At 61.0% G+C, this 44,685-nt stretch carries 40 protein-coding genes and 1 tRNA gene; 28 read left to right on the top strand and 13 right to left on the bottom strand.

What is annotated here, in order from left to right; genetic code table 11:
- Positions 1-141 precede the first annotated feature (141 nt).
- Together AC1RTP_RS27900 and AC1RTP_RS27895 are read right to left on the bottom strand one after the other, a co-directional pair.
- Positions 142-1,401, bottom strand: coding sequence for a DNA recombination protein RmuC (locus tag AC1RTP_RS27900; RefSeq protein ID WP_498611903.1), 1,260 nt, complete (start codon positions 1,399-1,401; stop codon positions 142-144).
- Positions 1,401-1,793, bottom strand: coding sequence for a group II truncated hemoglobin (locus tag AC1RTP_RS27895; protein ID WP_498611902.1), 393 nt, complete (start codon positions 1,791-1,793; stop codon positions 1,401-1,403). The genes AC1RTP_RS27900 and AC1RTP_RS27895 overlap by 1 nt, the downstream gene beginning before the upstream one ends.
- A gap of 91 nt (positions 1,794-1,884) precedes the next feature.
- On the opposite strand from AC1RTP_RS27895, the gene AC1RTP_RS27890 reads away from it, so the two are divergent.
- Complete coding sequence (locus AC1RTP_RS27890; RefSeq protein ID WP_498611901.1) at positions 1,885-3,114, top strand: sensor histidine kinase; 1,230 nt, start codon at positions 1,885-1,887, stop codon at positions 3,112-3,114.
- A 2-nt stretch (positions 3,115-3,116) separates the two neighbouring features.
- Entirely contained in the window at positions 3,117-4,112 is a 996-nt protein-coding gene (locus AC1RTP_RS27885) for a response regulator (RefSeq protein WP_498611900.1), read from the top strand.
- Between the two features lie 89 nt (positions 4,113-4,201).
- Here AC1RTP_RS27885 and AC1RTP_RS27880 read toward each other — a convergent pair whose 3' ends face one another.
- The gene (locus AC1RTP_RS27880) at positions 4,202-6,733 is read right to left on the bottom strand and encodes an ABC transporter permease (RefSeq protein WP_498611899.1); all 2,532 of its coding nucleotides are present in this window, start codon (positions 6,731-6,733) and stop codon (positions 4,202-4,204) included.
- 3 nt (positions 6,734-6,736) lie between these two features.
- Positions 6,737-7,750 carry an adenosine deaminase gene (locus tag AC1RTP_RS27875; protein ID WP_498611898.1) on the bottom strand — a complete coding sequence of 338 codons (1,014 nt, stop codon included), beginning with the start codon at positions 7,748-7,750 and terminating at the stop codon, positions 6,737-6,739.
- A 340-nt stretch (positions 7,751-8,090) separates the two neighbouring features.
- Here AC1RTP_RS27875 and AC1RTP_RS27870 point away from each other — a divergent pair, with 340 nt between their 5' ends.
- Complete coding sequence (locus AC1RTP_RS27870; protein ID WP_498611897.1) at positions 8,091-10,013, top strand: PrkA family serine protein kinase; 1,923 nt, start codon at positions 8,091-8,093, stop codon at positions 10,011-10,013.
- A gap of 49 nt (positions 10,014-10,062) precedes the next feature.
- Positions 10,063-11,331 (top strand): YeaH/YhbH family protein, encoded by a 1,269-nt coding sequence (locus AC1RTP_RS27865; RefSeq protein ID WP_498611896.1) that lies wholly within the window; start codon positions 10,063-10,065, stop codon positions 11,329-11,331.
- Between the two features lie 22 nt (positions 11,332-11,353).
- Here the strand turns inward: AC1RTP_RS27865 and AC1RTP_RS27860 are convergent, their stop codons facing one another.
- Complete coding sequence (locus tag AC1RTP_RS27860; RefSeq protein ID WP_498611895.1) at positions 11,354-12,400, bottom strand: RNA-guided endonuclease InsQ/TnpB family protein; 1,047 nt, start codon at positions 12,398-12,400, stop codon at positions 11,354-11,356.
- A gap of 104 nt (positions 12,401-12,504) precedes the next feature.
- On the opposite strand from AC1RTP_RS27860, the gene AC1RTP_RS27855 reads away from it, so the two are divergent.
- The 17 genes from AC1RTP_RS27855 to AC1RTP_RS27775 all read left to right on the top strand — a co-directional run bounded on the left by AC1RTP_RS27855 (position 12,505) and on the right by AC1RTP_RS27775 (position 30,062).
- On the top strand, positions 12,505-14,043 hold the full coding sequence (locus AC1RTP_RS27855) for a SpoVR family protein (RefSeq protein ID WP_498611894.1): 1,539 nt from the start codon (positions 12,505-12,507) through the stop codon (positions 14,041-14,043).
- Positions 14,044-14,409: 366 nt separating this feature from the next.
- Positions 14,410-15,072, top strand: coding sequence for an energy transducer TonB (locus AC1RTP_RS27850; protein WP_498611893.1), 663 nt, complete (start codon positions 14,410-14,412; stop codon positions 15,070-15,072).
- 87 nt (positions 15,073-15,159) lie between these two features.
- Positions 15,160-16,068 (top strand): MotA/TolQ/ExbB proton channel family protein, encoded by a 909-nt coding sequence (locus tag AC1RTP_RS27845; RefSeq protein ID WP_498611892.1) that lies wholly within the window; start codon positions 15,160-15,162, stop codon positions 16,066-16,068.
- A 4-nt stretch (positions 16,069-16,072) separates the two neighbouring features.
- A complete protein-coding gene (locus AC1RTP_RS27840) occupies positions 16,073-16,501 on the top strand; it encodes an ExbD/TolR family protein (RefSeq protein ID WP_498611891.1) in 429 nt (142 codons plus the stop codon).
- A gap of 55 nt (positions 16,502-16,556) precedes the next feature.
- Complete coding sequence (locus AC1RTP_RS27835; RefSeq protein ID WP_498611890.1) at positions 16,557-16,979, top strand: ExbD/TolR family protein; 423 nt, start codon at positions 16,557-16,559, stop codon at positions 16,977-16,979.
- Between the two features lie 84 nt (positions 16,980-17,063).
- Positions 17,064-18,278, top strand: a complete 1,215-nt coding sequence (locus tag AC1RTP_RS27830; protein ID WP_498611889.1) for a tetratricopeptide repeat protein — start codon at positions 17,064-17,066, stop codon at positions 18,276-18,278.
- Positions 18,279-18,381: 103 nt separating this feature from the next.
- The gene (locus tag AC1RTP_RS27825) at positions 18,382-19,332 is read left to right on the top strand and encodes a bifunctional riboflavin kinase/FAD synthetase (RefSeq protein WP_498611888.1); all 951 of its coding nucleotides are present in this window, start codon (positions 18,382-18,384) and stop codon (positions 19,330-19,332) included.
- 11 nt (positions 19,333-19,343) lie between these two features.
- Positions 19,344-22,208 carry an isoleucine--tRNA ligase gene (gene ileS, locus AC1RTP_RS27820; RefSeq protein ID WP_498611887.1) on the top strand — a complete coding sequence of 955 codons (2,865 nt, stop codon included), beginning with the start codon at positions 19,344-19,346 and terminating at the stop codon, positions 22,206-22,208.
- Positions 22,209-22,294: 86 nt separating this feature from the next.
- Positions 22,295-22,801: a signal peptidase II gene (gene lspA / locus AC1RTP_RS27815; protein WP_498611886.1), complete on the top strand. Its 507-nt coding sequence runs from the start codon at positions 22,295-22,297 to the stop codon at positions 22,799-22,801.
- 10 nt (positions 22,802-22,811) lie between these two features.
- Positions 22,812-24,032, top strand: coding sequence for a bifunctional phosphopantothenoylcysteine decarboxylase/phosphopantothenate--cysteine ligase CoaBC (gene coaBC, locus AC1RTP_RS27810; protein WP_498611885.1), 1,221 nt, complete (start codon positions 22,812-22,814; stop codon positions 24,030-24,032).
- A complete protein-coding gene (gene dut, locus AC1RTP_RS27805) occupies positions 24,029-24,478 on the top strand; it encodes a dUTP diphosphatase (protein WP_498611884.1) in 450 nt (149 codons plus the stop codon). Before coaBC ends, dut begins: the two co-directional genes overlap by 4 nt.
- 10 nt (positions 24,479-24,488) lie before the next feature.
- On the top strand, positions 24,489-25,598 hold the full coding sequence (locus tag AC1RTP_RS27800) for a M48 family metallopeptidase (RefSeq protein WP_498611883.1): 1,110 nt from the start codon (positions 24,489-24,491) through the stop codon (positions 25,596-25,598).
- Positions 25,595-25,984: a surface-adhesin E family protein gene (locus tag AC1RTP_RS27795; protein ID WP_498611882.1), complete on the top strand. Its 390-nt coding sequence runs from the start codon at positions 25,595-25,597 to the stop codon at positions 25,982-25,984. Before AC1RTP_RS27800 ends, AC1RTP_RS27795 begins: the two co-directional genes overlap by 4 nt.
- Positions 25,985-26,003: 19 nt before the next feature.
- Entirely contained in the window at positions 26,004-27,011 is a 1,008-nt protein-coding gene (locus tag AC1RTP_RS27790; RefSeq protein ID WP_498611881.1) for an XdhC family protein, read from the top strand.
- A 157-nt stretch (positions 27,012-27,168) separates the two neighbouring features.
- Positions 27,169-28,068, top strand: a complete 900-nt coding sequence (locus AC1RTP_RS27785) for a DMT family transporter (RefSeq protein WP_498611880.1) — start codon at positions 27,169-27,171, stop codon at positions 28,066-28,068.
- Positions 28,065-28,988, top strand: a complete 924-nt coding sequence (locus tag AC1RTP_RS27780; RefSeq protein WP_498611879.1) for a DNA-3-methyladenine glycosylase 2 — start codon at positions 28,065-28,067, stop codon at positions 28,986-28,988. The genes AC1RTP_RS27785 and AC1RTP_RS27780 overlap by 4 nt, the downstream gene beginning before the upstream one ends.
- A 60-nt stretch (positions 28,989-29,048) precedes the next feature.
- Positions 29,049-30,062, top strand: a complete 1,014-nt coding sequence (locus AC1RTP_RS27775; RefSeq protein WP_498611905.1) for a MerR family transcriptional regulator — start codon at positions 29,049-29,051, stop codon at positions 30,060-30,062.
- Between the two features lie 55 nt (positions 30,063-30,117).
- On the opposite strand, the gene AC1RTP_RS27770 is transcribed toward AC1RTP_RS27775, so the two are convergent.
- Positions 30,118-30,194, bottom strand: a tRNA-Met gene (locus tag AC1RTP_RS27770).
- A 123-nt stretch (positions 30,195-30,317) separates the two neighbouring features.
- On the opposite strand from AC1RTP_RS27770, the gene AC1RTP_RS27765 reads away from it, so the two are divergent.
- The 6 genes from AC1RTP_RS27765 (at position 30,318) to AC1RTP_RS27740 (ending at position 36,376) form a co-directional block, all read left to right on the top strand.
- On the top strand, positions 30,318-30,896 hold the full coding sequence (locus tag AC1RTP_RS27765) for an NUDIX hydrolase (RefSeq protein WP_498611878.1): 579 nt from the start codon (positions 30,318-30,320) through the stop codon (positions 30,894-30,896).
- Positions 30,893-31,597 (top strand): leucyl/phenylalanyl-tRNA--protein transferase, encoded by a 705-nt coding sequence (aat, locus tag AC1RTP_RS27760; protein ID WP_498611877.1) that lies wholly within the window; start codon positions 30,893-30,895, stop codon positions 31,595-31,597. The genes AC1RTP_RS27765 and aat overlap by 4 nt, the downstream gene beginning before the upstream one ends.
- A 26-nt stretch (positions 31,598-31,623) precedes the next feature.
- Complete coding sequence (locus AC1RTP_RS27755; RefSeq protein ID WP_498611876.1) at positions 31,624-32,355, top strand: arginyltransferase; 732 nt, start codon at positions 31,624-31,626, stop codon at positions 32,353-32,355.
- Between the two features lie 50 nt (positions 32,356-32,405).
- Entirely contained in the window at positions 32,406-33,446 is a 1,041-nt protein-coding gene (locus tag AC1RTP_RS27750; protein ID WP_498611875.1) for a quinone-dependent dihydroorotate dehydrogenase, read from the top strand.
- A gap of 2 nt (positions 33,447-33,448) precedes the next feature.
- The gene (locus AC1RTP_RS27745) at positions 33,449-34,495 is read left to right on the top strand and encodes an aldo/keto reductase (protein ID WP_498611874.1); all 1,047 of its coding nucleotides are present in this window, start codon (positions 33,449-33,451) and stop codon (positions 34,493-34,495) included.
- A 174-nt stretch (positions 34,496-34,669) separates the two neighbouring features.
- Positions 34,670-36,376, top strand: coding sequence for a methyl-accepting chemotaxis protein (locus AC1RTP_RS27740; RefSeq protein WP_498611873.1), 1,707 nt, complete (start codon positions 34,670-34,672; stop codon positions 36,374-36,376).
- 15 nt (positions 36,377-36,391) lie between these two features.
- Here the strand turns inward: AC1RTP_RS27740 and AC1RTP_RS27735 are convergent, their stop codons facing one another.
- The 6 genes from AC1RTP_RS27735 to AC1RTP_RS27710 form a co-directional block, all read right to left on the bottom strand.
- Positions 36,392-38,098: a methyl-accepting chemotaxis protein gene (locus tag AC1RTP_RS27735; protein ID WP_498611872.1), complete on the bottom strand. Its 1,707-nt coding sequence runs from the start codon at positions 38,096-38,098 to the stop codon at positions 36,392-36,394.
- Positions 38,099-38,114: 16 nt separating this feature from the next.
- A complete protein-coding gene (locus AC1RTP_RS27730) occupies positions 38,115-39,047 on the bottom strand; it encodes a CysB family HTH-type transcriptional regulator (protein ID WP_498611871.1) in 933 nt (310 codons plus the stop codon).
- Entirely contained in the window at positions 39,044-40,105 is a 1,062-nt protein-coding gene (locus AC1RTP_RS27725; RefSeq protein WP_498611870.1) for a sulfate/molybdate ABC transporter ATP-binding protein, read from the bottom strand. Before AC1RTP_RS27725 ends, AC1RTP_RS27730 begins: the two co-directional genes overlap by 4 nt.
- Position 40,106: 1 nt before the next feature.
- Positions 40,107-40,991, bottom strand: coding sequence for a sulfate ABC transporter permease subunit CysW (cysW, locus tag AC1RTP_RS27720; RefSeq protein ID WP_498611869.1), 885 nt, complete (start codon positions 40,989-40,991; stop codon positions 40,107-40,109).
- Positions 40,988-41,794 (bottom strand): sulfate ABC transporter permease subunit CysT, encoded by an 807-nt coding sequence (gene cysT, locus AC1RTP_RS27715; RefSeq protein ID WP_498611904.1) that lies wholly within the window; start codon positions 41,792-41,794, stop codon positions 40,988-40,990. Before cysT ends, cysW begins: the two co-directional genes overlap by 4 nt.
- A gap of 177 nt (positions 41,795-41,971) precedes the next feature.
- Positions 41,972-42,745, bottom strand: coding sequence for a sulfite exporter TauE/SafE family protein (locus AC1RTP_RS27710; RefSeq protein ID WP_498611868.1), 774 nt, complete (start codon positions 42,743-42,745; stop codon positions 41,972-41,974).
- Positions 42,746-42,902: 157 nt separating this feature from the next.
- Between AC1RTP_RS27710 and AC1RTP_RS27705 the strand changes: the two genes are divergently transcribed.
- Positions 42,903-44,123, top strand: a complete 1,221-nt coding sequence (locus tag AC1RTP_RS27705) for a cyclic di-GMP phosphodiesterase (RefSeq protein WP_498611867.1) — start codon at positions 42,903-42,905, stop codon at positions 44,121-44,123.
- Between the two features lie 67 nt (positions 44,124-44,190).
- Here the strand turns inward: AC1RTP_RS27705 and AC1RTP_RS27700 are convergent.
- Positions 44,191-44,685: IS3 family transposase (locus AC1RTP_RS27700; protein ID WP_498611866.1), on the bottom strand; the 495-nt coding region annotated here is incomplete at its 5' end.

Below are 44,685 nucleotides of genomic sequence, written 5' to 3'. Positions count from 1 at the left end.
ACCAAGGAAAACGTTAGGCTTCGAAACGCCGGCTCAACGGTTTTATCAATGTGTTGCGTCGACAGGTTGAATCTGCAGGCGGTTGCAGCCATTGATGGCTGCTCAACGCTACGCCGTGATCAATGCTCAAAGCGCGATTGGTCAGGTCGCGCTGTCAGCCGCATCCAAATCGCTCTCGGCACTTTCGTCAGCCCCCAACATCAGCAAAGCTGCTTCGGCAGGTAGCGCTTCGACGGATTTGAGCTTGCGCGCCATCTGGCGGCTGCGCACTTCGGCGTTTTCAATGTTGCGGGCGGCGCGTTCGAGGGTTGTCTTGGTGGCGGCAAGGACGTCGCCGAATTTGGCGAATTCGGTTTTCACGGCGCCCAGCACTTGCCACACTTCGGACGAGCGTTTTTCCAGCGCCAGCGTGCGGAATCCCATTTGCAGGCTATTCAGCAGTGCCGTCAGCGTGGAAGGGCCAGCGATGCTGACGCGGTTCACGCGTTGAAGTTCGTCGGCCAGGCCAGGGCGGCGCATCACTTCCGCGTACAGGCCTTCGGTCGGCAGGAACAGGATGGCGAAGTCGGTGGTCAGCGGCGGCGAGACGTATTTCTCGGAGATGGTTTTCGCTTCGTTGCGTACGGCACGTTCCAGTTCGCGGCCGGCTGCCGCCACACCTTCGGTATCGGCGCGGTCGGCGGCTTCCAGCAGGCGTTCGTATTGCTCTTTCGGGAACTTTGCGTCGATCGGCATCCACACCGGCGCCCCGCCCTCTTTCTGGCCTGGCAGTTTGAGCGCAAATTCGACGCGGGCGTTGGAGCCCGGTATGGTCTCAACGTTCTTCGCGTATTGGTCCGGCGTGAGGATTTGTTCGAGCAGCATTTCCAGCTGCACTTCGCCCCAGGTGCCGCGCGTTTTCACATTGGTCAGCACGCGTTTCAGATCGCCCACGCCCAGCGCCAGCTGCTGCATTTCGCCCAGGCCCTGGTGCACGCGCTCCAGGCGTTCGGACACCTGGCGGAAGGATTCGGTCAGGCGAGTTTCCAGCGTCTCGTGCAGTTTTTCGTCGACCGTCTTACGCATTTCTTCCAGCCGTTGGCCGTTATCGGCTTGCAGCTCGCGCATCTTGGTCTCCAGCGCCACGCGCACCTCCAGCAGGCGTCGGGTATTCGATTCGGTCAGGACCTCGATCTGGCGGCGCATGGTTTCGAGCTGCTGCACGGTGGCGGCGTGGGACTGCGACAGCAAATGGCCCATCTCCTGCCGCTGTGCTTGGGCCGTGGCCTGCAGTTGAAGGCGCACTTCGCGTTCGACGCGGTCCAATTGATCCGCGACGTCGGCGCCGCGGCTGCGCAGCAGGGAAACGATTTGCAGGACGATGATGACGGCGGCCAGCGCCAGCAGGATGGTCAGCTCCATCAATCTGCCTTGTTCCGCATCCAGTCGGCGGTCTGGTAGAAGGATTCCATCAGCCGCAGGCGCAGGTCTTCGGCGATGCCGACATCCTGCATCGCCCAGGCCATGCAGCGCAGCCACTGGTCGCGCTCACTGGAGCCGACAGCGAAAGGCAGGTGGCGCGCGCGCAGGCGCGGGTGGCCGAATTGTTCAATGAACAGGTCCGGGCCGCCCATCCAGCCGCTGAGGAACCAGAACAGCTTGTCGCGCGAGCCGTCGGTGCTGGGAGGATGCATGGCGCGGATGCCGGCGAATTCCGGCTCCAGTTCCATCAGGTCGTAAAAACGGTCAACCATCTCGCGCAGCTTGGTTTCTCCGCCGATAACTTCGTATAGGGTGCGTGCTTCATCATTCATGACTCCATGATAGCGCATGGTCGTATTGATGTGGATCAAGCTTCGTGCTGATTCTGCGCAAAATGCTTCCACAAACCGCCATGATGGCCGGATGATTCAACGCCTGATCCGTACCCGGCTGCGCGCCCGCAGCGCCGAGGAAATCGCCGACCTGCGCCTGGCCGTCCTGAGCTGGCTGGGCATCACCTGCTTTCCTCTTTATTACGCGATCTTTGGCTGGCTGGTTCCGCAGCCCTACGAAAACCTGAGCGCTCGCCTGGTCGGCATGCTGCTCGCTTTGGGCGGGCTGTTGGCGCGGCGCCTTCCCCCTCGCCAGCGCGAGCGCTACACCCTGGTGCTGATGACCTATGAGCTGCCCTTCTTCTGCACCTTCATGTTCCTGATGAATGGCGCCAACGCCACCTGGTCGCAAGTGATGCTGGTCATGCTGGTGGCACTGTTCCACTTCGACTTTCGCATTGCCTTGCGCGTGGCGGCGGTTGGCATCTCGGTCGCGGTGCTGCTGGCGATCGGGATGGGGGCCGGCGAGGTGCTGCTGTCGTCATCCGTCCTGCAGTTGCTGCCGGTGCAGCTCTTCCTGGTCGGCTGGATGTGGGTATTCTCGCAAAGCCGCAAGGCGCTGGAGGAGGAAAAGCTGGATGGCCTGGGCGAAGGCCTGGGCGCCGTGGCGCACGAAATGCGCACGCCCCTGGCCAGCCTGGATGCCAATGTGCGCGGCCTGTCGCGTATGCAGCAGCGCGCCGACCAGGAGAATCCGGTGATGCGCCAGGCGCTGAATCGCATGCAGTACGAAGTACGCCATATGAACCATATGATCGACCTGTTCCTGCTTAGCGCGCAGGCGGTGCGGCAGCATCTGGACCCGCACGAAAACGTGTCCATGCTCGACACGGTGGAATCGGCGCTGCGCCGTTATCCCTTCACCGGCGAGGCCCAGCGCCAGCTGGTGGCGCTGCAGGTGCGCGGCGATTTCCGCTTTGGCGGGCAGAATGAACTGGCCATCATGCTGCTGCTGAACCTCCTGCGCAACGCACTGCAGGCGGTGCAGCGCGCCGGTAAAGGGCGGGTGCGGATCGTCATCGATGGTAGCCGCGCGGTGCCGCGCGTATTGGTGATCGATACCGGCTGTGGTATTGCATCGCACCATTTGCCGCAGATTTTCCAACGCTTCTTCACTTATCCGGAGCATAATGGCGCCGGCATCGGCCTGGCATTGTGCCGCCAGGTGATGCAAGCGTGGGAAGCCAGGCTACATTGTGTGTCCCGCGAGCACGCATATGCTATCTTTGTGCTTGAATTTCCCTTACAAGCCAGCCGTTGAACATGAAACTGCCCGTTTACGCCCACCCAACCATGACCGTCCTGGTGGACGACAGCGATACTTTCCTCCACAGCCTCGTTTTCCAGCTCGATCCGATGCAGGCCAGCGTGTGCTTCCACGACCCGCTGCAGGCGCTGGAATGGTTCAAGGCCAATGCCGGCAGCAGCGAGCTGCCGCTGCAGGTGGATTTCGATAATCCCAACCAGTCGGCGGAACAGCGCAACGTGGCGGTGGACCTGGAGCAGATCTACCGCATTTCCGGCCAGCGCCAGCGCTTCTCCATCCCGTCCGTGCTGGTGGTCGACTACTCGATGCCGCAAATGAACGGCGTGGCGTTCTGCCAGGCGATCCAGCACCTGCCGTGCAAAAAGATCCTGTTCACCGGCCAGGCCGATGAAAAGATTGCGGTCGACGCCTTCAACCGCGGCCTGATCGACCGCTACATCAAGAAAAGCGCCGACGATGCGCTGGACCGGCTGGAAGAGGAAGTCGCCGCGCTGCAAAAAGCCTTCTTCCAGGAGCAGTCGGAAACGCTGCTGGACATGCTGGTACTGCACGAATTCAGCTTCCTGCGTTGCGGCGCGCTGGCAAAGGTGGTGCAGCAGCTGTACCAGGAACACGGCTTCGTCGAGCACTACCCCTTCCCTAGCCCGAGCGGCATCCTGTTCTTCAAGGCCGACGGATCGGCGCAGCTGATGGTGGTGGAAACGGAGCGCGGCTACGAATCGCAGGTCGAAATGGCGCGCGACAGCCGCGCCCCGGTCTCGCTGGTGCAGGCGCTGGAGGAAAAGCGCATGCTGCCATTCTTCCCGCCGGACGGCATGTATTCCGACGAAGTGGGCCAGCACTGGCACCGCTACTGCAAGGAGCCGCAAGTCTGCCACGGGTTGGAGACCTACTACTGGGCCCTGTTCGAAATCGAACCCGCCCTGCTCGACATCGCCCCCACCCCCTACGCAGAATTCCTGCGCCAACACACCCCGCCCCTCGCGGCTTGAAAGTCGGGGTCAGGTCGAGCAAATGGACAAAAGGCGCACATTTGTGCGCCTTTTGTCCATTTGCTCGACCTGACCCCGACTTTCTACATTCAAGCTTCGCGGAGGGTTTGCAACGGGGGGTGGTTGAGGACGTTGCGCAGGCCTAGCCAGCCGCCGAGGACGGCGCAGATTGCTCCTGCGAGCAGGCCTGCCAGCCAGACCATGGGGCTGAAGGTCCAGGCGAACTTGAATTGGTAGGTGGCGAGGCCCCATCCCATCAGGCCTGCGCCGGTGGCGGCTAGGAGGCCGCCCAGGCCTCCTACCAGCATGAACTCGATCAGTTGCGCTTGCGAGAGCTGGCGGCGGGTGGCGCCTAAGGCGCGCAGCAGGCCGGCTTCGCGGCGGCGTTCGTCCTGGGATCCCATCAGGGCTGCATACAGCACCAGCACTCCGGACAGCAGTGTGAACGCGAACAGGAATTCAACCGCTTGGATCACCTGGTCCAGCACCGTTTGCACCTGGCGCAGCACGCCGCCGACGTCGATGATGGTCAGGTTGGGGAATTCGCGCGACAGGGCATTGCCGGCGGCGCTTGCGTCCTTCGGCAGGTGGAAGGCTGTGATCCAGGTTTGTGGCGTGTCGGCCATCACCGCGGGGTTGATGATGACGAAGAAGTTCACTCGCATCGATCCCCATTCGAGCTTGCGCAGGCTGGTGATTTTTACCTCCACCGGCGAGCCGGCGATGTCGAAGCGCATGGTGTCGCCCATCTTCAGGCCCAGCGTCTTGGCCAGCCCTTCTTCCACCGAGGCTTCGCCGGCGCTGCCGTTCATCGCCCATTTGCCGGCGGTGACCACGTTTTGCGACGGGATTTCCGTCATCGTGGAGAGGTTGAATTCGCGTTCGGCCATGCCGCGTGCGCGTTCGTCGCTATATGTCTGGCTGGTGATGACTTTTTCGTTCACCGCCACCAGGCGGCCGCGGATCATCGGGTACATCGTCACGTTTTTCACGCCGGCTTGCTTCAGGCGCTCTGTGATCGCGTCTTTTTGGTCCGGCTGGATGTTGATGATGAAGCGGTTCGGCGCATCCGGCGGCATGGTATTGCGCCAGGTGGTCATCAGGTCGCCGCGCACGACCGTCAGCAGCAAGAGCGCCATCAGGCCTAGCGAGAGCGAGACCACTTGCACCACAGTCGCGCCGGGCCGGCGGCGCAAGGAAGTCACTGCGAAGCGCCAGGATTGGTGCGGGAAGGCATTGCGCAGGGGGCGCAGGGCTTGCAAGCCAAGCCAGCCGACCAGCGCAAACACGCCATAGCCAAGCAGGAAGCCGCCGCCGGTCACGCCGGCCAGTTTGAGGTCATTCGATTGCCACAACAGCAGTGCGCCGAAGGCGGCGATGCCCAGGCCGTAGGTTGCCAGTGCGGCGGGCTTGGGTGCGGCTGCTTCGCGGCGGATCACTCGGTTGTGCGGTACGTTCCGTAATTGCAGGATGGGCGGCAGCGCGAAGCCTGCCAGCAGCAGCATGCCGGTGGCCATGCCTTGCAGCGCTGGCAGAATGGTTGGTGCGGGAATGTCGGTGGCGACCAGGTTGCCGAGCAGTTGCAGCAGCACGTAGTGCGCGCCAAAGCCGACCAGCACGCCGAGCGCACTGCCGGCCAGGCCGACCAGCAGGAATTCGACCAGGTAGATCACGGTCACCTGGTTCTGAGTGAGCCCCAGGCAGCGCAGCATGGCGCAGGAGTCGAGGTGGCGCTGCATGAAGCGGCGTGCGGCCATCGCCACCGCTACCGCAGCCAGCATGGCAGACAACAGGCCTACCAGCGAGAGGAAGCGGTCGGCTCGGTCCAGCGTGGCTGACATTTCCGGACGCCCTTCTTCCAGGGATTCGATGCGCACGCCGCGCACATTGTCTTTCTTGATCAGGGCGCGCAGCCAGTCGCCGTATTCCTGCGCTGGTTTGGCGCTGGCGCTGGCGCCGGTGCCGGCCACCATCAGGCGATAGCCGACGCGCGAGCCTTCCTGCACCAGGTTGGTCGCCGGCAGGTCGGACAGGGGGAGGAACACGCGCGGTGCGAAGTTGATGAAGCCTCCGCCGCGATCCGGTTCGGCCGCAATCAGCTGCGTCACGCGGAACTGCTTGTCGCCCAGTTGCAGCGTGCCGCCAATCTTTACATCCAGCGATGTTGCCAGCGCTGGGTCGATCCACACCGTTCCCGCTTCCGGTGCGGCCGGCGCCGGGGTGCCGATGCTTTCATTGGCTTGCGCAATATCGGTGTTGACCTTGACGCGGCCGCGCAGCGGATAGCCTGGGCTGACGGCTTTCAGCGTTGCCAGCACGGAGCGGGCGGCGTCGCCCTGCCCTGCCTGCGCCATGCTTGGGAAAGCCTGGGTGTCGGCCATCAGCAGGCCGCGACGCTGCGCCTCTTCGCGCCAGGCGGCTGGGACCGAGTTGTCGGCCACCACCACGAGGTCGGCGCCGAGCAACTGGTGCGCATCGCGGTTCAGGCCCGCGCGCAAGCGGTCGATGAAGAATCCGGCGGCTGACAGCGCCGCCACCGCTACCACTAGCGCCACCAGCAGGAAGCGCAACTGACCGGCGCGCCAGTCGCGCGCCGTCATCCTCAGGGCTTGTCGAAACATGCGTCAGACCACGTTGAAGGCAGAGAAATAGGTGTCCACTTCGTCCAGGAACTTCTGCTTTTCCGGCGCTGGCAGGAAGGAGGCTTCGAAGCTGTTGCGCGCCAACTGGTGGGCGTGCGCCAGGCCAAGCGGCAGCGAGTCGAACACGGCGACGAAATTGTCGTTCATGTAGCCGCCGAAGTATGCCGGGTCGTCGGAGTTGACCATGGCGACCAGGCCGGCGTCGAGCAAGTCGAGCAGGTTGTGGTCCTTCATCTGGTCGAATACGCGCAGCTTGGTGTTCGACAGCGGGCAGACCGTCAGCGGCATGCGCAGCGCGGCCAGGCGGCGCGTCAGGGCTGGGTCTTCCAGGCAGCGCACGCCATGGTCGATGCGCTCTACCTTCAGGAGGTCGACGGCGGTTTCGATATAGGCCGGCGGGCCTTCTTCGCCGGCGTGGGCGACCAGGTGCAGGCCCAGGTCGCGCGCGCGCGCGAAGACGCTGGCGAATTTTTCCGGCGGGTGGCCGACTTCGGAGGAGTCGAGTCCGACGCCGATGATTTTATCGCGGTATGGCAGCGCCGCTTCCAGCGTGGCGACCGCGTCTTCCTCGCTCAGGTGGCGCAGGAAGCACAGGATCAGTTTTGCGCTGATTGGGCCTTCGGTACAGGCGCGATGGATACCGTTAATTACATCGGCCATCGGCACGCCGCGCGCGGTGTGCGTCTGCGGGTCGAAGAAGATTTCGGCATGGCGCACATGGTCGGCCTTGGCGCGCTGCAGGTAGGCCATGGTCATGTCGTAGAAATCCTGTTCCTTCAGCAGCACGCTGGCGCCGGCGTAGTAGATGTCGAGGAAGGATTGCAGGTTGGTGAAAGCGTAGGCAGCGCGCAGTTCTTCCACCGAGTTATAGGCGAGCTTCACGCCATTGCGCTGGGCCAGCGCGAAGATCAGTTCCGGCTCCAGTGAGCCTTCGATATGGATGTGCAGTTCGGCCTTCGGCATGTTCTGCACGATGGAGCGCATTTGGGTCGTCATTTTTGTTCTCTCTCGCTTTGGACATAGATAAGCATCATACTTCACATGTGCTGCAGAGTCGGGCCAGCCGTGCTACTGTGGTGCCAACGCGCGAGGGGATTAGCACAGGCTTACTACTGGCTTTACTTCTAGATCCATTAGAGCAATAATAAATTTCATCAACGTAAGATGCGTTTCGAGCCCGGCAACCATCCCCCCGCCGGCTAATAATGATCCAGCTCTGAGCCTCGGGCAATCCCTGGCACCTCAAGCAAGCTGGCAAAGCATTGAGCAGGCCTGCAGCCCATAGCTTCGACTGCCGACCATGTGACTAGTAGATTTTTCATTAAAGGACATTCACATGACCATTTTTGACAACTACGCAGCACGCTACGAGCGCACCAAAGAAGAGGAGATGTCGCTCTCCGAATACCTCGCGCTTTGCAAAAAGGACCGCCTGACCTACGCTTCGGCGGCGGAGCGGATGCTGGCTGCGATTGGCGAACCCACCCTGGTCGATACGCGCAACGATACGCGCCTGTCCCGCATCTTCGCCAACAAGGTCATCAAGATTTATCCCGCCTTCCGTGAGTTCTACGGCATGGAAGACGTCATTGAGCAGGTTGTGGCCTACTTCCGCCATGCGGCGCAAGGCCTGGAGGAGCGCAAGCAGATCCTCTACCTGCTGGGCCCAGTCGGCGGCGGCAAGTCCTCGATTGCGGAAAAGCTCAAGCAATTGATGGAGGAAGTGCCCTTCTACTGCCTGAAAGGTTCGCCGGTGAATGAGTCGCCGCTCGGCCTGTTCAACGAGGCGGAAGACGGCACCATCCTGGAAGAGGATTACGGCATCCCGCGCCGCTACCTGCGCAATATCCCTTCCCCATGGGCCGTCAAGCGCCTGCATGAATTCAATGGCGATATCAACCAGTTCCGTGTAGTCAAGCGCTACCCTTCGGTGCTGAAACAGACCGCCATCTCCAAGACCGAGCCGGGCGACGAGAACAACCAGGACATTTCCTCCCTGGTCGGCAAAGTCGATATCCGCAAGCTGGAGGACTATGCCCAGGATGACCCGGACGCCTACAGCTATTCCGGCGGCCTGTGCCTGGCCAACCAGGGCCTGATGGAATTCGTCGAAATGTTCAAGGCGCCGATCAAGGTGCTGCACCCTCTGCTGACGGCCACCCAGGAAGGCAACTACAAGGGTACGGAAGGCTTTGGCGCCATTCCCTTCGAGGGCATCATCCTGGCGCACTCGAATGAGTCGGAGTGGAAGAGCTTCAAGAACAACCGCAATAACGAGGCATTCCTCGACCGTATCTATATAGTGAAGGTGCCGTACTGCCTGCGCGTCGCCGACGAGATCAAGATTTACGAGAAGCTGCTGCACAATTCTTCGCTCGACAAGGCGCCTTGCGCCCCCGGCACGCTGCGCATGATGTCGCAGTTCGCCATCCTGTCGCGCCTGAAGGAGCCGGAAAACTCCAGTATTTTCAGCAAGATGCTGGTGTATGACGGTGAGAACCTCAAGGATACCGATCCGAAAGCCAAGTCCATCCATGAGTATGTGGACTATGCCGGTGTCGACGAAGGCATGAGCGGCCTGTCGACGCGTTTCGCCTTCAAGATCCTGTCCAAGGTCTTCAACTTCGACTCCACCGAAGTGGCGGCCAATCCGGTGCACCTGCTCTACGTGCTCGAACAGCAAGTCGAGCGCGAGCAATTCCCGCCGGAGACCGAGCAAAAGTACTTCTCCTATATAAAAGAGCACCTGGCCCAGCGCTACGTCGAATTCATCGGCAAGGAAATCCAGACTGCCTATCTGGAGAGCTACTCGGAATACGGCCAGAACATCTTCGACCGCTACGTGACCTTTGCCGACTTCTGGATCCAGGACCAGGAATACCGCGACCCGGATACCGGCGAAAGCTTCGACCGCGAATCGCTGAACAACGAACTCGAGAAAATCGAGAAGCCGGCCGGGATTTCGAATCCAAAAGACTTCCGTAATGAGATCGTCAACTTCGGCCTGCGGGCGCGCGCCAATAACGGCGGCAAGAACCCGGCCTGGACCAGCTACGAGAAGTTCCGCACGGTGATCGAGAAGAAAATGTTCTCCAATACCGAGGAACTGCTGCCGGTAATCTCCTTCAATGCCAAGGCCAGCGCCGAGGATGCCAACAAGCACGCTGACTTCGTGGCGCGCATGGTGGAAAAAGGATACACGGCCAAGCAGGTCCGGCTGCTGTGCGAATGGTATCTGCGCGTGAGGAAGTCGTCCTGATAGAGAAGTGGGATAATCAGGACGCTCCAATCAAGCAGGCAGGAGGCACATGACTTACCTCATCGACCGACGTTTGCAGGGCAAGAACAAGTCCGCGGTCAACCGCGAACGATTTTTGCGGCGTTACAAAGGCCAGATCAAAGATGCGGTCGGGCGCGCCATCAAGGGGCGCTCGATCACCGACATCGAGAATGGCGAAAAAGTATCAATTCCCGTCAAGGACGTGAACGAGCCCTCGTTCGGCCACGCCCACGGCGGGGTCTGGGAAGTGGTGAACCCAGGCAACCAGGAATACCAGAAAGGCGACTTGATCAACCGCCCCAAAGGCGGTGGGGGCAGCGGCCGCGGCCGCGCAGGCAATAGCGACCAGACCAGCGAAGATGATTTCATTTTCGAACTGTCGCGCGAAGAATTCATGAACTACTTCTTCGAGGACCTGGAACTGCCGCACATGATCAAGACCCAGCTGACGGCCACCACGGAGTTCAAGCCGCAGCGCGCCGGTTACACGGTGTCGGGCACGCCTTCCAATATCCACGTGCTGCGTTCCCTGCGCGGCGCCCTCGGGCGGCGCATTGCGGTAGGCGGCAGTTCGCGCAAGCGCCTGATCGAGGCCGAACGCGAGCTGGAAGAGTTGCTGGTGGCGGGCGCACCGCTCGACGATCCGCGCGTGATCGAGCTGAAAAAGCTGGTGCACCATCTGCACACGCGGCTGCTGGCCATTCCCTTCATCGATCCCTTCGACCTGCGCTACTCCAACCGCATCAAGGTGCCGAAGCCGATGACCCAGGCCGTGATGTTCTGCATCATGGACGTGTCGGGCTCGATGGATGAGCAGCGCAAGGATACGGCCAAGCGCTTCTTCATCCTGCTTTACCTTTTCCTCAAGCGCGTCTACGACAAGATCGAGGTGGTCTTCATCCGCCACCATACGGCCGCGTCGGAAGTGGACGAGAATGAATTCTTCCACTCGCGCGAGTCGGGCGGCACCGTGGTCTCTTCCGCCCTGCACCTGCTGAACAAGGTGATGGACGAGCGCTTCGGCGGCGGCAGCTGGAATGCCTATGTCGCGCAAGCCTCCGACGGCGACAACTGGGACAACGACTCCGTGCTGTGCCGCCAGCTGCTGGTCAACACCATCATGCCCAAGGTGCAGTACTACACCTATGTCGAAATCACCGATGGCCCGCCGCAAAACCTGTGGGAGCAATACGCCCAGGTGCCGGAGTACCACCAGCACTTCGCCATGCAAAAGATCGTCACGCCGGCCGATATCTATCCGGTGTTCCGTGAACTGTTCAAGAAGCAACCAAAATGAACCAATTGACGTCCCCACCGCCCTAAGAGACGGAGATTCCTGCAACCAGCGTCGCACGTCCGCGACGGAGAATGTTTTTCGCAGCATTTAGATCACGATCATGTACTGCTCCGCAACCACTGCAAGTCCATTCTCTTATTCCAAGGCCTGCGATACCTCTCGGCCGCGTCTCGGGCAATGCGCCGCAAGCCGAGCAGGTCTGGGTGGTGAAACGTTCGTCGACTTCCACATACCATGCGCCATGCCTAATAGCCTTGTACGCCAGCATTTTTCGAAAGGACGACCAGCCCGCATCGAGTACAGACTTCGCCAGGCTGGTCTTGGCGAGTCCATTGGCATTAACGTTGCCAACAGCGATGTGATCGAAGGCCATTGCAATCTCCTGCGATCGCTTATGCAAAAAGTCCAGCCTGCGGCGTGCCGTGCGGGCATGGATAGTTTTGACGCGTCGTCGCTTATGCGCCCGCTGCGCCACCGCCAGCGCCGCCTCAGCTTTTCGGTAAAAGCCGGGGGCTGTGACCCGTTTTCCATCCGACAGTACCGCAAGTTCTTTCAGACCGAGATCGAGGCCAACGCCAAGATCAATCGGGCGCCGCGGCGGGTCGGGAACCTCCATCGCGATATTGAGGAACCAATTGCCACTGCTGTCCTGCGAGAAGCAAGTCCCATCCTTAATTTTGCCTGCTGGCAGAGGGCGAGAGTAAAACACGCGGAAAGTGCGGCCCGCAAAGCGGAACGCCTCGCCTTCCCGGTGCAAGTTGCGCCCCTTCAACGGCACCCATCCGAGTGTTTTGCCACCGCGAAAGCGCAAGTACGGCCGGCGGTGCTGGGCACGGGATTTGGCGTACTGCTCGCAAACCGCGTTGATAGTACCGGAATGCAGTTCCAATTCCCTGCTGCTGCCTGTCGTCAGCGTATTCAAATCAAAACCGGTCAACCACGGGCGGTCAAAACGCAACGCATCATTCTGCCTGTCATTGCAGTAATTCCAGACGAAGTTCACTTTACGGGCCAGCTTGTTAAGCAAGCCGTTTCGCGACTTCACACGATAACGGAACACGATAATCATACTGTAAATATATACAGTAATTACACTTTGGAGCGCACGACAGCCATACAGTTAGTCCCTTTCACACACCACCCTGATGGACGGGGTTTCTCGGAGCGCGCCTAATGAACCAGATGAGCAAACGTCCACCGCATCCACGCGCGCTGCCGGAGCAGTCGGAATGGACTTTCGAACTGATCGAGCAGGCGCACGAGGAAATCCGCCGCGTAGCGCAAAACTTCGGGCTGGACACCTATCCCAACCAGCTTGAGATCATTACCGCTGAGCAAATGATGGATGCCTACACTTCAGTAGGCATGCCGGTGTCTTACGCGCACTGGTCTTTCGGCAAGCACTTCCTTGCGACTGAGAAAGGCTACAAGCGCGGGCAGATGGGCTTGGCGTATGAGATTGTCATCAACTCCAATCCCTGCATCGCCTATTTAATGGAAGAGAACAGCCTGACCATGCAGGCGCTGGTGATAGCGCACGCAGCGTATGGCCACAATTCCTTCTTCAAAGGCAACTACCTGTTCAAGACCTGGACCGATGCCGACGCCATCATCGATTACATGGTCTTTGCCAAGAATTACATTACCGAATGCGAGCAACGGCATGGTATCGATGCCATTGAATTGCTGCTCGACTCCTGCCACGCGATCCAGAACTACGGCGTTGATCGATATAAGCGGCCGGCCAAGCTTTCGCTTGCACAAGAGGCCATGAAACAGAAAGACCGCGAAGCATACCTGCAGTCGCAGATCAATGAGCTGTGGCGCACCGTGCCGCGGCGCGAGGAGGAAGCGGTCGATAAGCCGGCGCCGCGCTTCCCGCAGGAGCCGGAAGAAAACCTGCTCTACTTTATAGAGAAGTATGCGCCGCTGCTGGAACCCTGGCAGCGCGAGGTGGTGCGTATCGTGCGCAAGATCAGCCAGTACTTCTATCCGCAACGGCAAACCCAGGTCATGAATGAGGGCTGGGCTACCTTCTGGCACTACACCATCCTTAACCAGTTGTATGACGAGGGGGTGGTCGGCGATGGCTTCATGATGGAATTCCTGAAGAGCCATACCAATGTGGTGTACCAGCCGCCTGTGCACAGCCCCTATTACAACGGGATAAATCCTTATGCGCTGGGCTTCGCGATGATGTCCGACATCCGCCGCATCTGCGAGAACCCCACGCAGGAAGACCGCGAATGGTTCCCCGATATCGCGGGCAGCGATTGGAAGAAGACGCTCGACTTCGCCATGCGCAATTTCAAAGATGAATCATTCATTGCGCAATATTTGTCGCCGCGCCTGATCCGCGAATTCCACTTCTTCGCTGTGCTGGACGACGACAAGAATGACAAGCTGGCCGTTTCGGCCATCCATGATGAACTAGGCTACCGCTATGTGCGGCAAATGCTGGCCGACCAGTACAACCTGGGCAACCGGGAGCCTAATATACAGGTGTGGTCCGTCAATACCCGCGACGACCGCGCCCTGACACTGCGCCATACGCAGTACAACCGCCGCCCCCTCAACCAACAGGCCAATGAAGTATTGAAACATGTGGCCCGCCTCTGGGGTTTCGACGTCCACCTGGATACGGTTTCGCCGGATGGCCAGGTGGTCAGCACCATCGAGTGCAAGCGCGAGAAGCGCAACCGGGTGATTTGACAGCCGCTTTTGACAGAGTTTCGTCAAAGCAACACACTTCGCCAAATTTCATCTGCTCAACCAGCATCGCTGGCGTTGATTCTTTCGTCCTTTGGAAAAAGTGATGAAGATCAATCGAAGAGCCGAAAAAATGGTCAATTTTCTCTTGCTTTTTCCACCAGACCACTTGGCGGTAGTCTGGTAACAGCCTGCTAATATGGGGCTAAGGGCATGAAATTTAAACGGTTTTCAGGACAAAATTCTATGCAAAAATCCAAAATTCGTATGTATAATTCGCCGACGTCCCGGATGCGGCTGTAGCTTTGTGTCGCTATTTTGGGGGTTTAAAAAAGTAGCAAACAAGAGTTGGTATTGGAGAAAGCAGGCATGAATTTCAGTGATAACGAGAAAATTGCCGGGAAAAAGAACTATACGGGCATCGCGTTCGTCGTAGTCCTGCACCTGTTAGCTGGCTACGGCATCGTATCTGGCCTGGGCAAGAAAATGATCAGCAAGATGATCGAACCGGTGGAGACCAAGATCATCGAGGAGGTAGCCCCGCCTCCGCCAAAAGAACTGCCACCACCGCCACCGCCACCAGAGATGAAGGCACCACCACCGCCATTCATTCCTCCGGTTGAAGTGAACGTGCAGCAACCGCCGCCAGCGCAGAACGTGATCGCTAACGCGACCAGCGTGAAGCCTGCAAACACCGACATTCGCCCAGCCCCTCCGGCACAACCGGCACCTGCAGCCCCTCCGGCAACTGGTGTCCGTACCCCGGCTGTGGTCGACTTCAGCACCTGCGCCAAACCAGAATGGCCGAAGTCGTCGCTGCGTAACGAAGAGACTGGCATTGTGACCATGTCCTTCCTGATCGGTGCTGATGGCCACGTAGCCGAGGCGAAAGTAGTGAAATCTAGTGGTTTCCGTGACCTGGACAAGGCAGCACAAGTAGGTATTTCTAAGTGCAAATTCAAGCCTGCGACGGTCGACGGCAAGCCGCAAGAAGGCTGGCAACAGATGCAGTATGTCTGGACGCTGGAATAAACCAGAGACAAAGCACCGTCTCGCAACTAAGTAAGTCCGTTGTCGTTTAAGCCAGCGAACTGATAATTTTTCAAATTTGGAGGAAGCATGTTTAAGAATACCCGTTTGTCCGCTGTACTGGCCGCTGTGCTGTTCTCGGTGACCGCAGCTACTGCCCTGGTAAGCGCGCCAGCAATGGCCGACGCTCCTGCCTCGGCCGCCGCTTCGGCTCCAGCCGCTGACGCACCTGCAGCTCCAGCAGCTGACGCGGCAGCCGCTCCAGCAGCAGCTCCAGCAGCTCCTGCTCCAGCCGCTAAAGAAGAAGTCGAAAACCCATTCGGTATCTCCGCTGTTTGGGAAGCTGGCTTCGTTGCCCGTGCTACCCTGATCATCCTGTCGATCATGTCGATCGGTTCCTGGTACATCATCGTGACCAAGATCATCGACCAACAGAAGATCTTCAAGCAGCAGAAAGAAACCGCTGCTAAGTTCTGGAAAGCATCCTCGATCGCTGCCGGTACCGCAACCCTGACCGAAGGTTCCCCATTCCGCTTCATCGCTGAATCCGGCACCAAGGCAACTGCTCACCACGACGGCGCCCTGCTGGAACAGATCGACCTGTCGACCTGGGTGACCATGTCCATCCAACGCGCTGTTGACAAAGTTCAGTCCCGTCTGTCCGATGGCCTGTCCTTCCTGGCAACCGTTGGTTCCACCGCTCCGTTCATCGGTCTGTTCGGTACCGTTTGGGGTATTTACGGCGCGCTGACCAACATCGGTATGACCGGTAACGCATCGATCGACAAAGTTGCAGGTCCAGTGGGTGAAGCGCTGATCATGACCGCTTTCGGTCTGCTGGTCGCAGTTCCTGCAGTTCTGGGTTACAACTGGCTGCTGCGTCGTAACAAGTCCGCAATGGAAGACGTGCGTTCCTTCTCCGCTGACGTGCACTCCGTGCTGATCTCCGGCGCAATGTCCACCTCGAACGCTGCTGCTTCGTCGAAAAAAGTAGGTTAATACCATGTCGATGTCCGTAGGCTCCGATACCGGCGGAGAAGAACAGCTTAACAGTGAGATCAACACGACTCCGCTCGTGGACATCATGCTGGTTCTGCTGATCATCTTCCTGATCACGAGCCCGGTCGTTCTCAAACTGCAGAAGATTTCTCTGCCGGAAGAGATCAACCAGGCAATCCAGACCAAGCCAGAGAACGTCAACATCGTTGTTAACAAAGATGGCGACATCTACTGGAACCAGAAGAAAATGCGCGACGCGAATGAGCTGTTCGATTTTCTGAAAGAGGAAGCTGTTAAGGTGCCTCAGCCTGAAGTTCATGTCCGCGGCGATAAAGACGCGAAATATGAATCGATCGGCCGAGTGATCTACACCACTCAGCGCGCTGGCATCCAGAAGGTCGGTTTCATCACCGAACCACCTGATAAGATGTAAGAACAAGCCGCCCCCGGCTGTATTGGGGGCGGCCTTCTGAAAAGGAACACAATTCATGAGTATGAGCGTAGGCGGTTCCGGCGGTGAGTCGGAACCAATGATGGAAATGAACATGACGCCGATGATCGACGTCATGCTGGTTCTGATCATTCTGCTGATCATCACCATTCCAAAAGCGAACCACTCGGTTAACCTGAACATGCCGGTCGGCACCCCGCCACCGCCAACCAAGGAACCAGTGGTCGTGACCATCGACGTTGACTTCGACGGCACCATCCTGTGGGACAACGTGGTCGTTCCTGACCGCCCTGCCCTGGAGAACAAGCTGATCGCCGTAGCTGCACAGGCTGACCAGCCTGAAGTGCACCTGCGACCGAACAAGCTGGTTAGCTACAAGGTGGTTGCAGGCGTAATGGCTTCGGCACAGCGTCTGGGCGTCACCAAGATTGGTCTGGTCGGTAACGAGCAGTTCCAGTAAATAATTGGGCCAAAACACCCTTTATTTTCCCAAATAGGCAGGTTATCCTGCCTATTTCGCATTTTGAAGAAAGAAAATCACCCCATGATTAAGTTTCGTCTGGCACATCTCGGCCTGGTAATGGCCGCTATCGGTTTCAACGCTGCCGTTCCAATGGTGGGCCTGTCGTCCATCGCTTATGCAGAGAACGTGCGCCCGGAAGTGGGCAAGCCACTGCAGGAAGCGCAAAAACTGGCATCTTCCGGCAAATACAAGGAAGCCCTGGCGAAACTGAAGGAAGCAGACGCTGTTGGTGGCAAGTCCGAACTGGAAAAATTCCAGATTGAATACACCCGTGGTTCCGCTGCAGCCGCCGCCGGCGAGAATGACACCGCTGCCCGCGCATTCGAACAGGTTCTGGCCTCCAGCAAGCTGTCCCCTGCCCAGGCGCCAAAGATCACTGAAGCACTGGCCAGCATCTACCTGCGCGCCCGTGACTATCCAAAAGCCATCACCTACATCCAGAAAGTCCTGAAGGACAATCCAGGCAATGCTGCGATGAAGGAACAGCTGATCCAGACCTACTACCAGAGCGGCAAGCTGAACGAAGCTGCCAAGGAACTGCAAGGCGCCAAGTCCGAAGGCAACCTGCAAATGCTGGCCAACATCCAGCTGAAGCAGAACGACAAAGCTGGCTACGTGCAGACCCTGGAACGCCTGGCTGCATCCTATCCAAAAGCATCCTACTGGGCTGACCTGCTGAACCGCGTGGTTGGCAAGCCAGGCTTCTCTTCGTCCCTGAACCTGGACGTGATGCGCCTCAAGCTGGCCTTGAAGCAGATCACCAAGCCATCGGAATTCATGGAAATGGGCCAGCTGGCCCTGCAAGCCGGCAACCCGGCTGAAGCCCTGAAGATCGTTGACGAAGGCTACAAGAAGGGTGCCCTCGGCACCGGCGCCGACGCCGGCCGCCACCAGCGCCTGAAAGACCTGGCCCTGAAGACCCAGGCTGACCTGCAGAAGAACGCAGCGAACCAGGAAGCCAACTTCCGCAAGGAAAAGGATGCTGACGGCCTGGCCAACCTGGGCTACGCCCTGGTTGCTGAAGGCAAAGGCGCCGATGGCCTGAAGCTGATGGAAGAAGCGATCAAGCTGGGTTCCGCCCGCAAGCCTGAAGAAGTCAAGCTGCACTACGGTGTTGCCCAGTACATCGCCGGCAAGAAGTCTGCTGCCATCAGCAGCCTGAAAGCTGTGAAAGGTAGCGCTGGCGAGCCAGAATTGGCCCGCTACTGGACCATGTACATTAACAACCCGGTCTAAGCAAAGCCGGGCTGAGCCAAGAAAAGCGCTGCCTGCACCCGCAGGCAGCGCTTTTTTGCTTTGAGAACGTATAATCAAGCATTTGAGCCTGATAGCAATATAAATGAAGGTATTTCGCGGACTTCCCAATGCAGCGGCGCGCGCGCCCTGCGCCTTGACGATCGGCAACTTCGACGGTGTCCACCGCGGCCACCAGGCGTTGCTGGCGCACGTGCGCACGGCCGCCGATCGCCTGGGCCTGGAATCGGCCGTGATGACCTTCGAGCCCCACCCGCGCGAGTTCTTCGCCCACAAGATGGGCGATATGTCGAAAGCACCGCCCCGCATCGCCAACCTGCGCGACAAGCTGCAGGCGCTGGAAAACAATGGCGTAGACCGCGTCATCGTCGAACACTTCTGCGATCACTTCGCCGGCCAATCGCCGCAGACCTTCGTCGAGAAGGTGCTGGTGGAAGGCCTGCACGTAAAGTGGTTGATGGTGGGCGACGATTTCTGCTACGGCGCCAAGCGCGCAGGCAATGTTGCCCTGCTGACCGAAGCGGGCAAGCAGTACGGCTTTGAAGTGGAAGTGCTGCCAACCGTGCGCAACGGCGAGACCCGCGTCTCCTCCTCCGCAGTACGCGCCGCGCTGGCGGAAGGCGATTTCCCGCACGCGCAAGCTCTGCTGGGCCATCCTTATTCGATTTCCAGCCACGTGATCCATGGCGCCAAGCTGGGACGCGATATCGGCTTTCCGACGCTGAACCTGCGCGTGCCGCACCGCCCTGCCCTCTCCGGCATCTTCATCGTGCAGGTGCACGGCTTGGGTCCGCAGCCATTGCCGGCCGTCGCCAGCCTGGGCGTGCGCCCGACGGTGGAAGACACCGGCCGCGTGCTGCTGGAAGTCCACGTCTTCGATTTCGCCCAGAATTGCTACGGCAAGGTGGTGCGCGTCGAATTCCTGCAAAAGATACGCGACGAAGAAAAGTTCATTGACCTGCCTACCCTGGTCAAAGCCATCGAGCGCGACGCCGACCAAGCGCGCGCCTTCTTCGCCGCAAAAAACACGAACTAAATCTAATCATCATGTCCGACAACAAACCAAAGAAGCAAGAGAGCAAATACCCGGTCAATATGACCGAAACCCCGTTCCCTATGCGCGGCGACCTGGCCAAGCGCGAACCGGGCTGGGTCAAGCAATGGCAGGACAAGAAGATCTACGAACGCGTGCGCAAGGCATCGGCCGGCCGCCCGAAATTCGTGCTGCATGACGGTCCGCCATACGCCAACGGCGACATCCACATCGGCCACGCCGTCAACAAGATCCTAAAGGACATCGTCGTCAAGTCGCGCACCCTGTCCGGCTTCGACGCGCCTTATGTGCCGGGCTGGGATTGCCACGGCATGCCGATCGAGATCCAGATCGAAAAACTGTTCGGCAAAAACCTGCCGACCGCCGACGTGCTGACCAAGGCCCGCGCCTACGCGCACGAGCAGGTTGAGCGCCAGAAGAAGGACTTCATCCGCCTGGGCGTGCTGGGCGAATGGGACAACCCTTACCTGACCATGGCCTACAGCAACGAAGCCGACGAGCTGCGCGCGCTGGGCAAGCTGCTGGAAAAGGGCTACGTCTACCGCGGCCTGAAGCCTGTGAACTGGTGCTTCGATTGCGGCTCCGCGCTGGCGGAAGCGGAAGTGGAATACCAGGACAAGCGCGACCCGGCGATCGACGTCGGATTCGCCTTCCATGAACACGACAAGCTGGCAGCCGCCTTCGGCCTGCCTGCCCTGCCGGCCGGCGACGGCTTCGTCGTAATCTGGACCACCACCCCTTGGACCATCCCGTCCAACCAGGCGCTGAACATGCACCACGAGGTGACCTATGCGCTGGTGCAGACCGAGCGCGATGGCAAGCCGCTGATGCTGATCCTGGCCAAAGACCTGGTGGAATCCTGCCTGCAGCGCTACAAGCTGGAAGGCTCGATCATCGCCACCGCCACCGGCGACAAGCTGGCCGGCATCGCCTTCAAGCATCCGCTGCACGCACGCGACGCCTTCTACGATCGCCTGTCGCCGGTGTATATCGCCGACTACGTGACCACCGAAAGCGGTACCGGTGTGGTGCACTCCGCGCCAGCTTACGGCCAGGACGACTTTATCTCCTGCAAATCGCACGGCATGAAGGATGACGACATCCTGAAGCCGGTGATGGGCGACGGCAAATACATCCCTTCCCTGCCGCTGTTCGGCGGCCTGACCATCTGGGAAGCGTCGAAGCCGATCTGCGAAGCGCTGCGCGAAGCGGGCGCCCTGTTCGAACTGAAGATGTTCGACCACAGCTACATGCACTGCTGGCGCCACAAGACCCCGATCGTCTACCGCGCCACCTCGCAGTGGTTCGCCGGCATGGACATCCAGCCGCTGGACGGCGGTTCCACCCTGCGCGAAACCGCGCTGGAAGGCATCGAAGCCACCGAATTCTTCCCTGACTGGGGCAAGGCGCGCCTGCACGGCATGATCGCCAACCGTCCGGACTGGACCCTGTCGCGCCAGCGCCAGTGGGGCGTGCCGATGGCCGTCTTCATCCACAAGGAAACCGGCGAGCTGCACCCGCGCACCCCGGAACTGCTGGAGCAAGTGGCAAAGCTGATCGAACAAGGCGGCATCGACGCCTGGCAGGCTCTCGACCCGGCAACGCTGCTGGGCGCGGATGCCGAGCACTATGTGAAGAACAAGGACACGCTGGACGTGTGGTTCGACTCCGGTTGCACCCACCAGACCGTGCTGCGCGGCTCGCACCCGCAACAGTCCCACTTCCCGGCCGACCTGTACCTGGAAGGCTCGGACCAGCACCGCGGCTGGTTCCACTCCTCGCTGCTGACCTCTTCGATGCTGAACGGCCGTCCGCCGTACAAGGCCCTGCTGACCCACGGCTTCGTGGTCGATGGCGAAGGCAAGAAGATGTCCAAGTCGATCGGCAACACCGTCGCGCCGCAGAAGGTGTCCGACACCCTGGGCGCCGACATCCTGCGCCTGTGGGTTGCCGCCACCGACTACACCTCCGAGCTCTCGATCTCCGACGAGATCCTGAAGCGCGTGACCGAATCGTATCGCCGCATCCGCAACACCCTGCGCTTCCTGCTGGCCAACACCTCGGACTTCGATCCGAAGGCGAACGCCGTGCCGGTAGCCGAGCTGCTGGAAATCGACCGCTACGCCCTGGCCAATATGGCTGCGCTGCAGGCCGACCTGTCCCGCCACTACGAGCGCTACGAGTTCCACCCAGTCGTGTCCAAGCTGCAGAACTTCTGCTCCGAAGACCTGGGCGGCTTCTACCTGGACATCCTGAAGGACCGCCTGTACACCAGCGCAGTGGATTCCAAGGCACGCCGTTCCGCGCAGACCGCGCTGTGGCACATCACCCAGTCGCTGCTGCGCCTGATGGCGCCTATCCTCTGCTTCACCGCGGAAGAAGCGTGGGCATCGTTCGCCGGCGCGGAAGCGTTCAAGGCCAGCGACGAAACCATCTACACCCAGACCTGGTGGCAGTTGCCGGAACTGGCCGATGCCGAAGCACTGATGGCCAAGTACGCGACCATCATCGCCGTGCGTGCCGACGTGACCAAGCAGCTGGAAGAACTGCGCGGCTCCGGCGCAATCGGCTCCTCGCTGCAGGCCGAGCTGGAAATCAAGGCTGCCGGCGACAAGTACAAGGCGCTGGCTTCGCTGGATGACGACCTGAAGTTCATCTTCATCACCTCGCTGGCCAAGGCTGTTGAAGTGGCTGCCGAAGCGGATGAAGCGGTGAACGTGGCAGCATCGACCGCGCAGAAGTGCGAGCGTTGCTGGCACTACCGCGCCGACGTTGGTTCGCACGCCGACCATCCAGGCCTGTGCGGCCGTTGCCACTCCAACCTGTTCGGCGCCGGCGAATCCCGCAAGTTCGCCTGACACGCGGCCGCCGCGTATCGGTGCCTGACCCTGCGGGTCAGGCACCGGGTTACCGGTTCTGGCAAGCAAAGAGAAAAAAGCTATTTATGGCCACTAAGAAGACCTTCAGCAGCAAACCCACCTCCGGCAGCATGACCCCATGGCTGGGCATCGCCTTCATCGTCATCCTGCTCGACCAGTTAAGCAAAATCACGATCGCCAAGCTGTTCGCCTACGGTGAAGAAAAAGTCATCACCAGCTTCTTCAACCTGGTCCTGGCCTACAACAAGGGGGCAGCTTTCAGCTTCCTGGCCAATGAAGGCGGCTGGCAGCGCCATATGTTCACCGCCATCGGCGTGATCGCCGCCCTGTACATCATCTACCTGCTGAAACGCCACAGCGGCCAGCGCCTGTTCTGCTGGGCCCTGGCCCTGATCCTGGGCGGCGCCATCGGCAACGTGATCGACCGCATCGCCTACGGCCATGTGATCGACTTCCTGGACTTCCACTGGCAAGGCCTGGGCCACTTCCCGGCCTTTAACATCGCCGATTCCGCCATCTGCATTGGCGCCGCACTGTTCGTACTGGACGAACTGCGCCGCGTGAACAAGTAGGAGCAGCATCATGGAACTGACTGGCAAAAAAATCGTCCTCGGCCTTTCCGGCGGCGTGGCCTGCTACAAGGCCGCTGAACTGTGCCGCGCGCTGACCAAGGAAGGCGCCTCCGTGCAGGTTGTAATGACCGACGCCGCGACCCACTTCATCACCACGGTGACGATGCAGGCGCTGTCCGGCAAGCCGGTCTTCAGCAGCCAGTGGGATCCGCGCGTGAACAACAATATGGCCCACATCGACGTCACCCGCGACGCCGACGCCATCCTGATCGCGCCCTGCTCCGCAGACTTCATCTACAAGCTCGCGCACGGCGTGTGCGACGACCTGCTGTCGACCATGTGCCTGGCCCGCCCAAGCCGCGTGCCGCTGCTGATCGCCCCTGCCATGAACGTCGAGATGTGGTCCAACCCGGCCACCCAGCGCAACGTCGACCAGGTGCGGGAAGACGGCATCACCGTGTTCGGCCCGGCCGCCGGCGACCAGGCTTGCGGCGAAGTTGGCCTGGGCCGCATGCTGGAACCGGAACAGCTGCTGGCGGAAATGATCGCCGCCTTCCAGCCCAAAGTCCTGGCGGGCAAGCGCATCCTCGTCACCGCCGGCCCGACCTTCGAAGCCATCGACCCGGTGCGCGGCATCACCAATCTGTCCTCCGGCAAGATGGGCTATGCCGTGGCGCGCGCCGCGCGTGAAGCCGGCGCCGAGGTGACCCTGGTTTCCGGCCCCGTCGCACTCGCTACGCCGTACGGCGTGGAGCGCCACAACATCAAGAGCGCGCAGCAGATGTTCGACGCCGTGATGGACCAGATCGACGGCCAGCACGTGTTCATTTCCGTGGCCGCGGTGGCCGACTGGAAGGTAACCAATCCAAGCGAACAAAAGGTCAAGAAAACCGGCGACGGCGCCGTGCCCGACCTGAAGTTCGAACAGAACCCGGACATCCTGGCCACCGTGGCCAACCGCACCAGCCTGGCCGGCTGGCCTTACTGCGTAGGCTTCGCCGCCGAATCGGAAAACCTGATCGAGTACGGCGCCAGCAAACGTGAACGCAAGGGCATTCCCCTCCTGGTCGGCAATATCGGCCACAACACCTTCGGCCAGGACGACAACACCATCATCCTGTTTGACGAAAACGGCCACACCATCCTGCCGCGCGCCGACAAGCTCACGCTGGCACGCCAGCTGATTTCCGAAATCGCCAAACGCATCGACAAAAACTCGCTATTCCAATGAAAACTGTAGACGTCAAAATCCTCGACCCGCGCATGAAAGAACAGATGCCGGCCTATGCAACGCCTGGCAGCGCCGGCCTCGACCTGCGCGCCTGCATCGACGCACCGATCGTGATCGAGCCTGGCCAGACCGTGCTGGTGCCAACCGGCCTCGCCATCCACATCGCCGATCCAGGCTATGCCGCCATGATCCTGCCCCGCTCGGGCATGGGCCACAAGAACGGCATTGTTCTGGGGAATCTGGTAGGCTTGATTGACTCCGATTACCAGGGGCAGTTGATGGTGTCTACCTGGAACCGGGGCTTAAACACGTTTACGCTGAACCCAATGGAGCGTCTGGCGCAATTGATCATCGTGCCCGTGCTGCAGGTTGGCTTTAATGTTGTCGAAGACTTCGAGGCCAGCGACCGCGGCGCCGGAGGTTTCGGCAGCACAGGCAAGCACTGAGGAAATTAATATGGCAGTAGAGCAACGCAATTCCAATACTTCGCCGGCCCGCCGGCTCGCCTGGCCGGCAATCGCCGCCTCGCTCCTGCTCTCTGCCTGTTCCACCTTCCAATCCGGCAGCGAGCATACCGCGCCGGCGGAACCGATTCAGCCAACGGCGCCTGTGGCGCCAGTGGTGACGCCGCAAATGCAGGCCGCGCGCGACCACCTCAAAGTGATCGCGGGTTTGCAGGAACGCCTGTACCGCGTCGCCGCCCCGCTGCTCATCAATAACGCCGACCTGTGCAAGGCGCAGGCACGCAACCTGCTCGGCTTCACCGCCAAGAACAAATATTCCTACCCGGGCGAATACGCCGATGCCTCGGCCGCTGTACTGGGTTACGACGACGTGCTGCAAGTGTCCGGCGTGCTGGCCGGCAGCGGCGCCGCGCGCGCCGGCTTGCGCAAGGGCGACGACCTGGTGGCCGCCGGCGGCAAACCGCTGCCGCGTGGCCGCGACGCCGAAAGCAAAGCCGCAGGAGTATTCGGCCCGCTCACCGCCAACAGCGCAACGTTAAGCATGACCATTGCCCGCAACGGCGGCAACCAGACGCTGAACGTGCCGGTCACGCGCGCCTGCGCCTTCCGCGTCGACCTGGGCAACTCGGACAATGTGAACGCCTACAACGACGGCAGCCGCGTGCTGCTGACGCGCGGCATGATCAACTTCGCACAAAACGACGAAGCGATTGCCTATGTGATGGCGAAAGAGCTGGCGCATAACATCCTCGGCCACACCGTGCAGATGCGCAGCACCGCCACCATGTCCAGCATCATCGACAACTTGGCCTCGATGCGGCCCGACCTGACCATGCTGGTCGGCAGCGCGGGCGTGCGCCCGATGCCATCCGACTACGACGTGGCGGCCGACAACCTGGCGCTGTACATGCTGGCGCGCGCCGGCTACAACATCGGCAATGCGCACGGCTTCTGGCAGCGCCTGTCCGGCCAGTATCCGGCCACGGTGCTGAATGGCTACACCGCGATCCACCCGAACGTTTCCGCGCGCTTGGCGGCGATGGACCGCAGCGTCTCCGAAATCAAGGCCAAGCAGGCCTCCAAGCGCCCTCTCCTGCCATGAAAGCTGTAGTCCTGATCCTCGCCCTGGCGCCTTCGGTGGCGCTGGCGGGGCCCTGGACTACCCTCGCCAAAGACAAGGACAGCATCCTCCTGCTGGACAAAAAATCGGTGCGCATCGCACCCGAAGGCCGCAAGGCCTGGACCATGGAATCCTTCCGCAAACCGCAGACTGCGCCCGACGGCAAAATGTACCTGTCGGTACGCTCGCTGCACCTGTATGCCTGCGAAGACGGCACCCGCACCCCGCTCAGCCAGACCTTCCACCCCGAAGTATTGGGCAAGGGCGAACCGGTAGGCACCTTCAAATACGAAGCCTACGACCCCGAAACAGTCGCGCCGGACAGCCCGGCCGAAAAGGCGCTGAAGGCCGTCTGCAAAAAGCGCTGACCCTTGCTATAGTTCGGGCATGGATAGCATCGACCTCGAAGTGCTCAAGACTTGTTCCGCCTGGCTCGCAGCGGGACTGCGCTGCCAGCTGGTTACCGTGATCCGGACCTGGGGCTCCAGCCCGCGCCCGATTGGCGCCACGCTGGCCATATGCGAAGACGGCCGCGTGGTCGGCTCAGTCTCCGGAGGCTGCATTGAAGACGACCTGATCGACCGCGTACGCAAGGAAGGCATCCAGCGCCAGCTGCCCGAAGTAGTCAGCTACGGCATCACCGCCGACGAAGCCCACCGCTTCGGGCTGCCCTGCGGCGGTACCATCGAACTCGCGCTCGAACCACTCGGCCCCCACAGCCGCATCGACGAATTGCTGGACCGCCTCGCCGCGCACGAATTGGTAGCGCGCACGCTCGACCTGGGCAACGGCGAGGTCACGCTCGAACGCGCCCGCCCCGGCGCAGTATTGGAGCGCAACGGCGACCTGCTGCTCACCCAGCACGGCCCGCGCTGGCGGCTCCTGATCATCGGCGCCGGCCAGCTCTCGCGCATGCTGGCGCAGATCGCCACCGCCATGGATTACCACGTTACCGTTTGCGATCCCCGCGAAGAATACCGCGCAGGCTGGACCCTGCCCGAAGTACCGCTGGTGCACGCCATGCCCGACGACCTGGTGCTGGAAATGCAGCTCGACTCGCGCAGCGCCATCGTCGCACTGACCCACGATCCAAAACTGGACGACATGGCCCTGATGGAAGCGCTGAAGACCGACGCCTTCTACATCGGCGCCATCGGCTCACGCGCCAACAACGCCAAGCGACGCGAACGCCTGCTGCAATTCGACCTGACGGAAGCGCAGATCGCCCGCCTGCACGGCCCGATCGGCCTCTACATCGGCAGTAAAACGCCGCCCGAAATCGCCATCTCCATCCTGGCCGAAATGACCGCGATCAAGAACGGCGTCCCCGAAGTCCTGCAAATCAACCACGCCGCAGCTCTCGCAACGCCCCCCAGCGCCGCCTGCTCAACGTGAACTCCCGAATTCAAAAGCAAGAACCAGCTAGCCACAGCCCCGCCCGTGTCACACCATGGGGTCACACCCGAAATGAGACACGAACCCATCCGCACACACAGACGAGCACGTGTCCCATTTCGGGTGTGACCCCAAGGTGTGACACGAACTGAACCGTATGAATACTTCGAACCTTCTTAAACTGATTTTTCTGGCTGCTATTTGGGGCAGCTCTTTCTTGTTCATGCGTATCGCGGCGCCGGTCCTGGGGCCAGGGGTGCTGATTGAGTATCGCGTGACTTTTGCGGCGATTTTCCTGGCTGTGGTGGGTCTGGTGCTGCACAAGCGGCTCGATCTCGGCAAGCATTGGCGGCATTACCTGGTGCTGGGCTTCTTTAATTCGGCGCTGCCTTTCCTGTTGTTCGCATTTGCGGCGAAGACGCTGACGGCTTCCGTGCTGTCGGTGCTGAATGCGACTGCGCCGATCTGGGGTGCGATCGTGGGCGCGGTATGGCATCGCCATATGGTGTCGAAGCGCGTGATGCTTGGCCTGGTCCTTGGCACGGCGGGTGTCGCCATGCTGGTGGGCTTTGACCACGTCAGCAGCAAGGAGGGGGCGGGATTGGCTATCGCGGCGGCTACGCTGGCGGCTTTCAGCTACAGCATCGCGACCACTTACACCAAGGTGGCGAAGTCGGCTCAGGGCGTTGAGCCATTTGCGAACGCGCACGGCAGCATGTGGGCGGCGGCTTTGCTGACTATTCCTGCGCTGGCGATTTTCCCGCAGCCGGGCGAGCCGACTGTCGGCATCATGGGTGCGGCCCTGGCACTGGGTGTGCTGTGCAGCGGCATCGCTTACCTGCTGTATTTCGGGCTGGTGCGCGATGTGGGGCCGACTTCGGCGCTGACCGTCACCTTCCTGAATCCTTTGTTCGGTATCTTGTGGGGCTCGCTGTTCCTGCATGAAGTCGTGGGCTGGTACACCGTTGCCGGCGCCGCCATCGTCATCACGGGCACCATGCTGGTCACCGGCTACAAGGTCAAGCTGCCCTGGATGCGGAATACAGAAGCGGCATGAAGTACACATTCCCGCTTGTGCTGCCTGCCGGATACCGCGTGCAGGATGTGCTGGCCTTCCATAGCCGCGATGCGGAAAGCGTGGCAGAACAAGTCAACCCGGAGGCCATCCGCAAGGGCATGCTGCTGGACGGCGTGCCAGTTACGTTGAACGTTGCGCTGCCACAGGGCCGCGCGCGTTCGGCGGCGTGCGAGGCTGATATCGAGCTGCCGCGTGCACGCAAGGTGCCGCCGGAGTTGGCTGCGCAGATCGAGGCTGCGGCACGCAATATCCTCGGCTTGCACATCGACCCGGCGCCTTTCGTCGCCTTTGCGCGCGGGGATGCCCTGCTCGGCCCACTCGTCGCGCGCCAGCCGGGCCTGCGTATCGTGCAGTCGGCAACCGTGTTCGAGGCGCTGACCTGGGCCATCATCGGCCAGCAGATCAACCTGTCCTTCGCCATCGCGCTGCGCCGCACCTTCATCTTGCAGGCGGGCCGCCAGCACAAGGACGGTTTGTGGTGTTATCCGGAGGCGGCGGACGTGGCCAAGCTCACGGTCGAAGACCTCACCACCCGCAAGTTCTCGCGCGCCAAGGCCGAAACCCTGATCCGCTTTGCGCAGCTGGTCGCGGCGGGCGAACTCGATATCGAGGAGCGCGACGACAACCCTATCCCCGCCATCTGCAAGAACCTGCTGGCGGTCAAAGGCATCGGCCCCTGGACCGTGAACTACGCCCTGCTGCGTGGCTATGGCTACGCCGACTGCTCGCTGCACGGCGACGTGGCGATCCGCGCCGCCCTGCAACGGCTTCTTGGCGAAGACGCCAAGCCCGATATGGCCCGCACCGAACAGATCTTGCAGCAATGGCAACCACACCGCACAATGGCGGCTGCCCACCTGTGGGCCAGCCTCGCCGACCGCCCCAACGAAAGCGCTTGACCCTCACCTAACGTCAGGCTCCAGCATGTCGGTAACGTAACGATGACAAGGAGCTAAATGATGATGTTGAAAGTGGGTGAACTGGCGCGCCGCTCGGGCCTGACCGTGCGGACGCTCCACCATTACGACAGCATCGGCTTGCTCAAGCCATCGGGACGTTCCGATGCCGGCTATCGCCTTTACAACCGCGACGATGTAGCGCGCCTGCACCAGGTGCAGGCCTTGCGCCGTTTCGGCATGGCGCTGGCCGATATCGGTCTTTTCCTGGCCAAACCCGATACCTCCCTGCCCGACCTGATTGCCCGCCAGATCGATTCGCTCGATCAGCAAATCGCCGAAGCCGCCAAACTGCGCGAGCAGCTGACGGCCTTGCGTGGGCAACTGCTGGCGGGCGAGGAACCGGAATTGGCTACCTGGCTAACCACATTGGAGCAAATGACCGTGTACGACAAATACTTTACCAAGGAAGAACTGGCCCAACTGCCGATGGTCAACGACCCTGCGGCCCCGAAAGAATGGGAAGCACTGATTGAAGAAGTGAAGCAGAAAATGGCGGCAGGCGTGCCGCCGTCCGACCCGGCGGTGCAGCAACTGGCGGAAAAATGGATGGCGACCTTCAGCCGCCAGGCCGGCAACAGTTTCGACATGATGCAGCGACTGGACAATATGTGGTCGCGCGAGGAGGAATACCGCAAGCAAAGCGGTGTGACCGTCGAGATGCGCAACTACGTCGCCGCAGCCGGCGGCCAGAGCAAGCTGGCGATCTATGCCAAATATATGCTGCCGCAGGAAATCGAAACCATGCACAAGCATTTCCGCACCCGCGCGCATGAATGGCCGGCCCTGATCAGCGAAATCCGCGAGCAAATGGCAACGGATCCTTCGCCGCAGACGCCGAAAGCACGCGCTTTGGCGCATCGCTGGTTCGAACTCTTCACCGATATGGTCGGCACTGCGCCGGATGCACGCCAGCGTTTCCGCAAGGCACTGGAAAATGAGCCGGCGCTCAGCCAGGGTCGCCTGATGACCGATGAAATCCTCGATTTCCTGCGAAAAGCACACTCGGCGGCGTAAATAAGCGAAAAAAAACCGTCATCGCATAATGCTGATGACGGTTTCTTCTGAATTCTGGTTGCGGGGACAGGATTTGAACCTGTGACCTTCGGGTTATGAGCCCGACGAGCTGCCAGACTGCTCCACCCCGCGTCTGATGCGAGTATTATAGGGCAGTGCGCCACTTTAGGCAATATTTATCCCCGTCCTTTTTACGATAGCTCGAATATATTTCGTCGAATCCCGGAAACTGGCCGTTCAGTGTAAAGTAATGGTATGAAATTTTGCTCAGAATGCGCCCACCCTGTTGAGTTGATGGTGCCGGCCGGTGACAACCGGCCGCGTTACGTTTGTGTCAACTGTTCGGCAATCCATTATCAGAATCCCAAGATGGTGATCGGCACCTTGCCGGTCTGGGAGCACGATGGCGAGTTGCAGGTTTTGCTCTGCAAACGCGCGATCGAGCCGCGCCGCGGTTTCTGGACCCTGCCAGCCGGTTTCATGGAAAACAGCGAAACCACGGCCGAAGCCGCCCAGCGCGAAACGGAAGAGGAAGCCGGCGCCAATATCGAGCTCGGCCCGCTCTACACCCTGCTCAACGTGCCGCGTGTGCACCAGGTCCATATGTTCTACCTGGCCACCCTGCGCGACCTGGACTTTGCACCGGGCGAGGAAAGCCTGGATGTGCAAATGTTCACGGAAGCGCAAATCCCGTGGGAAGACCTGGCCTTCCCCACCATCCGCACCACGCTGGAATTCTTCTTCGCCGACCGCGCCAAGATGCGCGAAGGCGGCGGCTACGGCTTCCACACGCAAGACATCACGCAGCCAATGCGCCAGCCTACCGACAAATGATTCCCTGGCTTGACGTCAACACGCCCTTTCCAGACGTCTCCGAAGCCCTGACCACGGACGCGCCGGGCCTTTTGGCTGCAGGCGCGGATTTGTCGCCCAAACGGCTGCTGGCGGCTTACCAGCGCGGCATCTTCCCCTGGTTTTCAGAGGGTCAGCCCATCCTGTGGTGGAGCACCGATCCGCGCATGGTCCTGCGTACGGCCGATTTCAAGATGTCCGACAGCCTGCGCAAGACGCTCAGGAAAATCGCCCGCGACAGCCGCTGGGAAGTACGCTTCGACAGCGCCTTCGAACAAGTCATGCGCGCCTGCGCCGCACCGCGCCGCGACGGTCCCGGCACCTGGATTTCAGAAGACATCATCGCCGGCTACACCGGCCTGCACCGCCAGGGCTACGCGCACTCTTCCGAGCTGTGGCTGGATGGCGAACTGGTAGGCGGCGCCTACGGCGTCTCGATCGGCACCATGTTCTATGGCGAATCGATGTTCGCGCGCGTCACCGACGGCTCCAAGGTCGCGCTGGCGTACCTTGTGCACTTTTTAAAACAGCATGGCGTTGAGCTGATCGATTGCCAGCAAGAGACCGGCCACCTGGCCTCTCTCGGTGCGTATCCCATACCACGCAAGGACTTCATCGCGCACCTGCAAAAAAATATTGTGATGCCACAGATACGCGATTGGTGCCCTATCGCACCGTTTTAAGCCGCGGAAGCGTTATGATATGAAGCATGACGCAGCTTAACGACCTTCCCTTCGCAACGTTGCAGTTTTATACAACGGCGCCTTATCCGTGCAGCTATCTGGATGCGCGACAGGCCCGTTCGCAGGTCGCCACGCCGTCGCACCTGATCAACGCCGACGTGTATTCGGAGCTGGTGAAAAACGGCTTCCGCCGCAGCGGCATCTTTACTTATCGTCCATATTGCGACGGCTGCCAGGCTTGTATTCCAGTGCGTGTTGAAGCGGGTGGATTCAAGCCCACGCGCGGCCAGCGCCGCGCCTGGGCGCGTCACAGCAACCTGGAAGCTGGCGTGGCCAGCCTGTCCTTCTCCGACGAGCATTACGATCTTTACCTGCGCTACCAGAGCACGCGCCACGCCGGCGGCGGCATGGACCAGGATTCGCGCGACCAGTACGCGCAATTCCTGCTGCAAAGCCGGGTCAATACGCGCCTGGTGGAGTTCCGCGAGCCGGATGGCACGCTGCGCATGGTGTCCATCATCGACGTGCTGTCGGATGGCCTGTCTTCGGTCTACACCTTCTTCGACCCGGACGTGGCGGGCGCCTCCTTCGGCACCTATAACGTGATGTGGCAAATCGCCCAGGCGCACGAGCTGGGGCTCGAATTCGTCTATCTTGGCTACTGGATCGAAGACAGCCCGAAGATGAATTACAAGATCAAGTTCCAGCCACTGCAAGCGCGCATCAAGGGCGCGTGGGGACCGCTGACAGCGAAGTAGCAGGGTGGTGGGCAGTGTAAAATGCTGCAAAATTCACCAAAGCTGCCCACATGTCCGATAAATTCCTGTACTCCCTCGCCCGCCCAGTCCTGTTCTCGATGGACGCGGAATCCGCCCACCATTTCACCCTGCCTGCACTGAAGCGCCTGTCCGCCCTGGGCCTGACACGCGCCATGGTGCGCCGTCCGAAAGACGATCCGCGCACCGTGATGGGCCTGACCTTCCGCAATCCTGTCGGACTGGCCGCCGGCCTGGACAAGGATGGCGCTTTCATCGACGCGCTGGCCGACCTGGGTTTCGGCTCCATCGAAGTGGGCACCGTGACCCCGCGCGCGCAGCCGGGCAATCCGAAGCCGCGCATGTTCCGCCTCCCTGCGGCGCAAGGCATCATCAACCGCATGGGCTTCAATAACGGCGGCGTGGACGCTTTCGTGGCCAACGTACAATCGTCGCACTTCTACCAGAACAGCGAGGGCGTGCTGGGCCTGAACATCGGCAAAAACGCCGATACGCCGATCGAGCGTGCAGTGGATGATTACCTGCACTGCCTGGCCAAGGTTTATCCATACGCCAGCTACGTCACCGTCAACATTTCTTCGCCGAACACCAAGAACCTGCGCCAGCTGCAAGGCGCGTCGGAAGTGGACGGTCTGCTGTCGCAGCTGAAGGATGCGCAACTGCGGCTGGCCGACCAGCACAAGCGCTACGTGCCGATGACCCTGAAGATCGCGCCGGATATGGACGCCGACCAGGTGAAGAACATCGCTGACGCCCTGCTGCGCCACAAAATCGATGGCGTAATCGCCACCAACACCACCTTGAGCCGCACCGCCGTGGAAGGCATGCAGCACGGCGCGGAAACCGGCGGCCTGTCGGGCGCGCCGGTGTTCGAGCTGTCCAACAATGTGATCCGCATGCTGAAGGCGGAGCTGGGCAACGAGCTGCCGATCATCGGCGTGGGCGGCATCATGCAGGGCAAGGATGCGAAGGCCAAGATCGAAGCGGGCGCGCAGCTGGTGCAGCTGTACTCGGGCCTGATCTACGCCGGTCCGGCACTGGTGCGCGACTGCGCGGACGCTCTGCGAGGCTAAGCATGGAAAAGATTACCCTTGGCCGCAGCGACCTGAAGGTCAGCAAGATCTGCCTCGGCACGATGACCTTCGGCCAGCAGAACACCGAGGCGGACGCGCACGCGCAGATTGATGCCGCGCTGGAGCGCGGCATCAATTTCATCGACACGGCCGAGTTGTATCCGGTCATGCCGTCCGAGGCGACCCAGGGTAATACCGAACGCTTTATCGGCAGCTGGCTGAAAAAATCGGGCCGCCGTGCCGACGTGGTGCTGGCGACCAAGGTCGCCGGTCCGAATCCATATATGCACTGGATCCGCAAGGGCAAGAGCAACCATAATGCGGCCAATATCCGCGCTGCGGTGGAGACCAGCCTGCAGCGCCTGCAGACCGACTACATCGACCTGTACCAGCTGCACTGGCCAAGCCGCAATGTGCCGATCTTCGGCGCCAGCCAGTTCGATCCTGGGAAGGAGCGCCACAGCATCGCCGTGGAAGAAACCCTGGCCGTGCTGGGTGAGTTGATCAAGGAAGGCAAGATCCGCCACATCGGCGTCTCCAACGAGAGCTGCTGGGGCGTGTCCGAATTCATCAAGCAGTCCGAGATGAAAGGCCTGCCGCGCATCGCCACGATCCAGAACCTGTACAACCTCACGGCCCGCCATTTCGAGACCAGCTTCCTGGACGAGACCTGCTTCCGCGAGCAAGTAAGCCTGATGGCGTATAGCCCCCTGGCTTTCGGCCAGCTGACGGCGAAGTACCACGACGATCCGAAGGCGCATGGCCGCCTGACCATCTTCCCGCCAAGCTGGAGCCCGCGCTACTTGCGCCCGGGCGTGCTGGATGCTGTGGCACAGTATGCCAAGCTGGCGCGCGAGAACGGCATGACGCCGGCGCAGCTCGCGCTGGCCTGGTGCTATTCGCGCTGGTTTGTCGCTTCAACAATTATCGGCGCGACCACATTGGCGCAACTGAAAGAGAACATTGACGCTTTCGATGTCCGCCTGCCGCCCGAAGTCATGGCGGCCGTCGATGCGATCCACGCCCGCCTGCCAAACCCGGGCCAATAAACCACATTCTCACCAATTCTCACTTGCCCGCCTGGAACCTTGTTGCTAGCATCGGGGTTCCAGGGCTTTCGATTTTTCGATCCCAGCCCGCCCTGCCCAGCGTCGCCCAATCCCCGCGGCTCTAACACTTCCCCCTTTTGAGTGCCCGCGGCTGCGCGCGGGATGGAGCCGCAAATGCTGAACAACCTGACAATCAAATTCCGTCTGGCGGGCGTCCTCGCCGTCCTTTCCCTCATGATGACGGTGATCGGCGCTGCTGGCATCAGCAGCCTGTCCAACACCAATGCTTCGTTGAAGACCATGTACGAGGACCGTCTCGTGGCGCTAGGCCAGCTGCAGGAGATCATCCGCGGCATGAACCGCAACCAGCTTGCCCTGGCCACTGCCGTCAGCGGCGATCCCTCCTCGCTACCGGCAATGGTCAAGGCTGTGGAAGAAAGCCGCGCCAAGGCTGACGAGGTCTGGAAAGCCTACGCCGCCACCTCTATGACCGAGGAAGAGAAGGCCCTGACGCAGCGCTTCGTCACAGCGCACGATGCCTTCCTCGCCGAGGGCCTGAACCCGGCCCTGGAAGCGGCGCGGGCGGGCGACATGGAGAAAATGAAGGCCCTGATGAACGGGCGCATGCACGAACGCTTCCTGCCGGTACGCGACATCATGAACCATCTCGTGCAGTTGCAGATGGACGTCGGCAAACAGGTGTATGAATCCTCGCAATCGAGCTACGCCACCTTCCGCCTGATGGTGATTGGCATGCTGGCAGGCGGCCTGGCGCTGGCCGCTGGTATCGGCTGGTGGCTGGTGCGCAGCATTACCGGCCCGCTGAACCGTGCGGTGCAGGTTGCCGAGGCGGTCGCCGCCGGCGACCTGACGCAGCGCATCGAGGTGCATTCGCAGGACGAGACAGGCAAGCTGCTGGCCGCCTTGCGTGAAATGAACATTAGCCTGGTCGGCATCGTCGGCAATGTGCGGCAAGCTACGGAATCGATCGGCAGCGCGTCGACTGAAATTGCGAGCGGCAATATGGACCTGTCGACGCGCACCGAACAGCAGGCCGGTTCGCTCGAGGAAACCGCTTCGTCGATGGAGGAGCTGACTTCCACGGTAAAGCAGAATGCGGACAATGCAAGGCAGGCCAACCAGCTGGCGGGCAGCGCATCGGAAGTGGCGCGGCGCGGCGGCGCCGTGGTATCGCAGGTAGTCGACAAGATGGATGCGATCAACGAATCGGCCTACAAGATCGTGGAAATCATCTCGGTCATCGACGGCATCGCATTCCAGACCAATATCCTGGCCCTGAACGCCGCAGTGGAAGCGGCGCGCGCCGGCGAACAGGGACGCGGCTTCGCCGTCGTGGCATCGGAAGTGCGCAACCTGGCGCAGCGCGCCGGCAGCGCCGCCAAAGAAATCAAGCAGCTGATCGACAACTCGGTGGCGCAGGTGGAAGAAGGCAGCCGCCTGGCCGGGCAGGCCGGCAGCACGATGAAGGAAGTGGTCGACAGCGTGCAGCGCGTGAGCGACATCATCGGCGAGATTTCGGCCGCTAGCGGTGAACAGAGCTCGGGGCTGCAACAGATTAACGAGGCGGTGGTGCAGATGGATAACGCAACCCAGCAGAACGCCGCGCTGGTGGAACAAGCTGCAGCGGCTGCCGGCGCGCTGCAGGAGCAGGCGGCTTCGCTGTCGCAGGCGGTGAGCGTGTTCCGGCTCGCCGCATCGACGCACGCAACTGCGGCAAGCCCTCGCACTGCGCCTGCTGCGGCGCCCGAGCGCCGCAGCCCCGTCGTTACGCGCCTGACGCCTCGCAGCAAGGCGCGGCCGGCAGCAGCTACCAAGCGCGTAGCCACCGCCGGCGGCGCTGACGGCTGGGAGGAATTCTAAAACGGGCCAGCCGGCTCAGAACTCTTCCCACTCCTGGCCGGTGCCGGCAGTCTGCGCCGTCTTGGCCAGGCGCGCTACGGCGGGCTTCTTCGCCGCCGGCTGTACCGGACGGGTGGAGGCCTTGACCACGGCCCGCACAGCCAGCCTTTGCGGGTCCGCATGGTGGTCGGCCAGGCGGAATACGCTGACCGCCTCGGCCAGCATTTCCGCCTGGTCGCGCATCGATTGCGCGGCTGCCGCGGCTTCTTCCACCAGTGCGGCATTCTGCTGCGTCACGTCGTCGATGGACACGATGGCCTGGTTCACTTGCGCGATGCCGCTGCTTTGCTCCTGGCTGGCGGCGCTGATCTGCTGCATGATGTCGCTGACCTGCTGCACCGCCTTGACGATGCCGTCCATCGTTTCGCCGGCCTGGTCGACCAGGCGCGCGCCCTCGTCCACGGTCACGACCGAATGCCCGATCAGTTCCTTGATCTCCTTGGCCGCCGCCGCCGAACGCTGCGCCAGGTTGCGCACTTCCGACGCCACCACGGCAAAGCCCCGGCCCTGCTCACCGGCGCGCGCCGCCTCCACGGCGGCGTTCAGCGCCAGGATATTGGTTTGGAAAGCGATGCCGTCGATGACGCCGATAATGTCGACAATCTTGTTCGACGACTCCTTGATGGCGCCCATGGTGTTGACCACCTGCCCCACCACGGCGCCGCCGCGCGTAGCGAATTCGGATGCGGTGACAACCAGCTGCGTGGCCTGGCGTGCGTTCTCCGCATTCTGCTGCACGGTGGACGTCAATTCCTCCATCGAGGACGCGGTTTCTTCCAGCGAGCTGGCTTGCTCTTCGGTGCGCGAGGACAGGTCCAGGTTGCCGCTGGCGATTTCGTTGGATGCGGTAGTGATGGTGTCGGAGCCTGACCGTACCTTGCCGACTGTGCGCACCAGGCTTTCGTTCATATTGGCCAGCGCCTGCAGCAATTGGCCGGTTTCGTCGCGGCTGGTGACTTCGATGCGCTGCGTGAGATCGCCGCCGGCCACCGCTTCCGCTACGCCCACGGCACGGTTCAGAGGCTGCGTGATGCTGCGCGTGACCCACCATGCGACCCAGGCAGCCAGCATGGCCGCCGCCGCAGTCAGCACGATCATCAGCTTGCGCGAGCTGGCATAGGCCTTGTTGGCCACATCGCTGGCGGTGTTCACGGCTTCCGACTGGTATTTCACCAGGTCGGTCAGCGCTGTCAGGAGGGCCGTCTGCTCCTTGCGCACCACGGTGAGCAGGTATTTGACGTTGTCTTCGCGCTTGCTGTCATCGGCGGATTTTTGCAGGAATGCCGACTGCACCACCAGGTAGCGTTCGCGCGCTTCCAGCACGGCCTTGAGTTTGGCCTTGCTTTCCGCATCCTCATCGTCCGAAATCAGTTTGACAAGCTTATCGAGATTGCCATCAATCTCGGCCTTCCTGTCCTCGACGCGCTTCAATTCCTTCTTCACCGTTTCCGGATCGGTGGACAGCATGGCGTTGCGCATCGCGCGGGCGACGTCGTTGACGCCGCCGATCGCCTCGTAGGCGGCGATCACCTTCGGCACCTTGTCGCTGGCGATATCCTCGGTGCCGTCATTCAGTTTGCCCAGGTTGGCGATGCCGGTAACGGCGATGCCAATCATGAAGGCCAGTGCGAGGCCAAGGCCGGCGGCCAGGCGCACGCCGATTTTCCAGTTGCCGATTCCCATACAACCTCCTTCAAGGTTACAGGGCGTCGCCTCCCTGCAAGGCTTGCTCGATATCGGTGCGTTTCAAATCAGGAGCGAACTGCGAGATAAACTCGTAGGCATAAGATCGCAAGTATGCGCCTTTGCGTAAGGCCAGTCTTGTTGTATTTGCAGCGAACAAGTGGGAGGCTTCAATGGCGCGCAAGCCTTTGTCGCGGCCGTGGTCGAAGGCCATCGAGGCCACCAGGCCAACGCCCAGCCCCAGCGCCACGTACTGCTTGATCACGTCGGAATCCATTGCCGTGAGCACGATGTCCGGGCGCACGCCGGCCTTGTCGAAGGCTGCGTCGATATGGCCACGGCCGGTGAAGCCGACGTCGTAGGTAATCAGCGGATAATCGGCCAGGTCTTCCAGGCGGATCGGGGAGCTGGTGAGCAGCGGGTGACCATCCGGCACCACCACCAGGTGGCTCCAGCGGTAGCAAGGGAAGGACACCAGGTCCGGGAATTGCGACAGGCCTTCGGTAGCAATGCCGATATCGGCCTTGCCCGACAAGACCCATTCCGCGATATGCTCAGGGGCGCTTTGCTGCAAGGCGATGCGCACGTCCGGGAACTCGCTGCGGAAATTCGACACCGCCTTCGGCAGCGCATAGCGCGCCTGGGTGTGGGTGGCCGCAATGGTCAGTGTGCCGCTTTTCTGGCCGGTGAATTCCAGGCTCGCTTGCTGCAGGTTTTCCGCCTCCACCAGCAGGCGGTCAACGATCTTCAGGATGCCTTTGCCCGGCTCGGTCAGGCCAGTCAGGCGCTTGCCGTTGCGTTCGAAAATCACGACGCCAAGTTCATCCTCCAGTTCGCGGATCTGGCGGCTGACGCCTGGCTGGGACGTGAACAGCGCGTTCGCGACTTCGGTCAGGTTGTAATTGCGGCGCGCGGCTTCGCGCACGGAGCGTAGCTGTTGGAAATTCATGCGTGGGCCTCATCGACGAAGACGCGCAGGCGTTTTGGACGCACCACCAGGGTTTCGCCGTCTTTCAGGTTCAATGCGATATAGCGATCGCTGGAAATGGTCGCTTCAATAATCTGGGCGTTGTCGGCACGCTCCAGGTCGAGCTGGGCCAGCGGGCCGATAGCATGCGCGCGGCGCAGCTTGACCACGATGCCTTCCGCGCCCTGAACATAGCGTTCAACTTCCAGGTCGTGCGGGCGGATGTAGGCCGTGCCCTTGCCGCTGCCGTGGCCTTCCACATCGAATTCCACGCCGTCGCTGGCCAGAACGCCTTCATGCACGCGGCCATGGAAGACGTTCACGTTGCCCAGGAAGCCGTACACGAATGGCGAAGCCGGATGGTTGTACACCTCGTCCGGCGAACCCAGTTGTTCGACGTGGCCTTTGTTCATCAGCACCACGCGATCGGCCACTTCCAGCGCCTCTTCCTGGTCGTGGGTCACGAAGATGGAGGTCACGTGCAGCTCGTCGTGCAGGCGGCGCAGCCAGCGGCGCAGTTCCTTGCGTACTTTAGCGTCCAGCGCGCCGAAGGGTTCGTCCAGCAGCAGCACGCGCGGCTCAACGGCCAGTGCGCGCGCCAGGGCGATACGCTGGCGTTGGCCGCCGGACAGCTGCGGCGGATAGCGGTCGGCCAGCCAATCGAGCTGCACCAGTTCCAGCAATTCTTTCACCTTGCGGCGGATCTGGTCTTCCGACGGGCGCTCCTTGCGCGGCTTGACGCGCAGGCCGAAGGCCACGTTCTCGAAAACGGTCATATGCTTGAACAGCGCGTAGTGCTGGAATACGAAGCCCACCTGGCGCTCGCGCACGTGACGGTCGGATGCGTCCTGGCCATCCAGCAGCACCTGGCCCGAGTCCGGGTGTTCCAGGCCGGCGATGCAGCGCAGCAGCGTGGTCTTGCCGCAGCCCGATGGGCCCAGCAGCGCGGTCAGCTCGCCTTGCGGAAAATCCAGCGACACATTATCCAGGGCGACGAAATCGCCGAAACGCTTGTTGATGTTTTTGACTGCGATCGTCATATCAATGCTCCTTGGCGTCGTCGCCGTAGTTTTCGTGCAGGCGCCATTCAATAAAGGTTTTCACTGCCAGGGTGACCAGCGCCAGCAGGGCCAGCAGCGAGGCCACGGCAAAGGCGGCGGCAAAGTTGTATTCGTTGTAGAGGATCTCGACCTGCAGCGGCATGGTGTTGGTCTCGCCACGGATATGGCCGGACACCACCGACACCGCACCGAATTCACCCATGGCGCGGGCGTTACACAGGATCACGCCGTACAGCAGGCCCCACTTGATGTTCGGCAGGGTCACGCGGAAGAAGGTCTGCCAGCCGTTCGCGCCCAGCACCACGGCTGCTTCCTCTTCCTCACTGCCCTGCGCCTGCATCAGCGGAATCAGTTCACGAGCCACGAAGGGGAAGGTAATGAACACGGTCGCCAGCACGATACCCGGCACCGCGAACAGGATCTTGATATCGTGCGCCGCAAGCCATGGCCCGAACCAGCCTTGGGCGCCGAACAGCAGCACATAGATCAGGCCCGAGATCACCGGCGACACCGAGAACGGCAAGTCGATCAGCGTGAGCAGCAGGCTCTTGCCGCGGAACTCGAATTTGGTAATGGCCCAGGAAGCGGCTACGCCGAACACCAGGTTGAACGGCACCGCGATGGCAGCTGTCAGCAAGGTAAGTTTGATCGCGGACAGCGAATCGTCATCCAGGATGGCGTTGACGTAGACTTCCCAGCCCTTCTTCAGCGCTTCGGTGAACACGGCCACCAGCGGCACGAACAGGAACAGGGTCAGGAAGGTCAGCGCCACCGTGATCAGGGCATAGCGCACCCAGCGCGGTTCCAGCACGTCATGGCGTTGCGGCAGCTCGCCGCGTTTAATTGGCGTCACGGATGCGCTCATTTTGCATTCCTCCCGCGCGACCATGCCTGCAGCAGGTTAATCGCCAGCAGCATGAGGAAGGAGGCCACCAGCATTACCACGGCAATCGCGGTGGCGCCGGCGTAGTCATACTGTTCCAGCTTGGTGATGATGAACAGCGGCGTAATCTCGGAGACCAGCGGCATATTACCGGCAATGAAAATCACCGACCCGAATTCGCCGGTGGCGCGGGCAAAGGCCAGCGCAAAGCCGGTCAGCAGCGAAGGCAGGATGGTCGGGAACACCACACGGCGGAAAGTCTGGAAGGCCGAGGCGCCAAGGCTGGCGGCTGCTTCTTCCAGTTCGCGCTCGGCGTCTTCCAGCACCGGCTGCACGGTTCGCACGACGAAAGGCAGGCCAATGAAGGTCAGCGCGACCACCACGCCCAGCGGAGTAAATGCGACCTTGATGCCCAGCACGCCTTCAATATAGCGGCCGAACCAGCCATTGGAAGAATACAGGGCAGTCAGCGTAATACCGGCGACAGCGGTCGGCAGCGCGAACGGCAGGTCGACCAGCGCGTCGACGATACGCTTGCCGGGGAATTTGTAGCGCACCAGCACCCAGGCCACGATGCCGCCGAAGAAGACGTTGAACAGTGCGCCGATCAGCGATGCGCCGAACGTCAGCTTGTAGGAAGCGACCACGCGCTCGGACGTGACGGCAGCCCAGAAGCCGTCCCAGGTCATGGTGAAAGTTTTGAGAAAGATCGCCGACAGCGGGATCAGGACGATCAGGGTCAAATACAGGATCGTGAAACCGAGCGACAGGTTAAAGCCGGGCATCACGCGGTATGGCGCTTTGCGAGCCTTGACCTCTCCTGCCGGCGCGGTCACCGGCAATGCTGCTGCAGACATGCTTGCTCCCTTATTACATTTTCGACTAATAGGAGCGCATGTTCGCATTCATGCGTTATAAACCAAACTAACCTTTTGTCATTTGCTTAGATGCCGCTTGGGCAGTCACGCGACCAGTTTGGCGGCGACGGTCACCAGCACGGTGGCCAGCACGCCACGCAGGATGCGTTCCGGCATGGAGCGTGCAAACCAGGAGCCGATGGTGATGCCAGGCACGGAGCCAATCAACAAAGTCAGCAGCAGCATCCAGTTGATGGAGCCCAGCCACCAGTGGCCCACGGCAGCGATGGCGGTCAGCGGCACGGCATAGGCGATATCGGTACCGGCCACTTCGGCCGGCGTCAGGCGCGGATACATCAGCACCAGCAGCGTCGCGCCCACGGCGCCAGCGCCAATCGAAGAAATAGTGACCAAGGTACCGAGCACGGCGCCCGCCACCACGGTAGCGTTGCGTAGCGTCTTGCCCTGCAATTGACGCTCGGGGTGGGCCAGCATCCAGGCCAGCATCTTGCCGCGGAACAGGATGGCCAGCACGGTCAGCATGACGGAGCCGGCGATACAAATACGAATCAGGTGGCCGATCTCTTTGTCGAGTGCGCCGAAGTGCTTGAGGCCGAAGGTCGCAACGAGCGCCGCGGGCAAGGCGCCGTAGCACAGCAAGCGCACGATGTCCCAACGCACAGTCCCGCGCAGGCGGTGCGTGGCGGTGCCGGCAGTCTTGGTGATGGAGGCGAAAGCCAGGTCGGTACCGACAGCCACTGAAGGCGACACGCCGAACAGCAGCGTGAGGATAGGCGTCATGAGCGAACCACCGCCGACGCCGGTCAATCCGACGAGCAGGCCAACGACAAAACCAGAAACGATGAATGAGAGATCCATGCGAAATCCTTCCAAGACACGCTAGGGTATTCGGATGAGCTTGGAATCCAAACAACGAAGTCCTTATTTGCTTATGCAAAGTTCAGAGATGATGTTGCCGGCTATCAATATGATATCCTTGTTGGGCAATTCCGCAGGTCCTGCTTATCGCTTCAGCATGATTAAGAAAATCACAATCGACCAAGTACGTCATGGCATGTACGTGCATGCCCTGGGCGGGTCATGGCTGAACAATCCGTTCTGGGCGCCCTCCTTCGCCGTCGATAGCCACGAGCTGGTGCACAAGCTGAAGACCTGCGGCGTCAAGGATTTGCAGATCGACCTCGAAAAAGGCTGTGACGTAGCCGAGGCGCCAAACGCTGCGCCGGCCACGCCCGCCCAGCCAGAGGCGCTGCGCGCCCCGGAAGCATTCCGCTTCCAGAAAGTGCAGCCAACCGGCATGGTCGATGAATTGCACCACGCAGCGCGCCTGGTCAAGCAATCGAAACAGGCAATCAGCGCCATGTTCGACGATGTCCGCATGGGCCGGCTACAGGACGTGCAGACTGTGATGCCCCTGGTTGAAGACATCGCGTCCTCCGTCATCCGCAATCCCGGCGCCCTGGTCAGCCTGGTACGCCTGAAGCAAGCCGACGATTACACCTACCTGCACTCGGTGGCCGTGTCGGCCATGATGGTCGCCCTTGGCAAGCAGCTTGGCCTGGACGATGGCGAGCTGCGCGACTGCGGCCTGGCCGGGCTGCTGCACGATATCGGCAAGGCCGTCGTGCCGCTGGAAATCCTGAACAAGCCGGGCAAGCTGACCGACGCTGAATTCAAGGCGGTCAAAGAACATTCCATGGGCGGCTACGAAATCCTGGTCGCAGCCGGCAATGCCCCGCCGATTGCGCTCGACGTCTGCCTGCACCACCACGAAAAATTCGACGGCACCGGTTACCCGCATGGCCTGAAAGGTGAAGCCATCAGCCTGCACGCGCGCATGGGCGCAATCTGCGATGTGTATGACGCCGTGACTTCGAACCGTCCCTACAAGGCCGGCTGGTGCCCGGCCGAATCGTTGCGCCGCATGGCCGAATGGGCCAAAGGCGGCCACTTCGACCCGCAGCTGTTTGCCGCCTTCGTCAAATGCATCGGCATCTTCCCGGTCGGCACGCTGGTGAAATTGAAATCCGGCCGCCTGGCCGTGGTGGTCGACAACAGCAAGTCGCTGTTGCAGCCGCAAGTGCGTATCTTCTATTCGACCAAGTCGATGAGCTACATCCCACCGCTTAGCCTGGACCTGGCGACCGCCGGTGCGCTCGACAGCATCGCCGGCCGCGAAGACGCCGAACGCTGGGGCTTGAAGGATATCGACCGCTACTGGCTCGACGCGGCGTAAGTCAACGCTGCCAAAAAAATAGCGCCCCGCGGTGAACTGACCCCCAATAGTTGGACGGTTTAGTTTGCTAGGCTGCCAAGGGCTGAGTCCTGTATTCCACAGGACTCAGCCCTTTTAGTTTCTGTTTGATGCGGTCGTGATTATAGTAGTGGATGTACTGCTTGAGCCCTGCATTCAGCTCGTCGACGCTGCTAAATTTGTTGGGGTGGTAGAACTCCGACTTCAGGACCGCAAAAAAGCTCTCCATTGCCGCATTGTCGAGACAGTTTCCCTTACGTGACATGCTCTGCTCTACGCCTTTGCTGCGTAAGGCGCGTTGATATGCAGGCATACGATACTGCCAGCCTTGGTCGCTGTGGATCAAAGGCTTGTCGCTGGACTTGAGCTTGGCCAGGGCCTTCTTGAGCATAGAGCCCACCAGCTCATAGGTAGGGCGTGTTGCAGTTTCAAATGCGATGATCTCGCCGTTAAATAAATCCATAACTGGTGACAGGTATAGCTTTTCTCCGGCAACGTTAAATTCCGTCACGTCGGTCACCAGCTTTTGCTTAGGTGCTTGGGC

The organism is Pseudoduganella sp. GW821-FHT11H04, from assembly GCF_058807935.1.
Note: the sequence above shows the minus strand (reverse complement) of the source record. Positions and strands in the feature narration are given on the sequence as shown.

Coding starts and splice junctions, on each gene's coding strand:
- cysW (WP_498611869.1), bottom strand. CDS start 40,991: ATGAGCGCATCCGTGACGCCAATTAAACGCGGCGAGCTGCCGCAACGC.
- AC1RTP_RS27875 (WP_498611898.1), bottom strand. CDS start 7,750: ATGACGACCCAAATGCGCTCCATCGTGCAGAACATGCCGAAGGCCGAA.
- AC1RTP_RS27835 (WP_498611890.1), top strand. CDS start 16,557: ATGAGTATGAGCGTAGGCGGTTCCGGCGGTGAGTCGGAACCAATGATG.
- ileS (WP_498611887.1), top strand. CDS start 19,344: ATGTCCGACAACAAACCAAAGAAGCAAGAGAGCAAATACCCGGTCAAT.
- AC1RTP_RS27710 (WP_498611868.1), bottom strand. CDS start 42,745: ATGGATCTCTCATTCATCGTTTCTGGTTTTGTCGTTGGCCTGCTCGTC.
- AC1RTP_RS27785 (WP_498611880.1), top strand. CDS start 27,169: ATGAATACTTCGAACCTTCTTAAACTGATTTTTCTGGCTGCTATTTGG.
- AC1RTP_RS27825 (WP_498611888.1), top strand. CDS start 18,382: ATGAAGGTATTTCGCGGACTTCCCAATGCAGCGGCGCGCGCGCCCTGC.
- AC1RTP_RS27775 (WP_498611905.1), top strand. CDS start 29,049: ATGATGTTGAAAGTGGGTGAACTGGCGCGCCGCTCGGGCCTGACCGTG.
- AC1RTP_RS27880 (WP_498611899.1), bottom strand. CDS start 6,733: ATGTTTCGACAAGCCCTGAGGATGACGGCGCGCGACTGGCGCGCCGGT.
- AC1RTP_RS27735 (WP_498611872.1), bottom strand. CDS start 38,098: ATGGGAATCGGCAACTGGAAAATCGGCGTGCGCCTGGCCGCCGGCCTT.
- AC1RTP_RS27755 (WP_498611876.1), top strand. CDS start 31,624: ATGACGCAGCTTAACGACCTTCCCTTCGCAACGTTGCAGTTTTATACA.
- AC1RTP_RS27750 (WP_498611875.1), top strand. CDS start 32,406: ATGTCCGATAAATTCCTGTACTCCCTCGCCCGCCCAGTCCTGTTCTCG.
- AC1RTP_RS27865 (WP_498611896.1), top strand. CDS start 10,063: ATGACTTACCTCATCGACCGACGTTTGCAGGGCAAGAACAAGTCCGCG.
- AC1RTP_RS27745 (WP_498611874.1), top strand. CDS start 33,449: ATGGAAAAGATTACCCTTGGCCGCAGCGACCTGAAGGTCAGCAAGATC.
- AC1RTP_RS27890 (WP_498611901.1), top strand. CDS start 1,885: ATGATTCAACGCCTGATCCGTACCCGGCTGCGCGCCCGCAGCGCCGAG.
- AC1RTP_RS27895 (WP_498611902.1), bottom strand. CDS start 1,793: ATGAATGATGAAGCACGCACCCTATACGAAGTTATCGGCGGAGAAACC.
- aat (WP_498611877.1), top strand. CDS start 30,893: ATGATTCCCTGGCTTGACGTCAACACGCCCTTTCCAGACGTCTCCGAA.
- lspA (WP_498611886.1), top strand. CDS start 22,295: ATGGCCACTAAGAAGACCTTCAGCAGCAAACCCACCTCCGGCAGCATG.
- AC1RTP_RS27900 (WP_498611903.1), bottom strand. CDS start 1,401: ATGGAGCTGACCATCCTGCTGGCGCTGGCCGCCGTCATCATCGTCCTG.
- coaBC (WP_498611885.1), top strand. CDS start 22,812: ATGGAACTGACTGGCAAAAAAATCGTCCTCGGCCTTTCCGGCGGCGTG.
- AC1RTP_RS27795 (WP_498611882.1), top strand. CDS start 25,595: ATGAAAGCTGTAGTCCTGATCCTCGCCCTGGCGCCTTCGGTGGCGCTG.
- cysT (WP_498611904.1), bottom strand. CDS start 41,794: ATGCCCGGCTTTAACCTGTCGCTCGGTTTCACGATCCTGTATTTGACC.
- AC1RTP_RS27730 (WP_498611871.1), bottom strand. CDS start 39,047: ATGAATTTCCAACAGCTACGCTCCGTGCGCGAAGCCGCGCGCCGCAAT.
- dut (WP_498611884.1), top strand. CDS start 24,029: ATGAAAACTGTAGACGTCAAAATCCTCGACCCGCGCATGAAAGAACAG.
- AC1RTP_RS27780 (WP_498611879.1), top strand. CDS start 28,065: ATGAAGTACACATTCCCGCTTGTGCTGCCTGCCGGATACCGCGTGCAG.
- AC1RTP_RS27860 (WP_498611895.1), bottom strand. CDS start 12,400: ATGATTATCGTGTTCCGTTATCGTGTGAAGTCGCGAAACGGCTTGCTT.
- AC1RTP_RS27845 (WP_498611892.1), top strand. CDS start 15,160: ATGTTTAAGAATACCCGTTTGTCCGCTGTACTGGCCGCTGTGCTGTTC.
- AC1RTP_RS27855 (WP_498611894.1), top strand. CDS start 12,505: ATGAACCAGATGAGCAAACGTCCACCGCATCCACGCGCGCTGCCGGAG.
- AC1RTP_RS27790 (WP_498611881.1), top strand. CDS start 26,004: ATGGATAGCATCGACCTCGAAGTGCTCAAGACTTGTTCCGCCTGGCTC.
- AC1RTP_RS27725 (WP_498611870.1), bottom strand. CDS start 40,105: ATGACGATCGCAGTCAAAAACATCAACAAGCGTTTCGGCGATTTCGTC.
- AC1RTP_RS27885 (WP_498611900.1), top strand. CDS start 3,117: ATGAAACTGCCCGTTTACGCCCACCCAACCATGACCGTCCTGGTGGAC.
- AC1RTP_RS27870 (WP_498611897.1), top strand. CDS start 8,091: ATGACCATTTTTGACAACTACGCAGCACGCTACGAGCGCACCAAAGAA.
- AC1RTP_RS27740 (WP_498611873.1), top strand. CDS start 34,670: ATGCTGAACAACCTGACAATCAAATTCCGTCTGGCGGGCGTCCTCGCC.
- AC1RTP_RS27705 (WP_498611867.1), top strand. CDS start 42,903: ATGATTAAGAAAATCACAATCGACCAAGTACGTCATGGCATGTACGTG.
- AC1RTP_RS27850 (WP_498611893.1), top strand. CDS start 14,410: ATGAATTTCAGTGATAACGAGAAAATTGCCGGGAAAAAGAACTATACG.
- AC1RTP_RS27840 (WP_498611891.1), top strand. CDS start 16,073: ATGTCGATGTCCGTAGGCTCCGATACCGGCGGAGAAGAACAGCTTAAC.
- AC1RTP_RS27830 (WP_498611889.1), top strand. CDS start 17,064: ATGATTAAGTTTCGTCTGGCACATCTCGGCCTGGTAATGGCCGCTATC.
- AC1RTP_RS27800 (WP_498611883.1), top strand. CDS start 24,489: ATGGCAGTAGAGCAACGCAATTCCAATACTTCGCCGGCCCGCCGGCTC.
- AC1RTP_RS27765 (WP_498611878.1), top strand. CDS start 30,318: ATGAAATTTTGCTCAGAATGCGCCCACCCTGTTGAGTTGATGGTGCCG.